General features: G+C 69.6%; 47 protein-coding genes, 1 tRNA gene and 1 rRNA gene (1 of these 49 only partly in view). 24 read left to right on the top strand and 25 right to left on the bottom strand.

Annotated elements, in window-relative coordinates:
• The 3 genes from rrf to ACIA03_RS25175 form a co-directional block, all read left to right on the top strand.
• Positions 1-94, top strand: a 5S ribosomal RNA gene (rrf, locus tag ACIA03_RS25185); the annotation flags it as partial.
• Between the two features lie 186 nt (positions 95-280).
• Positions 281-1,324, top strand: a complete 1,044-nt coding sequence (locus tag ACIA03_RS25180) for a tetratricopeptide repeat protein (protein ID WP_396987655.1) — start codon at positions 281-283, stop codon at positions 1,322-1,324.
• A 246-nt stretch (positions 1,325-1,570) separates the two neighbouring features.
• Positions 1,571-2,062, top strand: coding sequence for a DUF3145 domain-containing protein (locus ACIA03_RS25175; RefSeq protein WP_396987665.1), 492 nt, complete (start codon positions 1,571-1,573; stop codon positions 2,060-2,062).
• Between the two features lie 122 nt (positions 2,063-2,184).
• Here ACIA03_RS25175 and ACIA03_RS25170 read toward each other — a convergent pair whose 3' ends face one another.
• From ACIA03_RS25170 to aceE, 7 genes are all read right to left on the bottom strand, one after another.
• Positions 2,185-3,624: an acyl-CoA carboxylase subunit beta gene (locus ACIA03_RS25170; protein ID WP_396987663.1), complete on the bottom strand. Its 1,440-nt coding sequence runs from the start codon at positions 3,622-3,624 to the stop codon at positions 2,185-2,187.
• 5 nt (positions 3,625-3,629) lie between these two features.
• On the bottom strand, positions 3,630-4,898 hold the full coding sequence (locus tag ACIA03_RS25165) for a beta-ketoacyl-[acyl-carrier-protein] synthase family protein (RefSeq protein WP_396987653.1): 1,269 nt from the start codon (positions 4,896-4,898) through the stop codon (positions 3,630-3,632).
• Between the two features lie 90 nt (positions 4,899-4,988).
• Entirely contained in the window at positions 4,989-5,240 is a 252-nt protein-coding gene (locus ACIA03_RS25160; protein WP_008364250.1) for an acyl carrier protein, read from the bottom strand.
• Between the two features lie 52 nt (positions 5,241-5,292).
• Complete coding sequence (locus tag ACIA03_RS25155) at positions 5,293-6,279, bottom strand: beta-ketoacyl-ACP synthase III (RefSeq protein ID WP_396987651.1); 987 nt, start codon at positions 6,277-6,279, stop codon at positions 5,293-5,295.
• Positions 6,276-7,466 carry an acyltransferase domain-containing protein gene (locus tag ACIA03_RS25150; RefSeq protein ID WP_396987649.1) on the bottom strand — a complete coding sequence of 397 codons (1,191 nt, stop codon included), beginning with the start codon at positions 7,464-7,466 and terminating at the stop codon, positions 6,276-6,278. The genes ACIA03_RS25155 and ACIA03_RS25150 overlap by 4 nt, the downstream gene beginning before the upstream one ends.
• Positions 7,467-7,569: 103 nt before the next feature.
• Entirely contained in the window at positions 7,570-8,757 is a 1,188-nt protein-coding gene (locus ACIA03_RS25145) for a PucR family transcriptional regulator (protein WP_396987647.1), read from the bottom strand.
• A 152-nt stretch (positions 8,758-8,909) separates the two neighbouring features.
• Entirely contained in the window at positions 8,910-11,711 is a 2,802-nt protein-coding gene (gene aceE / locus ACIA03_RS25140; protein ID WP_396987645.1) for a pyruvate dehydrogenase (acetyl-transferring), homodimeric type, read from the bottom strand.
• 123 nt (positions 11,712-11,834) lie between these two features.
• On the opposite strand from aceE, the gene ACIA03_RS25135 reads away from it, so the two are divergent.
• Positions 11,835-12,728: a carbohydrate kinase gene (locus tag ACIA03_RS25135; RefSeq protein ID WP_396987643.1), complete on the top strand. Its 894-nt coding sequence runs from the start codon at positions 11,835-11,837 to the stop codon at positions 12,726-12,728.
• Here ACIA03_RS25135 and ACIA03_RS25130 read toward each other — a convergent pair.
• From ACIA03_RS25130 to ACIA03_RS25115, 4 genes are all read right to left on the bottom strand, one after another.
• Positions 12,725-13,288, bottom strand: coding sequence for an RNA polymerase sigma factor (locus ACIA03_RS25130; RefSeq protein WP_396987641.1), 564 nt, complete (start codon positions 13,286-13,288; stop codon positions 12,725-12,727). The genes ACIA03_RS25135 and ACIA03_RS25130 overlap by 4 nt on opposite strands.
• A 2-nt stretch (positions 13,289-13,290) precedes the next feature.
• On the bottom strand, positions 13,291-13,743 hold the full coding sequence (locus tag ACIA03_RS25125) for a peroxiredoxin family protein (RefSeq protein WP_396987639.1): 453 nt from the start codon (positions 13,741-13,743) through the stop codon (positions 13,291-13,293).
• A 93-nt stretch (positions 13,744-13,836) separates the two neighbouring features.
• Positions 13,837-14,793, bottom strand: a complete 957-nt coding sequence (locus ACIA03_RS25120) for an NAD(P)/FAD-dependent oxidoreductase (RefSeq protein WP_396987637.1) — start codon at positions 14,791-14,793, stop codon at positions 13,837-13,839.
• The gene (locus tag ACIA03_RS25115) at positions 14,790-15,914 is read right to left on the bottom strand and encodes a glutamate-cysteine ligase family protein (RefSeq protein ID WP_396987635.1); all 1,125 of its coding nucleotides are present in this window, start codon (positions 15,912-15,914) and stop codon (positions 14,790-14,792) included. Before ACIA03_RS25115 ends, ACIA03_RS25120 begins: the two co-directional genes overlap by 4 nt.
• A 66-nt stretch (positions 15,915-15,980) precedes the next feature.
• Here ACIA03_RS25115 and ACIA03_RS25110 point away from each other — a divergent pair, with 66 nt between their 5' ends.
• Positions 15,981-16,757 carry a siderophore-interacting protein gene (locus ACIA03_RS25110; RefSeq protein ID WP_396987633.1) on the top strand — a complete coding sequence of 259 codons (777 nt, stop codon included), beginning with the start codon at positions 15,981-15,983 and terminating at the stop codon, positions 16,755-16,757.
• 48 nt (positions 16,758-16,805) lie between these two features.
• On the opposite strand, the gene ACIA03_RS25105 is transcribed toward ACIA03_RS25110, so the two are convergent.
• The 8 genes from ACIA03_RS25105 to ACIA03_RS25070 all read right to left on the bottom strand — a co-directional run bounded on the left by ACIA03_RS25105 (position 16,806) and on the right by ACIA03_RS25070 (position 28,744).
• On the bottom strand, positions 16,806-20,447 hold the full coding sequence (locus ACIA03_RS25105; protein WP_396987631.1) for a LamG-like jellyroll fold domain-containing protein: 3,642 nt from the start codon (positions 20,445-20,447) through the stop codon (positions 16,806-16,808).
• Between the two features lie 23 nt (positions 20,448-20,470).
• Positions 20,471-22,189 (bottom strand): amylo-alpha-1,6-glucosidase, encoded by a 1,719-nt coding sequence (locus ACIA03_RS25100; protein ID WP_396987629.1) that lies wholly within the window; start codon positions 22,187-22,189, stop codon positions 20,471-20,473.
• A gap of 14 nt (positions 22,190-22,203) precedes the next feature.
• Positions 22,204-23,031 carry a carbohydrate ABC transporter permease gene (locus tag ACIA03_RS25095; protein WP_396987627.1) on the bottom strand — a complete coding sequence of 276 codons (828 nt, stop codon included), beginning with the start codon at positions 23,029-23,031 and terminating at the stop codon, positions 22,204-22,206.
• Position 23,032: 1 nt separating this feature from the next.
• Positions 23,033-24,001: a carbohydrate ABC transporter permease gene (locus ACIA03_RS25090; protein ID WP_396987625.1), complete on the bottom strand. Its 969-nt coding sequence runs from the start codon at positions 23,999-24,001 to the stop codon at positions 23,033-23,035.
• Positions 24,002-24,029: 28 nt separating this feature from the next.
• Positions 24,030-25,286 (bottom strand): ABC transporter substrate-binding protein, encoded by a 1,257-nt coding sequence (locus ACIA03_RS25085; RefSeq protein WP_396987623.1) that lies wholly within the window; start codon positions 25,284-25,286, stop codon positions 24,030-24,032.
• 88 nt (positions 25,287-25,374) lie between these two features.
• On the bottom strand, positions 25,375-26,379 hold the full coding sequence (locus tag ACIA03_RS25080) for a LacI family DNA-binding transcriptional regulator (protein ID WP_396987621.1): 1,005 nt from the start codon (positions 26,377-26,379) through the stop codon (positions 25,375-25,377).
• 112 nt (positions 26,380-26,491) lie between these two features.
• The gene (locus tag ACIA03_RS25075) at positions 26,492-27,685 is read right to left on the bottom strand and encodes a glycosyl hydrolase (RefSeq protein WP_396987619.1); all 1,194 of its coding nucleotides are present in this window, start codon (positions 27,683-27,685) and stop codon (positions 26,492-26,494) included.
• Positions 27,686-27,721: 36 nt separating this feature from the next.
• Positions 27,722-28,744 carry a LacI family DNA-binding transcriptional regulator gene (locus ACIA03_RS25070; RefSeq protein ID WP_396987617.1) on the bottom strand — a complete coding sequence of 341 codons (1,023 nt, stop codon included), beginning with the start codon at positions 28,742-28,744 and terminating at the stop codon, positions 27,722-27,724.
• Positions 28,745-28,897: 153 nt separating this feature from the next.
• Between ACIA03_RS25070 and ACIA03_RS25065 the strand changes: the two genes are divergently transcribed.
• The 15 genes from ACIA03_RS25065 to ACIA03_RS24995 all read left to right on the top strand — a co-directional run bounded on the left by ACIA03_RS25065 (position 28,898) and on the right by ACIA03_RS24995 (position 47,144).
• Complete coding sequence (locus ACIA03_RS25065; protein ID WP_396987615.1) at positions 28,898-30,169, top strand: ABC transporter substrate-binding protein; 1,272 nt, start codon at positions 28,898-28,900, stop codon at positions 30,167-30,169.
• The gene (locus tag ACIA03_RS25060) at positions 30,166-31,083 is read left to right on the top strand and encodes a carbohydrate ABC transporter permease (protein WP_396987613.1); all 918 of its coding nucleotides are present in this window, start codon (positions 30,166-30,168) and stop codon (positions 31,081-31,083) included. Before ACIA03_RS25065 ends, ACIA03_RS25060 begins: the two co-directional genes overlap by 4 nt.
• Complete coding sequence (locus ACIA03_RS25055) at positions 31,083-31,940, top strand: carbohydrate ABC transporter permease (RefSeq protein WP_396987611.1); 858 nt, start codon at positions 31,083-31,085, stop codon at positions 31,938-31,940. The genes ACIA03_RS25060 and ACIA03_RS25055 overlap by 1 nt, the downstream gene beginning before the upstream one ends.
• Entirely contained in the window at positions 31,937-33,178 is a 1,242-nt protein-coding gene (locus tag ACIA03_RS25050) for an AGE family epimerase/isomerase (protein WP_396987609.1), read from the top strand. The genes ACIA03_RS25055 and ACIA03_RS25050 overlap by 4 nt, the downstream gene beginning before the upstream one ends.
• A complete protein-coding gene (locus ACIA03_RS25045; protein ID WP_396987607.1) occupies positions 33,175-36,303 on the top strand; it encodes a GH92 family glycosyl hydrolase in 3,129 nt (1,042 codons plus the stop codon). Before ACIA03_RS25050 ends, ACIA03_RS25045 begins: the two co-directional genes overlap by 4 nt.
• Positions 36,303-39,263: an alpha-mannosidase gene (locus ACIA03_RS25040; protein ID WP_396987605.1), complete on the top strand. Its 2,961-nt coding sequence runs from the start codon at positions 36,303-36,305 to the stop codon at positions 39,261-39,263. Before ACIA03_RS25045 ends, ACIA03_RS25040 begins: the two co-directional genes overlap by 1 nt.
• Before the next feature lie 14 nt (positions 39,264-39,277).
• A complete protein-coding gene (locus tag ACIA03_RS25035; RefSeq protein WP_396987603.1) occupies positions 39,278-40,183 on the top strand; it encodes an endo-beta-N-acetylglucosaminidase H in 906 nt (301 codons plus the stop codon).
• A 374-nt stretch (positions 40,184-40,557) separates the two neighbouring features.
• Complete coding sequence (locus tag ACIA03_RS25030) at positions 40,558-40,851, top strand: hypothetical protein (protein ID WP_396987601.1); 294 nt, start codon at positions 40,558-40,560, stop codon at positions 40,849-40,851.
• Positions 40,775-41,890, top strand: coding sequence for a hypothetical protein (locus ACIA03_RS25025; RefSeq protein WP_396987599.1), 1,116 nt, complete (start codon positions 40,775-40,777; stop codon positions 41,888-41,890). The genes ACIA03_RS25030 and ACIA03_RS25025 overlap by 77 nt, the downstream gene beginning before the upstream one ends.
• A gap of 67 nt (positions 41,891-41,957) precedes the next feature.
• On the top strand, positions 41,958-42,458 hold the full coding sequence (locus ACIA03_RS25020; protein WP_396987597.1) for a GNAT family N-acetyltransferase: 501 nt from the start codon (positions 41,958-41,960) through the stop codon (positions 42,456-42,458).
• Positions 42,459-42,559: 101 nt separating this feature from the next.
• A complete protein-coding gene (locus ACIA03_RS25015) occupies positions 42,560-44,119 on the top strand; it encodes a TIGR03767 family metallophosphoesterase (protein ID WP_396987595.1) in 1,560 nt (519 codons plus the stop codon).
• Between the two features lie 143 nt (positions 44,120-44,262).
• Positions 44,263-44,676: a DUF3052 domain-containing protein gene (locus ACIA03_RS25010; RefSeq protein WP_084101514.1), complete on the top strand. Its 414-nt coding sequence runs from the start codon at positions 44,263-44,265 to the stop codon at positions 44,674-44,676.
• A gap of 69 nt (positions 44,677-44,745) precedes the next feature.
• Positions 44,746-46,410 carry an AMP-binding protein gene (locus ACIA03_RS25005; RefSeq protein WP_396987593.1) on the top strand — a complete coding sequence of 555 codons (1,665 nt, stop codon included), beginning with the start codon at positions 44,746-44,748 and terminating at the stop codon, positions 46,408-46,410.
• Positions 46,407-46,871, top strand: coding sequence for a peroxiredoxin (locus tag ACIA03_RS25000; RefSeq protein WP_045550978.1), 465 nt, complete (start codon positions 46,407-46,409; stop codon positions 46,869-46,871). The genes ACIA03_RS25005 and ACIA03_RS25000 overlap by 4 nt, the downstream gene beginning before the upstream one ends.
• Before the next feature lie 197 nt (positions 46,872-47,068).
• Positions 47,069-47,144, top strand: a tRNA-Val gene (locus ACIA03_RS24995).
• Positions 47,145-47,180: 36 nt separating this feature from the next.
• Here ACIA03_RS24995 and ACIA03_RS24990 read toward each other — a convergent pair.
• Both ACIA03_RS24990 and ACIA03_RS24985 read right to left on the bottom strand, forming a co-directional pair.
• Positions 47,181-47,828, bottom strand: coding sequence for a TetR/AcrR family transcriptional regulator (locus ACIA03_RS24990; protein ID WP_396987591.1), 648 nt, complete (start codon positions 47,826-47,828; stop codon positions 47,181-47,183).
• Positions 47,829-47,948: 120 nt separating this feature from the next.
• Positions 47,949-48,236 (bottom strand): hypothetical protein, encoded by a 288-nt coding sequence (locus ACIA03_RS24985; protein ID WP_396987589.1) that lies wholly within the window; start codon positions 48,234-48,236, stop codon positions 47,949-47,951.
• A 123-nt stretch (positions 48,237-48,359) separates the two neighbouring features.
• Here ACIA03_RS24985 and ACIA03_RS24980 point away from each other — a divergent pair, with 123 nt between their 5' ends.
• Complete coding sequence (locus ACIA03_RS24980) at positions 48,360-48,692, top strand: ArsR/SmtB family transcription factor (RefSeq protein ID WP_396987587.1); 333 nt, start codon at positions 48,360-48,362, stop codon at positions 48,690-48,692.
• A 7-nt stretch (positions 48,693-48,699) separates the two neighbouring features.
• Here ACIA03_RS24980 and ACIA03_RS24975 read toward each other — a convergent pair whose 3' ends face one another.
• A complete protein-coding gene (locus tag ACIA03_RS24975) occupies positions 48,700-48,966 on the bottom strand; it encodes a transcriptional regulator (RefSeq protein ID WP_396987585.1) in 267 nt (88 codons plus the stop codon).
• Positions 48,967-49,072: 106 nt separating this feature from the next.
• On the opposite strand from ACIA03_RS24975, the gene ACIA03_RS24970 reads away from it, so the two are divergent.
• Genes ACIA03_RS24970 through ACIA03_RS24960 form a run of 3 tightly spaced genes read left to right on the top strand, consistent with a single transcriptional unit; the run spans position 49,073 to position 51,319 of the window.
• Positions 49,073-50,725, top strand: coding sequence for a SulP family inorganic anion transporter (locus tag ACIA03_RS24970; protein WP_396987583.1), 1,653 nt, complete (start codon positions 49,073-49,075; stop codon positions 50,723-50,725).
• A 34-nt stretch (positions 50,726-50,759) separates the two neighbouring features.
• Entirely contained in the window at positions 50,760-51,107 is a 348-nt protein-coding gene (locus tag ACIA03_RS24965) for a zinc ribbon domain-containing protein YjdM (RefSeq protein WP_141794356.1), read from the top strand.
• Between the two features lie 8 nt (positions 51,108-51,115).
• Positions 51,116-51,319, top strand: a complete 204-nt coding sequence (locus ACIA03_RS24960) for a hypothetical protein (RefSeq protein WP_396987580.1) — start codon at positions 51,116-51,118, stop codon at positions 51,317-51,319.
• Positions 51,320-51,346: 27 nt separating this feature from the next.
• On the opposite strand, the gene ACIA03_RS24955 is transcribed toward ACIA03_RS24960, so the two are convergent.
• The 3 genes from ACIA03_RS24955 to ACIA03_RS24945 all read right to left on the bottom strand — a co-directional run.
• The gene (locus ACIA03_RS24955) at positions 51,347-51,790 is read right to left on the bottom strand and encodes a nitroreductase family deazaflavin-dependent oxidoreductase (RefSeq protein WP_396987578.1); all 444 of its coding nucleotides are present in this window, start codon (positions 51,788-51,790) and stop codon (positions 51,347-51,349) included.
• 54 nt (positions 51,791-51,844) lie between these two features.
• The gene (locus ACIA03_RS24950) at positions 51,845-52,156 is read right to left on the bottom strand and encodes a hypothetical protein (RefSeq protein ID WP_396987576.1); all 312 of its coding nucleotides are present in this window, start codon (positions 52,154-52,156) and stop codon (positions 51,845-51,847) included.
• 138 nt (positions 52,157-52,294) lie between these two features.
• Positions 52,295-52,540 carry the 3' portion of a LysR family transcriptional regulator gene (locus ACIA03_RS24945; RefSeq protein ID WP_396987574.1) on the bottom strand. 672 nt of this gene lie beyond the right edge of the window, so 246 of the gene's 918 nt are visible here — the last part of the coding sequence; the start codon falls outside the window, past its right edge — the gene reads right to left on this strand; the stop codon is at positions 52,295-52,297.

Genomic DNA, 52,540 nt, shown 5'->3' with positions numbered 1-52,540 from the left:
AATACCCGGTCCCATCCCGAACCCGGAAGTCAAGCCCTTCAGCGCCGATGGTACTGCAACCGAGAGGCTGTGGGAGAGTAGGACGCCGCCGGACAAAATTTCAGGTAGAGGCCGCCCTTTGGGCGGCCTCTACTGCTTTTACCGGCACTGATCTTGTCTACACAATGATCTGGGGATCTTTCGAAGTCGGCTGCCGAAGGCAGCAGTGAGGATGGCAGCTATGGCTGACGAGCGCCGTAGCAACAGAGGCGGTAAGCCCGCCGGACGCCCGGGGCGTCCGATGAGCTCAGGTTCATCATCCACCGGCGGCCGAGGCGGCCGACCGGGTGGCGGCGGCCGACCGGGTGCCGGTGCGGGCCGCAGCAGCGACCGGCGTGATGGCGGTGGCGGCCGCGGAGGCGAGCAGCGTCGTGACGGTGGCCGAGGTGGCGACGAGCGCCGCGACGGCAAGCCGTCGACCGGGCGTGGTGGCCCTCGCGCGAGCGGCCGCCCTGACGGCCCGAAGCGCTCCGACGGTCCGAAGCGCGGTGGCGGTAGCGACCGCAAGGGCAGTTACACCAAGGACCGCGGCGGCAAGCCCGGTGGCAGGCCGCCGCGTCGGTTCGACGAGCCGCGCGAGGAGCGTACGGCGGATCAGCGGGCCTACGACGGTCCGGAGCTGCCGGAAGAGGTGACCGGCAAGGAGCTGGACCGCGCAATCTCGGCTCAGCTGCGTGGCCTGCCGGAGAAGCTCGCGGCGCGTATCGCGCGTCACCTGGTTGCCGCAGACATGTTCATCGACTCCGACCCTGAGCTGGCCTACCAGCACGCCAAGGCCGCCAAGTCGCGTACGCAGCGCATCGCTGTCATTCGCGAGGCGCTGGGTGAGGCTGCGTACGCTGCCGGCCACTACTCCGAGGCGCTCGCCGAGCTGCGTGCGGCCAAGCGGATGAACGGGGCGACGGCCTATCTGCCGATCATGGCGGACTGCCACCGCGCACTCGGTCAGCCCGAGCAGGCGATCAAGCTGGCGCACAGCCCGTCCGTGGCTAACTTCGAGGCGCCGGCGAAGGCCGAGATGACGATCGTCGAGGCCGGCGCTCGGCGCGACATGAGTCAGTACGACGCTGCCCTGCGGATCCTCGAGCAGTCGCCGCTCAACAACAAGAGCCGGGAGGCCTGGGTGGTGCGGCTGCGCTACGCGTATGCCGACACGCTCCAGGACGCCGGCCGGGACAAGGACGCGCTGACCTGGTTCCACCGCACCTACGCGATCGACGCCGACGAGATCACCGACGCCGCGGCGCGCGCTGAGGTGCTCGAGAAGACGGTCGAGAGGGACTGAGAACCTCTTCGGTTCGTGCCGCCAGTGGCGATCGACAGTTGTGTCGGTCGCCACTGACCGTTTTGCTTCGATACTGGAGATCCTGGGCCTGGTAGGTAAGAATGGATCCCACAACTACATCCATGTGATCCACCGAAGTGTTTCCTTCACGCATGATCGAGCCCGCTGGGGAAGGCGTAGCTCGCGCCGCAACGAAGGAGATATTCGGTGACCACTCAGATCAAGGACCCGAGCGCCTCGCGTGGTATCGCCCGAGGCGTTGTGTTCGTGCATTCGGCCCCCTCCGCGCTCTGCCCTCACATCGAATGGGCAGTCGCGGGGGTTCTAGGTGTACCGGTGAACTTCGACTGGACGGCGCAGCCGGCCCAGGCCGGCACCTACCGAGCCGAGCTCTTCTGGTCCGGCGCGATCGGTTCCGCAGCGTCGATCGCCTCGGCGCTGAAGGGGTGGACGCACCTGCGTTTCGAGGTCACCGAGGACGCGACGTCGACCTCCGAGGGTGCCCGTTACTCCTTCACCCCGGACCTCGGCGTCTTCCACGCCGTCACCGGGATGCACGGGGACATCATGATCCCGGAGGACCGGCTCAAGGCCGCGGTCGTGAAGGCCGCGCTCGGCGATACCACCCTCGAGCTCGAGGTGGACAAGCTCCTCGGCAAGCCCTGGGACGACGAGCTGGAGACGTTCCGTCACGCGGGTGAGGGTGCGCCCGTCCGCTGGCTGCACCAGGTCGTCTGAGCGACCCTCGTCGGCCGCAGAGCACGGCCGAAACAACGCCGAGTCGGCGCGTTATAACGCGCCGACTCGGCGTTCTTTTCGGTCAGGATGCGCCGACTCGGCGAGGTTCTGGCCGCGATCGGTCAGAGTGGGATGTTGCCGTGAGCACCGCGGCGTACGCCGACGGTCTGGATCGCTTCCTCGAAGGCGGCGGCGATCGCGCTACGGGTGGCCGAGGGCTCGATGACCTCGTCCACGACGCCGATCTCGACGGCCTTGTCGACACCGCCGGCGAGACGCTCGTGCTCGGCCGCGAGCTCCGCCTCGACCTGAGGACGGAGGTCGGGGGCGACCTCGGCGAGCTTGCGGCGGTGCAGGATGCGGATGGCGGCGACCGGGCCCATGACCGCGACCTCGGCGCCCGGCCAGGCGAAGACCTTGGTCGCGCCGAGGGAGCGGGCGTTCATGGCGATGTAGGCGCCGCCGTAGGTCTTGCGGGTCACCAGGGTGACCCGGGGGACCACACACTCGCCGAAGGCGTGCAGGAGCTTTGCGCCGCGGCGTACGACGCCGTCCCACTCCTGGCCGACGCCCGGCAGGTAGCCGGGGACGTCGACGACGACGATCAGCGGGACGCCGAGAGCGTCGCAGAGACGTACGAACCGGGAGGCCTTCTCCGCGGAGAGGGAGTCGAGGCAGCCGCCGAGTCGCAGCGGGTTGTTGGCGACGACACCGACGGTGCGGCCGCCGAAGCGGCCGAGCGCGGTGACGATGTTGGGTGCCCAGCGGGCGTGCAGCTCCTGTGCGGTGCCTTCGTCGAGGATGTTCTCGACCAGGGGGTGCACGTCGTACGCGCGCTTCTTCGACTCGGGCAGCTGCTCGGCGAGGTCCTTGTCCTCCACGGCGGCGACGTCTAGGCCGCCCTGGGAGCCGAGGAGCGAGGTGACCGTGCGGGCCTTGTCGAGCGCCTCGCGCTCGGACTCGGTGAGGATGTGGACGACGCCGGAGCGGCGGCCGTGCGGCTCGGGACCACCGAGACGCAGCATGTCGACGTCCTCACCGGTGACGGAACGTACGACGTCGGGACCGGTCACGAAGATCCGGCCCTCGGGGCCGAGGATGACGACGTCGGTGAGGGCGGGACCGTACGCAGCGCCGCCGGCGGCGGGGCCGAGGACGACCGAGATCTGCGGGATCTTGCCGCTGGCCTGGGTCATGGCGTGGAAGATGCGGCCGACCGCGTGCAGGGAAAGCACGCCCTCGGCGAGCCGGGCGCCGCCGGAGTGCCACAGGCCGATGATCGGGACGCCATCGGTCATCGCACGGTGGTAGGCGTCGACGACCACGCGGCAGCCGAGATCCCCCATCGCACCGCCCATGACGGTGGCGTCCGAGCAGAAGCCGACCGCGCGGGTGCCGTCGATCTCGCCGACGGCGGCCAGCATGCCGGAGTCGTCGTCGGGGGAGATGAGCGCGACGGTGCCCTCGTCGAAGAGCGCCTGGAGCCGGGTGAGGGGATTACGTGGGTCCTGGTCGCGGGGCACCTTCTGCGCCTTCACGGGGGAAGGCGCAGAGGAGGTGATGGTCATCAGATGCTTCCGTAGATAACCGCGACATTCGCACCGCCGAAACCGAAGGAGTTGTTGAGGGCCGCGATGTCGCCGACCGGCAGGTCGCGTGCCTTGGTGGCGATGTCGAGCTCGACCGCGGGGTCGAGGTTGTCGAGGTTGATCGTCGGCGGCGACTGGCGGTGGTGGATCGCCAGGACGGTCGCGACGGTCTCGAGGGCTCCGGCACCGCCGAGCAGGTGGCCGGTCATCGACTTGGTCGAGGTGACCACGACGTTCTCGACGTGCTTGCCGAGGGTGGCGTGGAGCATCAGGCCCTCGGCGATGTCGCCCTGCGGGGTCGAGGTCGCGTGGGCGTTGACGTGGACGATCGTGCTCGGGTCGATGTCGCCGTCCTCGAGCGCGCGCTTGATGGCGCGGCTGCCGCCACGACCCTCCGGGTCGGGCTGGGCGATGTCGTGGGCGTCGGCGGTCACGCCGGCGCCGAGGACCTCGGCGTAGATCCGCGCGCCGCGGGCCTGGGCGTGCTCGAGCGTCTCGAGCACGACGATGCCGGCACCCTCACCGAGCACGAAGCCGTCGCGGGCGGTGTCCCAGGGGCGGCTGACCGCGGTCGGGTCGCCACCATCGGGGCCGGAGGCGGTCTTGGACAGGGCCATCATGTTGGCGAAGGCCGCCATGGGTAGCGGGTGGATCGCGGCCTCGGTGCCGCCGGCGAGCACGACGTCGGCGCGGCCGAGGCGGATCTGGTCGGCAGCCAGGGCGATCGCCTCGGAGCCGGAAGCACAGGCGGAGATCGGGGTCTGAGCCGCGGCGCGGGCGCCGTAGATCAGCGAGATGTTGGCTGCGGAGGCGTTGGCCATCAGCATCGGGACGGCCAGCGGGCTGACCCGTCGCGGCCCCTTGGCCAGCAGCGTGTCGTAGTTGTCGAGCAGGGTGGTGACGCCTCCGATACCGGTGGCGACAGCGACACCGAGACGCTCGCCGTCGAGGCCCGCCTCGGTCGCGGTGCCCTCGAAGCCGGCGTCCTTCCAGGCCTCGGCCGCGGCGATCACGGCGAACTGTGCGGAGCGGTCCAGGCGCCTGGCCTTGACCCTCTCCAGGACCTCGGACGGCTCGACGGCGACGCGGCCGGCGATGCGTACGGGAAGGTCCTGGGCCCACTCCTCGGTGAGCCCGCGGATGCCGGAGCGGCCGGCGATCAAGGCATCCCAGGTGGTGGCTACATCTCCGCCGACTGGGTTGGTGGTGCCCAATCCGGTGACGACGACTCGGGTGCGGCTGCTCATGTGGTCTCCGTGTGAGGTGTTGGCGCGTTGGTCAGGTGAAGCAGGTCCGGCGGCTCGGCCTGGGAGGGTTGGCCGAGCCGCCGGGGCGCGTCAGGCGTTCGCGGAAGCCTTCTCGATGAAGCTCACCGCGTCGCCGACAGTCTTGAGGTTCTTGACCTCCTCGTCGGGGATGGATACGCCGAACTTCTCCTCGGCAGCGACGACGACCTCGACCATGGACAGCGAGTCGACGTCGAGGTCATCGACGAAGGACTTGTCGAGCTGAACGTCGGCGACATCGATGCCGGCGACCTCGTTGACGATCTCGGCGAGGTCGGAGCGGATCTCTTCGGTGGTGGCCATGTGTGGTGCTTCCTCTCGGATTTGTGTGGTGAAACTCTGGGGTGGTGCGGGACTACGGAACGACGACGACCTGGGCGGCGTAGACCAGCCCGGCGCCGAACGCGATGAGCAGGGCGGTGTCGCCCGACTCAGCCTGACCCTCCTCGATCATCCGCTCCAAGGCAAGCGGGACCGAGGCGGCCGAGGTGTTGCCCATGGTCGCGATGTCGCGGGCGATCTTGACCGACTCCGGCAGCTTCATGGAGCGGGCCAGGGCGTCGACGATGCGCATGTTGGCCTGGTGCGGGACGAAGCAGTCGAGCTCGTCGGCGGTGATGCCCGCCTTGTCGAGCGCTTCCTGGCCGACCTTCGCCATCGCGTAGGAGGCCCAGCGGAAGACGGGGTTGCCCTGCATCGTCAGCCAGGGAGTCTCCTTGGCCTCGACCGCCTCGAACCAGTCGGGGGTCTGGATGTGGTCGGCCTTGTCGCCGGAGGAACCCCACACGACCGGGCCGATGCCGGGCTCCTCGCTCGGGCCCACGACCGCTGCGCCGGCGCCGTCGGCGAAGATGAAGGCGGTGCCGCGGTCGTGCGGGTTGGTGATGTCGGAGAGTCGCTCGACACCGATGACGAGTACGTGACGGGCACTGCCGCCGCGTACGAAGTCGTTGGCCATCGCGATGCCGTGGCAGAAGCCGGCGCAGGCGGCCGAGATGTCGAAGGCGGCGGGGTTGTCGGCGCCGAGCTCGTCGGCGATCAGCGCGGCGACCGCGGGGGTCTGGCGCATGTGGCTGACGGTCGCGACGATCACGCAGTCGATCTGGTCGATGCCGATCCCGGCGTGCTCGAGAGCCTTGCGGGACGCGGCGACCGACATCATCTGGACGGTCTCCTCATCGTTCGCCCAGCGGCGCTCGATGATGCCCGAGCGGGTGCGGATCCACTCGTCGGAGGAGTCGATCAGATCGACGATCTCGCTGTTGGGGACCACCCGGCTCGGGCGATAGCCGCCCACACCGAGGATGCGGGCGTACGGGGAACCTGTCGGGGCTGAGATCACGAGTGCTGGACTCCTGTCGGGTGCAGACGCAGCAGCGGCTGACCGGGGGAAACGAGGTCGCCGTCCTCGACGAGCCACTCGATGACCTCGCCGCCGTGGGCGGAGGTGATCGCGATCGTGTCGCGGAGGCTGGCGATGGCGCCGATCTCGGCGCCAGCCGGGAGCACGTCGAGCCCGGAGACCGGCTCGGCCAGCTTGAACGTGCCCTTTGCGGGAGCGACGACCATGCGCCACGTCGGCGTGGTCTCGATGGGGTTGACCTCGCCGTGCTTCTCGACGAACGCGCGGGCGTCCTCGAGCTGGTCGGGAGTCTTCAGGGCGAAGGTCTCGACGCCCTTGAGGGCGCGCTTGGCGATCCCGGTCAGGGTGCCGGCCGGCGGCATCTCCAGGATGCCGGTCACGCCGATGTCGGACATGGTCTCGAGGCAGAGGTCCCAGCGCACGGGGTTGGCGATCTGGCCGACGATCCGGTCCAGGGCCTCGGCACCGTCGTGGACGATCTGGCCGTCCTTGTTGCTGATCAGGCGCGTACGCGGGTCGTGGGTCGAGACGCTCTGGGCCAGCCGGGCGAGGTGGCCCACGGCGGGCTCCATGTGCTTGGTGTGGAAGGCGCCGGCCACGCTCAGCGGCATCAGCCGGGCCTTGGCGGGCGGCTCGGCGGCGAAGGCCTCGAGCTGCTCGAGCGTGCCCGCGGCGACGATCTGGCCGGGGCCGTTGTCGTTGGCGGGGGTCAGGCCGTGCTTCTCGATCGCGGCCAGCACCTCCTCGCGGTCTCCGCCGAGGACCGCGGTCATGCCGGTCGGCGTCTTCGCGGCGGCCTCGGCCATGGCCTTGCCGCGCTCGCGCACGAGCACCATCGCCTGCTCGGCACTGATCGCGCGTGCGCCCGCGGCGGCGGTGATCTCACCGACGCTGTGGCCGGCGACGGCGCCGATCTTCGCGAAGGCGTCCGCGGGCTGCGGGAAGAGCTGCAGCGCCGCGACGAGACCCGTGGCGACCAGCAGGGGCTGGGCGATCTGGGTGGCGCGGATGGTCTCTGCGTCGGCATTGGTGCCGTATTCGATCAGGTCGATGCCTGCGACGGTCGAGAGCCACTCCATACGGGCGGCAAAAGCGGGGTCCTCCAGCCATGGGGTGAGGAATCCTGGTGTCTGAGCACCTTGTCCTGGGGCGACAATGACGAGCACGCAACGATAGTCCCGTCTGAAGGGGTGTCGGATCACCTTCAGCGGCGACGAAGATCAGTCAGACAACCTTGTATAGGTCCTACAAAGCGCGCTGATGCCAGGGTCAGTGGTCCTGTTGCCGGCCGAGGATCAGGGCGACCTGCAGGGCGAGAGCGTCACGGGAATCGGTCGGGGTGAACCCGGTGAGCTCGGCGACCTGCTTGAGCCGGTAGCGCACCGTGTTGGGGTGCACGAACAGGGTGCGACCGGTGGCCTCGAGGCCGCCTCCGGCGGCGAAGTACGCAGCCAGCGTCTCGATCAGGGTGCTGCGGGCCTCCACCAACGGCCGGTAGAGATGCTCGATCAGATAGCGTCGGGCCCAGCCGTCGCCGGCCAGGGCACGTTCGGGCAGGAACGACTGGCTGCGTGCCGGGCGAGGTGCGTCGGGCCAGCCGGGCGCGGCCCGGTAGGCCGAGAGCGCGGCCCGTGCGGACTCGGCGGCGGTGGCCAGGCCCGCCGCCATCGGTCCGACCACGACGGGCCCGTCGGCGAAGAGGTCGGCGATGCGCTCGGCGGCCTCGAGCGGGTCCTCGATACCCCCGAGCAGGGCGACGAGGCGGTCACCCTGGACCGCGCACAAGGTGTGCATGTCGTGGGCGCGGGCGCGGCGGCGTACCTCCTCCAAGGCGGCGTCCAGGCCGACGCCCTCAGGGGCGTGGCCGAGCACCGCACACAGCTGCAGGTCGGCGTCCCAGCCGAGCGCACTGGCCCGGGAGAGCACGACCTCGTCGGTCTCGGCACGCAGGACCGCGTCGACCACGAGGGCCTCGAGCCGGGCATCCCAGGCGCCGCGCTGCTCGGCCGCGCGGGCGTAGACCTCGGCGGTGGCGAAGGCGACCTCGCGGGCATAGCGACCGATCGCCTTGTGTACGTCGGCGGCGTCCTCGGGGTCGAGGAGGTGGTCGATGTTGGCCTCGACCACCTCGATGGAGAGGCGCACGAGGTCGACGGTCTGCTGGAGGGTGATGATGCCGGTCAGCGCGCGGGGGGCGACGCCGAACATCGATGCGGCCAGGTCGGGCTTGGCGGTGTCGGCGGCGGCGCCACCGGCGTACCAGCCGACGAACTCCTTGATGCCGGCCTGGACGATCAGGCCGACCAGGGAGCGGTTCTTCGCGGAGAGGTCCTTGAACCACGGCATCGCGTCATCCATACGCGACGTGGCGGCCGTCGCCAGTCGCCCGGTCGCGCGCCGCAGCGCCTGCGCGGTGCGCTGGCGGGTAGGAGGAATTACTGCGGTCACGTTGTCCATTCTTGCGCTTAGTACATCTCAAGACATGCCGAGTCGGCGCATCCGACCCCTCTGGCTCGCTTCGCTTCGCCAGACACGGGGTCAGATGCGCCGACTCGGCGCCACGAGTTTGCCAGACACGGGGTCAGATGCGCCGACTCGGCGCCACGAGTTCAGGCGTCGCCGCCCTCCTGCATGATGCCCTTCGTCGCGGTCGGGTCGTCGATGCGGTAGGTGTCGAAGGCCTTCTTCACCAGCGCGGCGTCGATCTCGCCGGCCTCGGCCAGGGCCTGGAGGGCCTGGACGACGACGGACTGGGCGTCGATCTGGAAGAAGCGACGCGCGGCCGGGCGGGTGTCGGCGAAGCCGAACCCGTCGGCACCGAGGACGCGGTAGTCGTCCGGCACCCAGCGGGCGATCTGCAGCGGGACGGCCCGCATGTAGTCGGAGACCGCGATGACGGGGCCGTTGGACGCCGAGAGCTTCTCGGTGACGTACGGCGTGCGCGGGGTCTCGCCCGGGTGGTTGAGGCTCCACTGCTCGGCGTCGATGGCGTCGCGGGCGAGCTCGTTCCACGAGGTGACCGACCAGGTGTCGGCGTTGACGCCCCAGTCCTCCTTGAGGATGCGGGCGGCCTCCTCGACCCACGGGAACCCGACGCCGGAGGCCAGCAGGCGGACCTTCGGGCCCTCGCCCTCGGCGGTCGAGACCTGGTGGATGCCCTTCAGGATCCCCTCGAGGTCGACGTTCTCGGGCTCCTTGGGCTGGCTGACCGGCTCGTTGTAGACGGTCAGGTAGAAGATGACGTCCTCGCCGTGCGGGTGCTCCTCGGTCGAGCCGTACATCCGCTCGAGGCCGCTCTGCATGATGTGGGAGACCTCGTAGGCGAACGCCGGGTCGTAGTGCACGACCGCCGGGTTGGTCGCCGCCAGCAGCGGGGAGTGACCGTCGGCGTGCTGGAGACCCTCACCGGTCAGCGTGGTGCGACCGGCGGTGGCGCCGACGAGGAAGCCGCGGCCCATCATGTCGGCCATCGCCCAGATGGAGTCGCCCGTGCGCTGGAACCCGAACATCGAGTAGAAGATGTAGAACGGGATCATCGGCTCGCCGTGGGTGGCGTACGCCGTGCCGGCAGCGGTCGCCGAAGCCAGCGCCCCCGCCTCGGAGATGCCCTCGTGCAGGAGCTGGCCCTGAGCGGACTCCTTGTAGGAGAGCAACAACTTACGGTCGACGCTCTCGTACTGCTGGCCGCCCGGGTTGTAGACCTTCGCGCTCGGGAACATCGCGTCCATGCCGAAGGTGCGGTACTCGTCGGGCGCGATCGGGACGATCCGCTTGCCGATCTCCGGGTCCCGCATCCAGTCCTTGAGGAGCCGGACGGTGGCCATCGTGGAGGCGATCTTGTTCTTGCCGGAGCCCTGCTTGAGCTCGGCGTAGACCTTCTCGCCCGGCAGGGTGAGCGGCTTGAACTCGACCCGGCGCTGGGGGAGCGGGCCACCGAGCTGCTTGCGGCGCTCCATCATGTATTCGATCTCGGCCGACTCCGGACCCGGGTTGAAGAACGGCGCCGCGCCGGTCTGCTCGTAGGTCGCCTCGAGCTCCTTGTCGGAGATCGGCAGGAGCAGGCGGTCGCGGAACTTCTTCAGGTCCGCCATGGTCAGCTTCTTCATCTGGTGGGTGGCGTTCTTGCCCTCCAGAGCGTCGATCGTCCAACCCTTGATGGTGTGGGCGAGGATGACGGTCGGCTGTCCGACGGTCTTGGTGGCCGCGTCGAAGGCCGCGTAGACCTTGCGGTAGTCGTGGCCGCCGCGGGGGAGCTTGCGGATCTGCTCGTCGCTCATCTGCTCGACCATCTTGCGCAGGCGCGGGTCGGAGCCGAAGAAGTTCTCCCGGACGTAGGCACCGGTCTCGACCGAGTAGGTCTGGAACTGGCCGTCAGGGGTGGAGTTCATCTTGTTGACCAGGACGCCGTCGACGTCCTTGGCGAGCAGCTGGTCCCACTCGCGGCCCCAGATGACCTTGATGACGTTCCAGCCGGCGCCGCGGAAGTTGGACTCCAGCTCCTGGATGACCTTGCCGTTGCCGGTCACCGGGCCGTCGAGCTGCTGCAGGTTGCAGTTGATGACCCAGACCAGGTTGTCGAGCTCCTCGCGGGCGGCGACGCGGATGGCGCCGAGCGACTCGGGCTCACCCATCTCGCCGTCGCCGAGGAAGGCCCACACGCGCTGGTCGGAGGTGTCCTTGATGCCACGGTTCTGCAGGTAGCGGTTGAATCGCGCCTGGTAGATCGAGTTGATCCCGGTCAGGCCCATCGAGACCGTCGGGAACTCCCAGAAGTCGGGCATGAGGCGCGGGTGCGGGTAGGAGGAGAGGCCGTTGTGCAGGCCGTGCTGCACCTCCTGGCGGAAGCGGAAGAGCTGCTCCTCGTTGAGCCGCCCCTCGAGGAACGCACGCGCGTAGATGCCGGGGGAGGCGTGGCCCTGGATGAAGACCTGGTCACCGCCGCCGGGGTGGTCCTTGCCGCGGAAGAAGTGGTTGAAGCCGACCTCGTAGAGGCTCGCGGAGGACTGGTAGGTGGCGATGTGGCCGCCCACCTCGAGGCCCTTGCGGTTGGCGGAGGAGACCATGACGGCGGCGTTCCAGCGGATGAAGGCACGGATGCGTCGTTCGATGTCCTCATCGCCCGGGAACCACGGCTCGCGGTCGGAGGGGATGGTGTTGATGTAGTCGGTGCTTCGCAGGGCGGGGACGCCGACGGACTGCTCGCGGGCGCGCTCCAGAAGACGCAGCATGACGTAGCGGGCCCGCTCGCGCCCGCTCGACTCGAGCATCGCGTCGAACGAGCCGAGCCACTCACTGGTCTCTTCGGGATCGATGTCCGGAAGCTGGGTCGGTAGACCCTCGTGGATTACGGTCGGCTGGGCGGGGGTAGGGCCCTGCGGACCACCAGTCGTCTCGGTGGATTCTTCGGTCACATCCTCAATGGTCGCACGCGGTCGCGAGCGGTTGCCCACCCGCGGTGGGTTACTGGACAGTAGGCGGTTTCTGCTGGTCAACCCCAAAAATTCGTTCGTACGCCGAGTTGCTAATCTGCCGCCGTGACCAGCCTGGATCGTGACAATGCCGCTGCCGACGTTTTGGTGGTAGGTGAAGCACTGGTCGACGTGGTCACCACGTCCGACGGCGTGACCCAGGACCATCCCGGCGGGAGCGGCGCCAACGTCGCCGTCGCGCTGGGCCGGCTCGGCCGCCCGGTCCGCTACGCGGCCTCCTACGCCGACGACGCCCGTGGGCAGGCGCTGGCCGCGCACCTGGCCGGCTCCGGGGTCCGGATGGCGTGCGACCCGCACGTGCTGGCCCGGACCTCGACCGCGCAGGCCACCATCACGGCCGACGGGTCGGCGACGTACGTCTTCGACGTGGAGTGGAAGCTCGGCGAGGTCGCGGTGGGGACGCCGCGCTTCGTCCACGTCGGCTCGCTCGCACCGGTGCTCTCGCCCGGTGCCGAGTCGGTCTTCGCGCTGCTCGACGGGCTTCCGGACTCCGTGCGGGTCATCTACGACATCAACATGCGGCCCACCCTGACCGGAACCGGCCAGGAGGTCGTCTCGCGGATCGAGAAGGCGGCGGCGTACGCCGATGTGGTCAAGGCCAGCGACGAGGACCTGGACACCCTCTACCCCGGGATCGGGCTCGACAAGGCGGCCGCGCGGCTGCTCGAGCTCGGCGCCGGAGCGGTCGCGGTGACCCGCGGCGGCGACGGAGCCAGCTGGATCACCGCGAGCGAGCGGATCGACGTCGAGGCCCAGAAGGTGACGGTCGTCGACACCATCGGTGCCGGTGACACCTTCTCCGCCGGCCTCGTCGACGCGCTCTGGGACGACTTCGGGCGCGACCGGCGAGAGGTGCTCGCGCACGGCGTCCGGGCCGCCGCGGTCACCGTCTCGCGCGCCGGCGCCAACCCGCCGACCCGGGCCGAGCTGAGCAGCTAGGCAGGGCTGTCGAGCCCGGCCCGGAGCGCTGCTCGGGCGCGGTGCAGTCGTGACTTCATCGCGGGCAGGCTCAGGCCGAGGTGCTTCGCGACCGTACTGCCGCTGTAGCCGTGCACGTCGCGCAGCAGCAACACCTGCCGTTGGTCGGGCGGAAGCTCCGCGATGGCCGCGGAGACAAGCGAAGCCTCGATTCCCGCCAGGGCGGCCTCCTCCGCCGACGAGCTCGCTCGAAGGGGCAGATCGGTCACCTCGGCGAGAACGTGCCTCCTGCTGATGGTCCAGCGACGCACGCACTCGTTGCGCACGATCGTGAACATCCACGACGCCAGCGCTGCGGTCGCTCGCAGCGTCCCGACCTTGCGATAGAGGATGACCAGCGCCTCCTGCGTCGCATCCTCTGCGTCCTGCTCGCTCATGCACAGCGACGCGGCGAACCGCCGCACGTGCGGGTGGGCCCCCTCGATGAGCACCGAGATCGCGGCCGCGTCGCCGGCCTGCGCCGACCGGACGACGGCCGTGTCGGGCCACGCCGTCCGGGGATCCGTCTGCTGGTTCGCCATGGTCACCCCGCTCGCTGAGGCAGGGCGTCGAGCGCCGCGAGCGCGTCGCGGTGACGGTATCCGCCGGTGGGCATGGTGACGATGTCCGCGTACGTGACCCGGCCGGTGGCGTCCACGACGACGGTTCCGGACTGCATCATCGAGCCGAGCAGGCGGCGGGCGAGGCCGAGGCCACCATGGAGGCCGGGGACGACGGGGAACGAGATCTGCCGCCGGTCCACCCAGGCCTGGGCCACGGTGGCTTCCTCGGGGACGGCGATCAGGACCCGAACGCCTCGGTCGCGGAAGTCCTGTGCGTTGGAGGTGATGGTGCGTACGTGGGCGTTGCACATCATGCAGGTCGTGGTTCGCATGAAGTAGATGAGCGTGCCTCGGCCTTCACCGAGGAGATCGGCCGCCGTGCCGTCGCTCAGCCGCACGGAGGTGTCCTCGATCGTGCTTCCTACCTCGATCACGTGTGTTCCTCTCTGTTCTGCCCGCGGCGCGGGCTGTCACAGACAGGAGTGGTCCAGCGGGCAAAAGGATTCATCTCGGCCGCCGGCCGGCCATCAGCCGGCCTCCAGCGCGAGCCGGTCGGCGAGCGTACGTCCCAGCCAGGCCGCGGAGCGGATGGCGCTGCCGCAGTTGGCGACGAGGACGCCCGGGCTGGGCTCGTCGAGCACCAGCGTCTTCTGCGCGGTGTCGACGCCCCAGAGGATGTCGTCGACGCGGGCATCGCGGAGCCAGGGGAGGGTCGCGGCGAGCCCGCTGTCGAGGATCTCCTTCCAGTGGTCGACGGGGCCTGAGGTGTCCTCGTCCTCGACGATGTCCTCCTGGCCGACGAGGACTCTCAGGTCGCCGTCGATGAGCTTCACGAAGACGTAGCCGAAGCCGTCTCCGACCGGCACGATCGTGTGGGGCAGCAGCTCACGTTCGGGCGGGACCGGGAGGTCGAGCACGAACAGCTGACGCTTCTCGGGCTCCGCGCTGACCTGTGGGAACACCGAGGAGTTCGCCGCGCCCATCGCGCCGAGGACACGGCCGGCGCGGATCGCGCCGCGGGAGGTCTCGACCACGTGACCGCTGCCGTCGGGGCGTACGCCGGTGACGAGCGCGTCCACGAACGTCGCGCCCGCTTCCTGCGCCTGGTCGCGGAGCATTCCGACCAGCCCGGTCGCGGAGACGTTGAGCGCGGGGATGTGCTCACCGGTGTGCAGCAGGTGGTAGGTGTTCTCGATCATGTCCAGCTCCGCGCCGTCCGCGGCGCTGCGGATGAACTGCTCGGTGTGGGTCGTCATCTCCCGCTTGACCGGGTCGGGCCACGTCCACCGGATGCTGCCGCCCGCATAGCGGTAGGTCGCGACATGGGCGGGGTCGTCGGCGGGGTCGTGGTCGATGAGGACCACCCGCAGGTCGGGCCGGGCCAGGAACGTGGCCGTCGCGGCGCCGATCGGGCCTGCTCCGCAGATCGCCACGTCGGCCTCTGCGAGAAGTTCAGCGGTCAGGTCGGCGGGCAGATCAGTCAACGAAGTCCTTCCGGGTGGTACATCAGGCCGGTGCGCGAATATGCGTCCAGAAGGCTATCGGCTGGGGTCCGTTCCTCGCTGAGCAACTGGTCCAGACCATCGAGGTGGCCGGCTTCGTGCCGCAGACCAGCACGTTCGGCGAGCGCCCGGCGGGCAGCCGCGAGCACCTGACGGGCGCCGGCGGCGATCTCCGGGTCGGTGAACGCCGCGGTCGCGGCCCGCTGGTGGCGGTCGCGATCGGGCCGGTCGGCGAGCCCGGGGAGGTCGTCGGCGAGGCAGACGCCGAGTGTGAGGGCAGCGCCGGCGAGCAGCAGGTCGCGGGAGAGGAAGGCGTCGAAGGCCTTGAACTCGATGCGTCCCTCCTCGCGCGGGATCCGCGGCGGGTGGACCATGGTGGGCTCCGCGCCCGCGGGCGGGTCGACGAAGCAGCGCGCCGCCACCCGGCGCCAGGTGCGCTCGTAGGTGCGCTTGCTGGGTCCGCGCCAGACCTGCCCGGCGTGGAAGGGCGAGCTGAAGCTGAACGGCACCATGAACGGGCTGTAGTAGGTCAGCCGGCGGGTCACCTCGACGACCTGTTCCGCGGAGAGCCCGGGGAAGGAGAGGTTGATGTCGGGGCCGTAGCTCAGGTTGGAGACCTCGGCATGGTCGTACTCACGATGCTCGGCCCGCATCTGCCGCTCCCACTCGTTGAGCGGCGGGTCGAGGACGTATGCCTCGCGGACCGGGTTGAAGCCGACGAGACCCAGGCGCAGGCCGAGGGGCTCGAGACGCTTGGAGATGTCGCCCTCCAGCTCGACGAGCCGGTCGGCGGCCTCGGAGGTGCTCGAGCAGATCGGGGTGCGGATCTCCACGCCCTTGACGAGCATCGTCGTGAACGTGCCGTCGGCGTCGAACCGCTCGTCGCCCTCGAGGTACCAGTAGCCGCTCTTGATGCCGAGATCGCCACGGACGAGGCCGTCGTCGGTGGTGCCGGAGCCGTCGGCGAGGGCACGTTGAAGGGCGTCGAAGTCGAGGTCCCCGAAGTCGTGGAAGGTGCCCACGTCGCGAATCGCACCCGCGCCTACGTCGGGTGACTCCGTCACCAGGGCATACTCGAACTCGAACCCGGCGGAGTAGAGCACGGCGCAACTCTAGGGCAGTTCGAGGGCCGCATCCGCATTTCTCGGAAATTAGGTTAGGCTCCCCTCATGTTTCGCGCGGTGAAGCCGGAATCCAAGCCGGAGACGCGGGTCGTGGTCACCTCGACCCGGCGGCTCAGTGCTGGGATGACCCGCGTCCACTTCCGCGCCGAGGACCTGTCCGCGTTCGAGGGCAGCGTGTGCACCGACCGGTTCGTGCGCCTGGAGATCCCGGTCGGCGACGGCTCCACCGTCTGCCGCACCTACACCGCGCTGGACCCCTCCGTCGCCGAGGGGACCTTGGCCGTCGACTTCGTCCACCACGGCGACGAGGGCGTCGCCGGCCGGTGGGCGGCCACCGCCGGCCCGGGTGACCTGCTCACCGTGCGAGGGCCCGGTGGGACGTACGCTCCGGACCCGGCGGCCGACTGGCACCTGCTCGTCGGCGACGAGTCCGGTCTGCCCGCGATCCGGGCAGCGCTGGCGGCGCTGCCGGCCGACGCCGTCGGCTATGCCGTGATCGAGGTGCCCTCCGCGGAGCATCTCCAGCAGGTCGAGGCGCCGGCCGGGGTCGAGGTGCGCTGGCTGGACGCCACCGTCGACCCGCCTCTGGAGGCCGTCGTCCGCGAGCTGCCCTGGCTGCTCGGCCGGGTGCACGCCTTCGTGCACGGCGAGGCCGAGGTCACCATGCAGCGGATCCGTCCCTACCTGCTGCGCGACCGAGGTGTGCCGCGCGGAGACCTGTCGATCTCCGGCTACTGGCGCCGGGGGAACAACGAGGACAGCTTCCGGGTGTGGAAGCGCGGACAGGTCGTCGACCGGCAGGCTGCGTACGTAGCGCACTGACCTGCAGGCCCTGCGACCGTCCACGTGGGGCGGCCGCAGGGACCATGCTCAGTCCGCGGCCAGCGGCGTCACCGTCATCCGGTCGAGGTTCGGCGCCCACGGCGACCGAAGGCCCAGCTCCGGATAGCGGTCGGAGATGTAGGTGTCACCGTTCCAGTCCGGCAGCTCCTCCGAGCGGAACGACAGCGTGTTCTCGCCGGCCGTCAGCTCTGCGTAGAACGTCATCGTCCAGAAGCTGTCGTCGTGGAAGCTGTGCGGGAACCAGATCCGTCGAGCCTCGCCGCCGTTGACGCTGACGTCGGCGTGCCGCGCCAGCGGGTCCGGGTTGTAGTGCGATGCAGGCGACTGTTCACCGTTGGCGTAGCGCACCGTGATCGCGTACGTCCCGGCCCGAGGAGCCGTGGTGGTCAGCGTCAGCGTGTTGTCGTTGCCCGGGGCGCCGCCGACACCGGTGACCGCCTTGCCGCCGTCGGCGAACGGGTAGGAGGCGACCTCCGCGGAGCCCGTGAGCCCGCCGTCCTCGGCCTGGGTGGTCACCGACGTCAGTGCGCCCGCCGACGGGCCGACGCGGAGGCGGTCGACGAGCAGCTGGCCCTGTTCGGCGGTCAGGGTGATCTTGTTGATGCCGCCTGAGAGGAAGACGTCGCGCGATCCAGACCGAGGAACGACCCCGAGGTTCTGTCCGTTCAGCGCGAGCCGGACGCGCCCGGATCCGACGGTGTCGAACCGGAGGCGGTGCTCGCCGTCGTCGGGGGAGTAGACCCAGAACGTCGCGGTCCCTCGGGCGAGGTTCACGGCGCCGGAGCCGGACGACCCCGGCGTCGAGTAGTCGGCCCGCGCGCCGTCGCTGAGCGTCGCGTTCTCCCCCTCGTAGACGCGGTCGGCCGCGGCCGGGTTGGGCAGGGAGAGGTCGAGCTTGTCGATGATCGCATCACCGCGGGTTCGCTTCGTCCCGTCCAGGCTCCGGGCCGCGATCGTGATCGTGTGCTTGCCGGCGGTGAGGTCGACCGTGGTGTCGGCGTGGTCCCACACGACCCACTTGTAGCCGAGCGGCAGACGGATCTCCTGCTCCTGCTTGCCGTCGACGGTGATGAACGCGTTGGTCGGCCCCTGCTCCTTGACCAGGCCGTAGGTGTTCAGCGAGTTCGCGAAGACGCTCAGGTCGTAGGTCCCGTCCTTCGGGACGTCCACGGCGAAGTTCAGCCGCACGTCGGAGTCGGTGCGGATGCCACCCACGTTGTAGGAGCCCGAGGTGTAGAAACCGCTCAGGTTGGAGGGGCTGCCCTCGGGGCCGTTGCGGGAGTAGCCCGACCCCGTGTGCGCGGCGGCCTCGGCCTCGTACGTGGCCTCCCAGGTCTGGGGCGGCACCGCGGTCGCGGTCGCGTTGGCGCCAGGGGTGACGATGATCTGGTAGGCGGACTCGGCCGAGAGCGCGGGCATGCCGTCCCTGCCGAACCAGAACCCGACGCCGCCGTCGCTGACCGGAAGGATCATCTCGGCGACCTCGGCCGGGCCACGGTTGTCGCCGAGCTGACCCGACCAACCGATCTCCTTGATCGCGACATGGACGCTGGACCCGAACGTCTCCGGGTCGACGCCGGCGAGGTCGACGTACGACTCCCCGGCGCCGCCGCCGATGATCGCCTCCGCCCGGCGCCGGTCGCGGTCGAGGGTCGCGACGCCCTGCAGCGTGTAGCTCTGGTTCGGCCGGGGCGGGGTCAGCTTCACCGTCTTCCCGGTCATCTGGGCGTACGCGTGCAGCAGCCACCACTGCCCGTTGGCCTTGTTGGCCTCGACGGCGGAGTCGGACAGGTTGCCGTCGATGTTCCAGTAGGCGATGTCGCCGTCGACCTTGCTGTCCTCGAGCGCCGAGATCCACTGGATCATCTGGCCCGGGACGGAGGTGTGGTAGTTGAAGGCGTACTCGTTGATGTTGATCGGCAGATGCTTGCCTGCGTACGGCGTGCCCTGGTAGATCGTGTCCTCCCAGCCGCGGAACCTCGCCACGCTGGTCCGGATGGAGGCGGGGTTGCTCAGCTCGTGCCAGGTGATCACGTCCGGCATCGTGCCGTTGGCCAGCGCGTGCTTCATGAAGCCCTGCACCTGGTTGTAGAGGATGCTCGTGTTCGGGCCGGCGATCCGGGCATCGGGGAGCTCGCTCCTGATGAGGGCGTGGACCTCGTCCCAGGCCTTGAAGTAGTACTGCGGGTCGTCGAGCCAGCTGATCTTGTTGTAGCTCCACCTGCCGGTCCCGAACATGTTGCCCTCGGGCTCGTTGAAGGGCACGAAGACGACGTGGCTGCGGTAGCGCTCCGGCAGTGCCTGGACCTGCTCGACCTGGCTCCGGATCTTGGCCTTGAAGTCATCGAGCCTGGCCTGCGGGGTGTCGCCCGGCCACTCGTAGGGGAACCCACGGTAGATGTCGGTCATGTAGATGTAGACGTCACCGCCCGAGCCGTCCACCAGCGGCTCGAGCACCTCGAGGGCGTCGGCGCCCGGGTGCTGCGGACCGTCCTGGGCCTTGGTCGACACCGTACGCAGGTTGATCCCGTCGATGAGGTTGCTCGAGGGGAGATCCTTGCCGTAGACGCCGTAGAGCGTGCCGGACGCACCGCCCATCACGTCGCCGGTGGGCTTGGCCAGATCGATGTCGACCTGGTTCGGGTAGCGGACGGTCACCTCGGCCGAGACCGCGCGCCCGGCCGCGGTGCCGGCCACGGTGAACGAGCCACGCTTCGCGTACTGCTCAGGGGCGACGTCGTCCCAGATGATCGGTACGTCGCGGTCGTAGCCGTCGCTGAAGGTGGCCCGCACCGCGGCCGGCAGGCGAGGCTCCTTGCCCACGTCGGTGGTGACCTCGAACACGGTCCTGGTCGGCTCCACGACCGTGGGTGGGGTGGCACCGGTGGCCTGGACGAGCTGCTCCGGGGTGAGCGCGGTCCCGTAGACCGCGACGTCGTCGAGCGACCCGCCGAACAGGTTGTCGGCGGCGTACATCGACCGGCCGAGGAACCCGCTCGTGGATGCGCCCTCGACGAGGTCGGAGGCGGTGATGTTGGTGGTGGCGACCGAGACGGCCGCGCCGTCGAGGTAGGTGGTGAGCCGGTCCGACTCGGTGTCCAGGGTGACCGCGACGGTGTGCCAGGACTTCTCCGGGAGCGGGGCGTAGCCCGAGTTGGTCGTCTCGACGCCGGTCCCCGCCACGGCCGCCGTACGCAGCACCGACCCGTTCGACGGCGTCAGGAACAGGTAGCGGCTGGTGTCCTTGCCCAGGTCGAAGACCCGCTGCCAGGGCCCTCCGCCCCCGTCCCAGCTCACTCGTGCGGTGACGGTGAGATCCGAGCGTCCTGCCAGGACACCCTTGGGCAGGGTGATGTAGGCGCCATCCGACGAGCGCGGCCCGCCGGGCAGGTGCAGGGCCTGGCCGCCACCGTCACCGTCACCCGGCACGGTGGTGGCGGTGCGGCCGTTGATCAGGGTGCCGTCGAGCCCGTTGCCGGAGTCGTCGGTGACCGTCCCGGTGGCCGGATCGCCCTCAAAGGCGTAGTGGACCACCGGGTCGGGCACGGCGACCTCCGCGGCGCCGGCGCCCGGGATCGAACCGGGTGCGGCCAGCGCGATGGCGGCCGCCGCGGCCGCCGCGGCGGCAGCGGCCGTCCGGGTCGGTGGGGATGGGAAGGGTGATCTCATCGGTAGCTCCTTCGGTGTGGGGGTCATGACCGCCGAACGTGATCGGCGGCGAAGAGGAGGTAGACCGCGGCGGTCCAGGTGTAGGCGCGGTCGCGCAGCCCGGCGCCGGTGCGGGCGTCGAAGTTCTCGGCGAAGCCGGACCTCTCGCACAGCGCCCTGAACCGCTCGCTGACGACGTCGGCGACGGCCGTGAACCCGCTTCGGCGCAGGCCGTCCTCGATGAGCGCGGTCGACGGCGCCCAGATCGGGCCACGCCAGTAGCCGTCGTCCTCGTAGTGGGGCGAGGAGACCGGCTCGGTGGCAGGTCCGTAGTCGGTCAGATGGTCGCCGAGCCGGTCCGCCATCGTCGTACGGATGTCGGACGGGAGCCGGTCGCCGAGCACCAGCGGCAGCAGGTTGAGCAGGCTGGTGCCGGTGCTCCGGCGACCTGAGATCGCACCGACGGCGACGAACTCGGTGCCCGTCCAGAGCCGGTCGACCAGCGTACGGGCGAGCTCGTCGCCGACCTTGCGCCAGCCGGCCGAAGGGTGGCCGAGCTCGTCGGCGAGGTCGGCGAGGACCTCGAGCTGGACCGCGAGGAACGCGGCGAGGTCGGGTGACTCGACGACCCGGTCGAGGTCGAACGTGGTGGAGTTGTCCCAGCCGCTGTCGTTGCCGTGCTGGTAGTAGGGCAGTTCGTGGCCCGGCCGTCGCCTGGAGTCGAGCCAGAACCGGCTCCACCGGACCAGGCCGTCATGGATGCGCTCGAGCTCGTCGGTGTCGAGGGCCCGGGCCGAGGTCGCGCGCAGCCGGCTCAGCGCCCAGCCGTGGATCGGCGGCTTCACGTAGTTGTAGAGGACCTCGGTGTGCGTCACCGAGTCGGGCAGCGCGCCGCGGTCGTCCTGGTGATCGAACGGGGCGAGGAACTGGTCGAGCGCAGCGTCCGGCCGGCCGGGCGCGAGCGCCATCGCGTTGAAGCAGTGGTCCCAGCTCCACAGCTTGTCCATCCAGTGCTTCGACATCAGCACCGACTCCCGCCCGAGCAGACCGCTCGGCGCGACCGTCGCCGACCACAGGACGTACGCCGCCAGTGCGGCCGCCGGGGTGCGTCCGTCACGCCACGGGGCGAGGTCGTCGAGGTAGCTGCCGAAGTCATCTGCCGACTCCGCGACGACGTCCTCGAAGGTGGCTGGCTCCGCCGGTACCGTCTGCTGCGAGGTCGTCTCGCGTACCTCCGCCTCCCAGCCACCACCGTCGCTGCCGAGCAGAACCGACCTCGTCGCCTCGCCCAGTGCCTCGGAGCCCTCGACCGAGTGCGCCCCGCGGAGCATGGTGACGCGGTAGCGGTGGCCGGTCTCGTAGCTGGTGAAGACGACGGCGCCGTCGCTCGGGTCGGTGAACAGGTAGGTCCCGCTGAACGGGGTGAGCCCGGCAGCGGCATCGCCGACCCGCAGCGCGAGGCCGGAGCCGCGGAGGCGTACGGCGTCCGGGCCGGCGAAGGCCGCCTCGACTCTGCCGTCCTCGCGCCCCCAGGTCAGGACCGCGGGGTCCGCGGACCAGGTCGTCTCGACCGGCCGACCGTCGCGCTCCGGCCGCAGCGTGAGCACGCCGTGGAACCCGTTGCGGTGGGAGACGAGGTGGATCGTGTCGCTGCGGGTGTGCAGGGCGACCACGGGGGAGAGGTCGAGCCAGGAGCCGCGCCGGGAGAACGGGATCTCCCGGACGTCGAAGGCGGCCTCGGTCGAGGTGTCGTGCAGCGGCATGCGTGGGGTGTCCTTCAGTCCTTGACGGCACCCGCCGTCACACCGGCGGCGACGTACCGCTGGGCGACGACGAGCAGGATGGCGGTGGGGATCGAGGCGACGACGGCGGTCGCCATCAGCGGGCCCCACTCCTGGTTCTGGGAGCCGATGTAGTCGTAGAGACCCATCGTGATCGGGCGCAACGAGCCGCCCTCGCGGTTGAGCGTGGAGGCGAAGATGAAGTCCGACCACGCCCACAGGAAGGCGAACAGCGAGACGGTCACCGCCGAGTTGCGCGAGATCGGCAGGACGACCTGGGTGAAGGTCTTCCAGTGGCTTGCGCCGTCGATGGCAGCGGCGTGGAGGAGGTCCCGCGGGATGCCCGCCATGAACGCGGAGAACAGCATGACGCCGAACGGGATCGCGATCGTGGAGTCGGCGACGATCAGGCCGGGGACGGTGTCGAGGATCCCGAGGTCGGTGTAGACGGTGTAGAAGCCCAGAGCCATCACGACACCAGGGACCATCTGCGCCACGATGAGGCAGAAGTTGAGCACCCGCCGGCCCGGGACGAACAGCGACGACATAGCGTAGCCGGCCGGGGCCGAGACGAGCAGCGTGAGCGCGACCGTCCCGATGCCGATGATCAGGCTCGTCCCGAGATAGGGCACCTGGTCCTGCAGCACCACCTGGTAGTGGTCGAGGGTGAACGCCTTCGGGAACAGGCCGCCGCTGCGGATGGCGTCGCGCCGGGTCAGCGAGACGTTGATCATCCAGTAGAGCGGGAACAGCATGATCGCGGTGAGGACGAGGCCGAGACCGGTCTTCCACCATCGGGTCGGCGTGCGTGTCGAGGTGTGCATGTCAGGCCTCCTGTTCCTTGCGCTGGACGGCGAGGTAGACCAGACCCATGAGCAGGGCGACGAGCAGCAGGATCGTGCCGACGACGGAGGCCTGGGAGTACTCGATGACTGCCGAGGTGCCCTTCCCGAAGGCCATCCCGTAGGCCCAGGTCGCCAGCGTCTGGGACGACCCGGCGCCGGCGGTCATGATCCAGATGATGTCGACGACCTTGAGGGTGTAGACGAAGCCGAGCAGCAACGTGATCGCGCTGACGGGCCGCAGCAGCGGGAACGTGATCGACCAGAACCGGCGCCACGGGCCGGCGCCGTCGAGGGCGGCCGCCTCGTAGAGCTCGGCCGAGATGTTCTGCAGCCCGGAGTAGAGGATGACCAGGTTGAACGGGATCCCGAGCCAGATGTTCGCGATCATCACGGCCCACAGCGAGTTGTCGGCGCTCAGCCACCACACGGGGTCGATACCGAAGGCACCGAGGAACCGGTTGACGATGCCCGAGTCTGCGTCCATCATCCACTGCCACGTCGTCGCCGAGACGATGATCGGGAGCAGCCACGGGACCAGGAAGAGCCCACGCAGGAGCACCGACAGCGGGAAGTGGCGGTGGAAGTACGTCGCGAGCGCCAGCCCGATGACGTACTGGAAGACCAGCGAGCCGACCACGAAGACCGCCGTCTGCTGCACGATCGGCCAGAACTGCGGCGCGGTGAGCACCTCGCGGTAGATGTCGGTCCCGGCGAAGGGCGCCTCGCCGGTGACGTACGTCGCCCGGGTGAAGCGGTGCAGGCTCATCGACACGTTCTCGACCAGCGGGTAGGCGTAGAAGACCACGAGGTACGTCACCAGCGGCGCGATGAACGCCACGCCGGCCCAGCGGCGGTGACGTCGGCGCCCGGGCGGAGGTGCCGCCGAGACCGGCACCGGCTCCGGTGCCGTCCGGCGCTCCAACGTCGAGACTGCGGGAATCCTGGTCACTGTTTCCCTCCGTTCCGGGGGTCGGACGTCAGTTGCCCTTGGCTTCCTGTGCCGCGGTCTCGAACGCGTCCTCGACCTGGCCGGCGTCACCGGCGGCGTTGAGAGCGGCCTGCTCGGCCTTCGACAGCGCGGCCGAGGTCGCCAGGTAGCCGGTGCCGAGGTCGGTCGTCCGGCCCTGGGCGCCGGCGATGGCGTCCGCCCACGGCTTGTAGGTCTCGGTCGAGGCGATCTGCTGCTGGCGGGTGGACTCGGCGGCGGTGAAGTAGCCGAGCATGTCGTCGGTCTCGACCTGCGTCTTCGAGCCGAGCAGGCAGTCGAGCACCTCCTTGGCGGCGGCGTAGTGGGCGTCGCTGTTCTCCTTGTGCAGCGGCACCACGCCGAACTCGCCGCCGGTCGGCACCGGGGCCGCGCCGCCGTCCTGGCTCGGGATGGGCATCATCTTGATCGGGAACTTCTGCTCGGTCGCCGCGTTGGCGAACCAGGAGCCGTTCTCGGCGAACCCGTAGTCGCCGGTGAGGAACAGGTCCCAGGACGCCGACTGGTTGTCGGTGACGGCCGACTTGGGTGCGTACCCCTTGCCGATCCAGTCCGAGACGAGCTGCCCGGCCTCGACCGCATCGGCCGAACCGACGTCCGACAGGTCGGCGCCGGAGCCCCAGAACCAGGGCAGGAACTGGAAGGTGCCCTCTTCGCCGGGGACGCCCGCGAACGTGATGCCCTGGTGGCCGGCTCCGGTCACCTTCGCCAGCGCGGCGTTCAGGCTCGCCCAGTCGGTGATGCTCGCCGGGTCGACCCCGGCGTCCGTGAGCACCTTCTCGTTGTAGTAGAGGCCGAGCGTGTTGGCGCCGACCGGGATCCCGTACGTCTCGCCGTCGACGGTGCCCGGGCCGGCAAGGTTCTTGTCGGCGTCGGACTCCTCGAGGCCGACCTCGTCGAGGGTGGCCAGCAGGCCGGAGGCCGAGGCCTCGGGAACCGCAGGGTTGTCGAGGAAGACCACGTCGGGCGCGTTGTCCTCGCGGACGGCGGTGGTGAGGTTGTTGATCAGGTCGGTGTTCGGGGCCGCGGTGCGCTTGATGGTGGTGCCCTCCGGCGCGCAGGCCTGCACGTACTTGGCCCAGTCCGAGCTGTCGTCGTACTGCGGGTAGGGGTCCCAGAAGCCGACCTCGGTGAGCTTGCCGGACTCTTCCGAGGAGCCGCACGCCGCCAGAGACATGGTCAGTGCGGCCGCGGTGAGAAGGGCGGCCGTACGACCGTGGGGGCGGCCTGGGGTGGGGGTGCTGTTCATCTCGTGTCCTTTCGCATCATTGCGTGGGGTTGTTGAACCGGTTCGACAGTGGGAGTGAGGAGGTGCTCCGTACGATCCCGGCGGTTGGTCAGCTGGTGCTGCCGCGGTCGCGGAGCACCGGGGTGACGAACCGGACGATCGGCGGTCCGGCCGTGACCGGGTCGGTGACCCGGCCGATCAGCCGGGAGACCGCCTGGCGCCCGAGCTCGTCCGCGGCCGAGTCCACGGCTGTATAGGGGAGCGAGAACTCCTCGCCGAAGTCACGCGAGTAGAGGCTCACCACACTGAGGTCCTCAGGGACCCGCACGCCGCGATCGCTCAGGATCGAGGGCAGCGCGGCGACCGTCGCGTCGTTGTGGACGATCAGGCCGGTCGCGGTCGGGTGCGCGTCGAGGAAGCGGTTGACGGACTCGCCGATCGCGGGCTGGCGCGACTCGCCGTGGTAGCAGTGGATCTGGATGCCGTGTCGCGCCGCGCGCTCGACGGCCGCGTCGCGGAACCGCCAGGCGTACGTCCCACCGCGCTCGACCACGTGGTGCGGCGGTGCGATCAGGATCAGCTCGCGGTGACCCCGTTCGTGCAGGTGGTCGACGAGCATCCTGGCCGCCTCGCCGAAGTCGAGGTCGACGAAGTCCAGGCCGGCGGTGTCGCGGGCAAGGCCGAGCAGCACGCCGGGCTTCCCCACTGCTCTCAGGGCCTCGAGGCGAGGATCCTCGGCGGTGACGTCGAGGAGGACGATGCCGTCGACCATGCGGGAGTCCGCGATCCGGTGGATGGCGGAGGGGCCGTCGGGGTCGGTCACCATCAGGATGTCGTAGCCGAGCTCGCGGGCCCGCATGGAGATCGGCAGGACGTACTGCAGCATGGCCGGCGCGAACTCGTCCTCGTGGAACTGCAGGAGCAACCCGAGCACCATCGTCTGCGAGGTGGCGAGTGCGCGTGCGCCGGCGTTCGGCGTGAAGCCGAGCTCGCGGATCGCCTGCTCGATCCGCTCGCGCGTCTCGGTCGAGATCGTGCGCTTGCCGGAGAGGGCATAGGAGACGGTGCTCCGCGAGACGCCCGCGTGCCGCGCTACGTCCTGGATGGTGGCCAACTCGCTACCTGACTTTCGAACCGGTTCGACACTGGAGTGACTAGAGTGTGATGACGATCACGCGTCGTGTCAAGGGGTTCGCGAAAGGGCTCGAGCGCAGAGGTGGCTGAGGTCAGCGGGAGGGGGTGGGCGGGACGATCTCGACCGGGCCGGCGACACGGGCGGTGACCCAGGCACGGTGGAAGTCGCTGCCCGGCGCGACCTCGGCACGGCGCTCGGGCTCACGGAGCAGGTCGACGGGGCACTCGATCCGCTGACGCGGCGCGGGTGAGGGGCGAGGGCCGCTGTGCGCCGCGATCGCCTCGGCCAGCGCCTCGGCGACGGGCTTGCGCCGGTGGTCGACGGTGAAGAGACCGAGGTCGTACTCGCGCTCGGGGAAGTCGACCAGCGACCGGTCGAGATCGTGGGAGCACCACCAGGTGATGCCGAACAGCGCCGGGTTCTGGACGACGTGGTCGACCGTTCCCCTGACGAACTCGCGCACGCTCTCCGGGGTGATCTCCGGCAGGGGAGCGCCGATCTCCTGGAGCCAGGCCGGGCGCCCCGGCTCGGTGGCGTACGCAGCAGCGAGCTCGACCAGGTAGTCGGCGTGCGTGAGCGTGGCCGGGCCCAGGGGCGCGTCGATCGCGCCGACGCCGTTGAAGACCCAGGAGTGCACGGTGCTCAGGTCGCCGAGCGTGGTGACGTCGGCGGGGGCGAAGGGGTGGTCGGGCGCGTAGAACGCGTCGTCGAAGAGCGAATGGAGGCAGAGCAGGCCGGGAGCCGCCTGGCGCGCGGTCTCGAGGAGCTCCTGGGCCCAGGAACGCGAGTCGGCGATGGTGGTCGGGTTGGAGGGCCACAGGTTGTTGACCTCGTTGCCCAGGGTGAGTGCGAAGACGTTGTCCCGGGTGGCGACGGCGCCGGCGAGGGTGTCGACATAGGTGCGCAGGCCCGCGCGCACCTCCGGGTGGCTGAAGACCGATCGCTGGTGGTGGGTGAGGACCCATGAGGGCAGGAAGTCGAAGCTCGACAGGTGGCCCTGGACGAGGTCGACGCAGACGTCGAGACCGCGGGCGGCGGCCAGGTCGATGGTGGTGAGCACGTCCTCGACCGCCGAGGAGCGGATCAGCGAGCGGTTGGGCTGGATCCACGGCCAGACCGGGAAGATGCGTACGTGGTCGAGACCGAGGCCGGCGAGGTCGTCGAAGTCGCGGGCGATCTGGTCGGCGTCGAAGTCGAGCCAGGAGTAGAACCAGCCGGACGAGGGCACGTGGTTGGCGCCGAAGCGCAACGGGACGGTGGCTGAGGGCGTCGGGTGAGCTGGCACCCGCGCAATATAAACCGTTTAAGTAAACCGGGGCAATCAGTGTCCGGCAGGCGGAGCCGTGCTCTCTCTCGGCACGAGCACCGGCGTGCTCGACTGGTGGCGCACGGTGAGGGTCGGATCGGCGATCAGCCGGAGCAGCTCCCGCGCGGCCTCGGTCGCCCAGCCCTGGGTGTCGCGAGTCAGTGCGGTCAGCGCCGGGTGGGTGAGCCGGGCGAGCAGGGAGTCGTCGAAGGAGAGGATCGAGAGATCCTGCGGCACCCGCACACCCATCTCCAGGGCGACACCCAGACCGGCCACGGCCATCACGTCGCTGTCGTAGACGATCGCGGTCGGCCGCTCCCGCCGGGACAGGACCCGGCGGGTGATGACCGCTCCCTCGGAGTCGCTGTAGTCGGTCGGGATCGAGACGACCTCGGCGAGCTCGTGACGCGCCTTGGCCTCGGTGAGCACGTCCATCCGGCGCTTGGTGTGCAGGAACTGCGGCATGCCGGCGACGTGGACGACATGGCGATGGCCGAGAGCCGCGAGGTAGTCGACCGCCTCGTGCATCGCTTCGCTGTCGTCGGCCCAGCTGTAGCTCAGCGACGTGTCGGGAAGCGGCCCGCCGAGCACCATGACCGGCACTTCGAGCGCCTCGAGGGCCGGGAACCTGGGGTCGTCGATGAGCGGGTCGAGGAGCACGAAACCGTCGACGCGCTTCTCGGCGGTCCAGTTGCGGTAGGCGGCCATCTCCGCCTCGGGGTCCTCGACCACGAGCAGCTGCAACGCGGTGCCGTCCTCGGCCAGGCCGGCCTGCAGGCCGGAGACGACCTGGCCGAAGAAGGGCTCGAGCCCGAGCGTACGAGCCGGGCGGGACAGGATCAGCCCGACGGCGCCGGCGCGGGAGTTGCCGAGGGACCTGGCGGCACGGTGGGGGCGCCAGTTCATCTCGTCGGCGACGGCGAGGATGCGCCGCCGGGTCTCTTCGCTGACGCCCGGTCGTCCGTTGAGCGCGAACGAGACCGCGCCCTTGGAGACGCCGGCGCGCTCGGCGATGTCCGCGATCGTGGGTCGTGCCATCGGGCAAGTCCTTTCTGGGGCGAGGCAGGAGGCCGACTGTGGCGCCCCTCACACGGATGCCTTGACGGCACACCTCGTTCGGTGAATAGTACGGCCCGAACTTAACCGCTTTATCAAATCCAATCTATCAAGCGTTTCAGCAAGGAGCCGAAGATGAGCGCACGCCGGTTGGTGGGGGTCGCCGCTGGATTGGCCATGGGCCTTACTGCGATGACGGGTTGCGGGGCCGGTGACGAGCCGTCCGCCGGTGACCTCGGGGGCAAGATCGAGGGCAAGGTCTCGACCCAGACCTGGGCACTGAAGCCCAAGTTCACCGACTACGTCGAAGGGGTGATCGCCGACTTCGAGAAGGAGAACCCGGGCGTCGAGGTCACCTGGCTCGACCAGCCCGGCGACGGCTACGACCAGAAGGTGCTCACCCAGGCGTCCTCCGGTGACCTCCCCGACGTCACCAACCTGCCGCCCGACTTCGCGCTTCCGCTCGCCCAGCAGGACCAGCTCCTCGACCTGGAGGAGGCCGACGTCGACCTGGAGAAGACGTTCGTCGAAGGCGGCCTGCAGGGCTACCAGTACGACGGGCTCGACGGCACCTACGGCTACCCGTGGTATCTCGGCACCGACGTGAACTACTGGAACAAGAAGATGCTCAGCGACAACGGGCTCGACCCGGCTGACCTCCCGACCGACCTCGACTCGCTGATCGAACAGGCCAGGACCCTGAAGGAGAAGTCCGGCGGCAAGGTCTACCTGATGACCCGCAAGCCCGGCCTCAACGACCTGCAGCAGGCCGACGTCCCGATCTTCAACGAGGACGGCACCGAGCTGACCTTCAACACCCCCGAGGCCGTCGAGCTCGTGCAGAAGTACGCCGACGCGTACGCCGAAGGGCTGCTGCCCAAGGACATCCTCACCGACACCTTCCAGGGCAACGCGGAGCTCTACAACCAGGAGAAGGCCGCCTGGACGACCGGCAGCGCCAACATCTCCGGCCTCGAGGAGGCCAACCCGGCGCTCGCCAAGGGCACCGAGATCTCCGCGGCCTTCGGCGACGGCCCGCTGTACGTCCAGGGCCTCGCGGTCAACGCCCACAGCAAGAACCTCGCCGCCGCGAACGCGCTGGCCCAGTTCGTGACCAACCCCGAGAACCAGCGTGAGTTCGCCAAGCTGGCCCCGGGTGTCTACCCGAGCACCATCGCCTCGCAGGAGGACCCCTACTTCACCGAGGACGACGGCTCGGTCGCCGCGAAGGCGAAGGTCACCGGCCTGAAGACCCTGACCACCGCCATCCCGAACAACCCGAAGGTCTCGCCGGCGATGTCGACCATCATCGACCAGCAGATCGGCCTCGCGATCAGCGGAGATGCCACCCCGCAGGAAGCTCTCGACAAGGCCGTCGAGGAGTGCAACAAGCTCCTGGCGCAGTGACCGACTCCACAGTGCCCGACTCCACCGGGATGACCAGCCGGGTGCGTGAGCACAAGTGGTTCACGCCCTGGTTGCTCGTCGCGCCCGCGACCCTGTGGCTGTGCGTGTTCAACCTCTACCCGGCGTTGAACACGGTCTACATGGCCTTCACGAACAAGAAGCCGCTCGGCGGAGGAGAGTTCGTCGGGCTGGCCAACTTCGAGCGCATGCTCGACGACGACCAGCTGCTCTACGCGCTGACCAACTCGGTGCTCTACATGCTGGTCTGCGTACCTCTCCTCACCATGCTGCCGCTGCTGCTGGCGGTGCTGGTGGAGAAGAAGCTGCCCGGCCTGACCTTCTTCCGGGTGGCGTTCTACACCCCGGTGGTCGCCTCGGCGGTGGTCGTGGCGCTGATCTGGAACTGGATGCTCGACGACCGCGGCGCGATCAACGCGATCCTGCAGGCGCTCAAGGTGGTCCAGGAGCCGCTGCCGTTCCTGACCGACCGCTGGCTGCTGCTGTTCAGCGCGATCAGCCTGACGGTCTGGAAGGGCCTGGGTTACTACATGATCATCTACCTCTCGGCGCTCGGGAACGTGGGCCGCGAGCTGCACGAGGCGGCCGCCGTGGACGGGGCCGGACCGGTGCGCCGGTTCTGGAGCATCACGGTCCCCGGCGTACGCGGCACGATGCTGCTGATCACCATCCTGATCACCGTCTCCTCGCTGCGGGTCTTCTCCGAGCTGTACGTGATGACTGGCGGCACCGGCGGGCCCGGAGGCCGGGTCAGCTCGGTGGTGATGCTGATCCAGATGTACTCCACCGGCTTCACCGGCCACCTCGGCTACGCCTCCGCGCTGAGCCTGCTGCTCTTCGTGCTCACGCTGGTGCCGATGGTGCTCCTCGCCCGCCTGAACCGGAAGGACGGCTGATGGCCAGGAAGCAGAAGTCGTACGCCTTCCACCGGATGTCCGCGGGCGAGGTCGTGGTCCGCTACGTGCTGCTGGCGGTCGTGCTCGTCATCACGATCCTGCCGTTCCTCTGGCAGCTGTCGACCTCGCTGAAGGGGATCGACGAGAACATCTACACCGCGACCCCGCGGTTCATCCCGGAGCACCCGACGTTCGCCAACTACACCAAGGTCGCCGAGGTCGTGCCGGTGGTCGACTACGCGATGAACTCGATCATCGTCGCGATCCTGGTGGTGGGCGGCAACATCATCGGGGCCACGATGGCGGGCTATGCGCTGGCGAAGCTGCGCTTCCGGGGGAGCCGGCTGGTGATGGGGGCGCTGCTGGCCACCCTGATCCTGCCGGGGGAGGCAACGATCATCGCCCAGTACGTCACGGTCCGCTCGCTCGGGCTCACCGACACCCTGCTGGGGGTCGCGCTGCCGGGCATGATCGGGATGATCAACGTCCTGCTGATGCGGGCGGCGTTCACCGCCATCCCCGACGAGCTCGAGATGGCGGCCAAGGTCGACGGCGCCAACGCCTGGCAGCGGCTGATCCACGTCAACCTCCCCGGCGTACGCGGCATGCTCAGCGTCATCTCGATCTTCGCGTTCATCGGAGCCTGGGACGACTTCCTGTGGCCGCTGATCGTGCTGACCGACCCGGAGAACCTGACGCTGACCGTCGGCCTGCAGTATCTGTCCGGCACGTTCACCAACAACCCCCGCCTGATCGCGGCAGGCACGATGATCTCGTTCGTCCCGATCGTGATCGTCTTCGCGGTGCTGCAGCGCTACTTCTTCCGCGGGGTCGAGGAAGGGGCCATCAAGGGATGACCGACCAGCAACTGGGCCAGCAACTGACCGCCGCCGAGACCGCCCGCTTCGAGGAGGAGGCCTCGCGCCTGCCGGCCTTCGCGCGCGGCTCCCGTCACGAGGGCGGCGGCTTCGGGTGGCTCGACGAGCACGGCCGGCTCTCGCCCGATCGGCCCGTCGAGACCTGGATCACCTGCCGGATGACCCACGTCTTCGGGCTCGCGCAGCTGCGGGGCGAGGGGTGGGCCGCGGCGTACGTCGACCACGGGGTCACCGCCCTGACCGGACTGCTCCACGATGATGACAACGGCGGCTGGCACTCCGCGGTCTCCCCGGAGACCGGCGAGGTGGTGAGCACCGTGAAGGAGGGGTACGCCCATGCCTTCGTCGTCCTCGCCGCCACCACCGCGTACGCCGCCGGCCACCCGGGCGCCTCGGCGCTGCTCGATGATGCGCTGAGCGTGATGGAGGAGCGGTTCTGGCGCGAGGACGACGGGCTGATCCTCGACGTGTGGAGCGCCGACTGGAGCTCCCTGGACGGCTATCGCGGCGTCAACGCCAACATGCACACCGTCGAGGCGTCCCTCGCGGTCGCCGAGGTGACCGGGCGCCGGGTCTGGCTCGACCGCGCGCTGCGGATCCTGGAGCGGGTCGTGCACGGCTTCGCCCGCGAGCACGACTGGCGGCTCCCGGAGCACTTCTCCTCGGCATGGGCCGTGGAGCTGGACTACAACATCGACGAGCCGGGGCACCCGTTCCGGCCGTACGGGGTCACCATCGGGCACCTCTTCGAGTGGGCGCGGCTGGCGCTGCACGCGCGGACGCTCCTCGGGTCGGCGGCGCCTTCGTGGCTGCTCGAGGACGCGCGGTCGCTGCTGGCCGCCGCGGCCTCGCGCGGCTGGGCGGCAGACGGTGCTCCAGGGTTCGTCTACACGACCGACCTCGCCGACCGCCCGGTGGTGCGGGAGCGGATGCACTGGGTCGCCGCCGAGGCGGTCGCCGCTGCCTGGACGCTCTTCCGCGACACCGGATCGGCCGATGCGCTGGCGGACGTACGCCGCTGGTGGGCCTACTGCGAGGAGCATCTGGTCGACCGTGAGGGTGGTTCGTGGCACCACGAGCTGGACCCGGCCAACCAGCCCTCGGCGACGGTCTGGCCGGGCAAGCCGGACGTCTACCACGCCTACCAGATGGCGATCCTGCCGTTGCTCCCCGCGGGCGCCAGCTTCGCCGGCGCCGCAGCGAAGGGGTGCGCGTGAACCTGTCTCTCGGGAACGGGCCGGCGGACCCGGTCAACGCGCGTGCGGGCGTGGGGTACTCCTCGCTCCGGGCGTGGTGCTTCGAGGTCGCGCCGGGGCTCGGCGATGTCGAGGCTGAGCTGCCGCTGGAGGTGCCGATCGAGGTGGCCGCCGGTGACGAGCTGAGGTTCGTCGTCTTCCCCGAGTCGGCCTCGAGCGACGAGCGGCGGTGGGACTCGACGTACGTCTGTCTCGACGGGCTGCTCGACGACGGTCGGCGCCTCAGCGAGATCGGGTTGGTCGACCAGTACGGGCAGGCGCTGAGCCCGGCCGCGCAGGGGGACGGGAAGCGGGCCTGGGTCGATCAGTGGAACCTGCGCCGGGTGGCGCTGACCGGGCTGGCCGGGCGCCGGATCGAGCGGCTCCTCGTCGTGGCCCGGGGCGCCGAGGTGCCGCCGCGGGTGTGGGTCGACGACGTCGGGGTCCGCCCGGCCCGGGTGCTCCCGGCCGAGCCGATCGACCAGGTCGACACTCGGCGCGGGACCCACTCCAGCGACCGGTTCTCGCGCGGCAACAACGCGCCGCTGGTCGGACTGCCGCACGGCGGCGTCTTCGGGCTGCCGATGACCGATGCCGCGGCGGGCAACTGGCCCTATGCCTGGCACGCGCACCACCGCGACACTGCGAGGGGACCGAACCGGCCGGCGATCGAGGCGTTCGCGACCTCGCACATCCCGAGCCCGTGGATGGGTGATCACGGGGTCTTCCAGGTGATGCCGAGCCCGCTCATCGAGCCCGACGACGACCGGCGTGCGCGAGCGCTGGGGTTCGATCATGCCGACGAGGAGGCCGGCCCGCACCGCTACGCGGTGGTCCTCGACGGCGGCGTCACCGCCGAGCTCGTCCCCGGCGACTTCGCGCTCGGGATGCGGTTCACCGGGGCGCGCTCGCTGGTGCTCGACCATCACGGCAAGATCCGGTCGCTGACCTGCGAGAACGGTAGAGACGGCCTGATCGTCCGGGCCCTCCTCGACGACCGCGAGGGCAAGCCCGCCCAGCACATCCACCTCCGCGTCGAGGGAACCTCCCAGCTGCGCCTGGGCGGGGGCCGGCTCCGCGGCCACATCGCGCTGAGCGGGGCCGGGCCCGTCGACGTACGCCTGGGCATCTCGACCGTCAGCGACGAGCAGGCGGCAGCCAACCTCGCGACCGCCGGGTCGTTCGACGAGATGGCCGCACGGGCTCGCAGTGCCTGGGAGCGGGCGCTGGCGACCGCCGAGGTCGAGGGGGCGAGCGAGGACCAGCTGGTCTCGATCCGGTCCGGCCTCTACCGGGTCTTCCTCTACCCGAACCGATACGGCGAGGGGCCGTTCCACGCGCACGTCTCGCCCTACGACCTGACAACCGTCCGGCACGCGCCGATGACGGTCACCCACGGCTTCTGGGACACCTACCGCACCGCGTGGCCGCTGCTCGCGCTGCTCGACCCGGCCGGCGCCGGTTCGCTCGCAGAGGGTTTCGTCGAGCACTTCCGCGACCGCGGCTGGACGCCCCGCTGGAGCGCTCCGGCGGCCGAGGACTGCATGACCGGCACCACCTTCGACACGGTCCTGGCCGACCTGGCGCTGCGGGGCGTACCCGGTGTCGACCTGGCGACCGCCTACGCCTCGGCGCTGAAGAACGCGACCGTCCCGCCGGAGGACGTACGTGTGGGCCGCAAGGGCCTGCGAAAGGCGATCTTCCGCGGCCACGTGGACACCAAGACCCACGAAGGCCTGTCCTGGACCCTGGACAACGCCATCAACGACTGGGCCATCTCCCGGTTGGCTCGGATACGACGGGACGTTCTTGTCGGTCTACCGGCTGGTAATGGGCAGGAACGTCCCGTCGTATCCGGCGTTGCGGAGGATCTGGCTGCTGAGGAGGCTTATTTCGCGCGGCGGGCGCTGGGGTATCGGAACGTGTTCGACATCGACCGTGGGTTCTTCATCGGGCGGACTCCATCAGGTGAGTGGCGGGACGCCTGCGACGGGCACTTCGACCCCGACGTGTGGGGTCACGACTACACCGAGACCAACGCCTGGGGGACCGCGTTCACCGCGCCCCACGACGGCGCCGGACTGGCCGAGCTGCACGGCGGCGAGGCGGCTCTCGGTGCGAAGCTGGACGCCTTCTTCGCCCGGCCCGAGACCGGCGCGGCGTCGCTGTCGGGTCACTACGGGTTCGCGATCCATGAGATGACCGAGGCCCGGGACGTACGCATGGGGATGCTCGGCCTCTCCAACCAGCCGGCCCACCACATCCCGTTCATGTACATGTTCGCCGGGCGGCACGACGACGCCCACCGGATCGTCCGGGACTGCCTCGCCCGGCTCTTCGTCGGCTCCGACCTCGGTCAGGGCTATCCCGGTGACGAGGACAACGGCGAGATGTCGGCCTGGTACGTCTTCGCCACGATCGGGCTCTATCCGCTGGTGCCGGGCTCGGCCGCCTACGTGATCGTGCCGCCGTCGGTGCGGCGGACCGTGCTGCGGCCCGTGGCGGGCCGGGAGATCGTCATCGAGGCGGTCGGGACCGGTGCGTACATCCGCGCGGTGACCCTCGACGGCACGCCCTGGGACGAGATCTCGATCCCGCACGCGCGCCTGGCCGGAGGTGCGCACCTGGTCATCGAGCTCTCCGAGACGCCGTGCAGCTGGGCGAAGGACTCCCGGCCACCCTCGGCCTCGTGGATCGCGCCCGGGCTACCGGTGACCGACACGACCGTGGCGGTCCCGGACTCGCTGACCGACGACACCGGCGAGACCGCGATCGCGCTGGGCGCGGGCGAGCAGGTGGAGGTCCCGCTCATCGGCGAGCGGCGGCTCTCCCTCTACACGGTGACCTCCGCCGAGCCGGGCGACCTGGCCTGGGAGCTGGACTATCTCGACCCCACCGGTGCGACGACGGCCCGCGAGGAGCGGGTCGGTGAGACGTACGTCTGGGCTGGTCAGACCCGGGTTTTCCGGGTCCGGTGCGGAGCCCCGGTCGTGGCGAGCGCCGTACGGTTCACCGCGTCGACCGACTGCGTGCTCACGCAGCTGGAGTTCATCGAAGACGACGCCGACAACGCCGACCAGGCAGACAACAGACAGGACGAGCACTGATGCACGACGACGTACACCTCACCGAAGGCCGTGTGAGCCGGGTCCTCAAGGAGCGCCTGTGGCCGGCCGTGCACTCCAGCTCGGCGCCCGTGAGCGTCGAATGGCACGAGCTGCCCGGGGAGCCGATCGCTCCGGCGGAGGGGTTGGAGCTGACGTACGAGCCCTTCGAGGTCGGCAGCGACTGGGGCCCGGCCTGGGGGACCGCATGGTTCAGGATCACCGGGACCGTGCCCGCGGAGTGGGCCGGGAAGCGGGTGGAGCTGGTCTGCGACCTCGGCTTCGACGTGAACATGCCAGGCTTCCAGTGCGAGGGGCTGGTCTACACACCCGACGGCGAGCCCATCAAGAGCCTCAACCCGCGCAACCAGTGGGTGCTGGTGGCGTCCGAGGCGGTCGGTGGTGAGGAGATCGAGCTCTTCCTGGAGGCCGCGGCCAACCCGGTGCTGCTCGACTACCACCCCTTCCTGCCCACCCAGGAAGGGGACATCCAGACGTCCTCGCCCAAGAAGCTCTACACGACCCGGCGGATCGAGCTAGCCGTCTTCGAGCAGGATGTCTTCGAGCTCTGCCTCGACCTGGAGACGCTCCACGAGCTGCAGGTCGAGCTGCCCGAGGGGCCGCGGAAGTTCCGCATCCTGCAGGCCATCGACGACGCCCTCGACCGGGTCGATCTCCAGCGGATCCGGGAGACCGCCGCTTCGGCCCGGGAGTCGCTCGTCGGGGTGCTCGAGGCGACCGCGCACGACTCCGCCCACCAGATCGCCGCGATCGGCCACGCCCACATCGACTCGGCCTGGCTGTGGCCGGTGCGCGAGACGATCCGCAAGGTCGCCCGCACCACCTCCTCGATGACCGAGCTGCTCGGCGAGGACCCCGACTTCCGCTACGGGATGTCGAGCGCCCAGCAGTATGCGTGGCTCAAGGAGCACCGCCCCGAGGTCTACGCGAAGGTCAAGGCCGCGGTCGCCGAGGGCCGCTTCATCCCGCTCGGCGGCATGTGGGTCGAGTCCGACACCACGATGCCGTCGGGGGAGTCGCTGGTGCGACAGTTCCTCTACGGCCAGCGGTTCTTCGAGACCGAGTTCGGGATCCGCTGTCGCGGCGTCTGGCTGCCCGACTCCTTCGGCTATTCGCCGGCCCTGCCGCAGCTCATGAAGCGGGCCGGGTTCGAGTGGTTCTTCACCCAGAAGATCAGCTGGAACCAGGTGAACAAGTTCCCCCACCACACCTTCGAGTGGGAGGGCATCGACGGCTCCCGGATCCTGAGCCACTTCCCGCCGATGGACACCTACAACTCCCGGCTCTCCGGCGCGGAGGTCGCCAAGGCGTCGCGGCAGTTCCGGGAGAACCGGGTCGCCACCGGGTCGATCGCGCCCGTCGGCTGGGGCGACGGCGGTGGCGGCACGACCCGCGAGATGGCCGGAAAGGCGCGTCGTCTCCGTGACCTCGAAGGCTCCGCACAGGTGTCCTGGCGCCACCCCGACGACTTCTTCGCTTCGGCCCGGGAGGAGCTGACGGACGCTCCGGTGTGGGTCGGGGAGCTCTACCTCGAGCTCCACCGCGCCACCCTCACCTCCCAGCACCGCACCAAGCAGGGCAACCGGCGCTGCGAGCACCTGCTCGTCGAGGCCGAGCTGTGGTCGGCCACCGCGGCCGTTCGCGGTCTGCTCGACTACCCCTACGACGAGCTGGACGCGCTGTGGCAGCAGATCCTGCTGCAGCAGTTCCACGACATCCTGCCCGGGACGTCGATCGCGTGGGTGCACCGGGAGGCGGCGGCGCAGTACGCCCGGGTCGCCGCGGCCGCCGAGGCTCTCATCTCCCGGGCGCTGAAGGCGCTCACCGGCGAGGGAACGGTCGCGCTGCGTGCCGAGGGGCGATCGGGTGCGGTGCTGGCGGCCGAGCCCGTGGCAGCCGTCTCCGTGGTCGAGCGGGACGGGACGTACGTCTTGGGGAACGGGGTCGTCGAGGTCACCGTCTCCGCCGAGGGTCTGATCACCTCGGCGGTCGACCTGGCGACCGGGCGCGACGCGATCCCGGCCGGGGCCGAGGCCAACCTGCTCCAGCTCCACCAGGACTTCCCGAACATGTGGGACGCCTGGGACGTGGACCGGTTCTACCGCAACCGGGTCACCGACCTGCGCGAGGTCACCTCGATCCAGATCACCGAGGACGGACTGGTCATCGAGCGGCCCATCTCCGCCGACTCCTCGACCACGCAGACCCTGTCGCTGGCGCCGGGCTCGCGGGTGCTCGACATCGCGCAGAGCACCGAGTGGCACGAGACCGAGAAGTTCCTCAAGGTCGCCTTCCCGCTCGACGTCAAGGCCGAGCAGACGCTCGCCGAGACCCAGTTCGGCTACCACCGCCGCCCGACCCACACCAACACCTCCTGGGAGGCGGCGAAGTTCGAGACCTCGATGCACCGCTGGGTGCTGGCTTCCGAGCCGGGGTTCGGGGTGGCGCTGGTCAACGACTCGACGTACGGCTTCGACGTCACCCGGCCGACGGCTCTGACGACGGAGATGAGGCTCTCGCTGCTGCGGGCGCCGCGCTTCCCCGACCCGGAGACCGATCAGGGTGTGCAGACGCATCGCTACGGGCTGGTCATCGGGGCCACCGTCGAGGTCGCGACGGAGGCGGGGGCCGCGCTCAACACGCCTGCCCGTCCTGTGTCCGGAGCCCATGCGGTCGAGCCGCTGGTGACCGTCTCCGGCGAGGGCCTGGTGGTCTCGAGCGTCAAGCTCGCCGCCGACCGCTCCGGCGACCTGGTCGTGCGTGTCTACGAGTCGACCGGCGCGCGTACGCAGGGGGAGCTGCGCGTCGCCGAGAGCTTCGAGCGGGTCGAGGAGATCTCGCTCGTCGAGGACCCGATCGCCGAGGTGAGCGCCGACGGCGGTGTCGTCGCGCTCAGCCTCGGTGCCTTCGAGGTCCGCACCCTGAGGTTCCACCGCAACTAAAGGAGAGATCGACCATGTCAGTTCCCCACATCTCACGCAGACGCATGCTCCTCGGTGCCGGAGCGGCCGGCATCGCGGCCACCGGCCTCGGTTTGGCCTCCCCGGCCGGCGCGGCGCGCCCGCTCGCGTCGCCGACGCTGATGACCGGCTACGTCGAGGTCAACAACTACAGCGTCGGCAACGTCGCCAAGTACGAGCTCGCCGGCGGCGGCAACGTCTTCGACATCGGCCTGATCTTCGCGGCCAACATCAACTACGACGGCCAGCGGGCCTACCTCTACAACAACCCGCAGGTGCAGGCGCAGCTCGACGCCGCCGACGTACACATCCGTCCCGCCCAGGCCAAGGGCATCAAGATCCTGCTCTCGGTCCTCGGCAACCACCAGGGCGCCGGGTTCGCCAACTTCCCGGACCGGGCCGCGGCCGAAGCCTTCGCCGACCAGCTCGCCTCGGCGGTGACCCGGTATGGACTGGACGGGATCGACTTCGACGACGAATGGGCCGAGTACGGCGTCAACGGCACGGGTCAGCCCAACGACTTCTCCTTTGTCTATCTCTTGGAGGCGCTGCGGTCGCGGCTGCCCGACAAGCTCATCACCTTCTACTACATCGGGCCGTCCGCCTCGCGGCTCTCCTACGGCGGGGTCGACGCCGGCGATCTGCTCGACTACGCCTGGAACCCCTACTACGGCACCTGGGGTGTGCCTGACGTTCCTGGGCTCGGGAAGGCGTCGCTGGCTCCGGCTGCGATCAACATCCAGGGCACCTCGTCGTCGACTGCCGCCTCGCTCGCCTCTCGGACGGTCTCGCAGGGGTACGGGGTGTTCAACACCTATAACCTCGGGTCTGCTGATGCGAGTGCGTATCTGTCTTCTGTCACCCGGGCGTTGTACGGCAAGGGGACTGTCTACACGGGGTGAGACTCGGGTTTGGGCTTTCTCAAAGGGTTGGTGTTTCGTCGCTGCCGCAAGGTTGGCCGCCGACCCTTTCGGGAGGGTCTTCTCGATCGTCCCCGGAGTAAAGGACGGCCTTCGGCCGCCGGCTTCGCCGGCCGCTTCGCGGTCCTTGACACCGGGGACGATCGAGAAAAACTTGGCTGGCTATCGGGTCGGCGGCCTAGCCCTGTCGGGCTTTGGTTCGGGTTCGGTGCCGGCCCTCGTCAATGTGGGTCAGAGGTGCTTGTCTTGGCTGGCGTATCGACGCCAGTCGACGCCCTTGAACATGGCGCAAATATGCCGTCTGAACAGGGAAAATGCGTCCGTTCTTGTCGGTGGGCAATGGTAAAATATCTGGCATGGAAGCACTCCTCGACCCCGATGACACCACCAGCGGTCTGCTGGCTGCGGTGCGTACGTCTCGGGCGGTCGCGGAGCAGGCTGACCGGGACGTGTTGATCGCCGCCGCGCGGTTCGCGGCGCTGCATTCGGTCGACAGGATGGAGGAGTCCGCGCGGCTGGACGGTGACATCTTCGGGGACCGGATGCTGTCCCTGGCGGGCCCAGGCGCCACTGGTGTCAGAGGCTGCGGCGGTGGAGTTCGCGGCGGTTTGGGGTCGCTCCACACAGGCGGGGAAGAGGTTCCTGGGTGACGCGGTCGAGCTGCGCTACCGCCTCAAGCATGTCTGGGCGCGGATCCTGGACGGGTCCTTGCTGGCCTGGCGGGCGCGTCGGATCGCTGAACTGACCCGGGGCCTCGACGTGGACGCCGCTGCATGGGTCGACCAACAGGTCGGAGCGCACGCCCACAAGGTCGGCACCCGGCAGCTGGAGCGGATGGTCGCCGAGGCCGCGGCCCTGTTCGAGCCCGACGTCGCCGCGGCTGTCGCCGAGCAGGATGCGGTCGAACACCGCTCTGTCACCATCACCACCAACCAGGCGACCCCGTTCGTCTCCGCCGGAGCCGAACAAGGGCAGGCCGTCCTGGCGTTGGGCTACCTCGACGGCGTGCTCGACGCCGCCGATGCCCTCGACCTCGAACAGGCTGTCGCGGCGATCGCCCACGGGCTCCTCGAGGACGATGCGTACGCGCACGCGAGCCTGGATGTGCGACGCGCGGCCGCGCTCGGAGTCCTCGGGCGGGCGTACAACTCCGGCACCCTCGACGGCGTCCCCGGGATCGCCCGGGTGGTCGAGCTCGTGATCCACACCGACACCCGCGACCTGGCCGGCACCGGGCTGGTCCGCCTCGCCAACACCCGAGGCCTGGCCAGCATCGAACGCCTCGAGCAGTGGGCGACCACCCCCGGCACCGTCGTCAAGCCGATCGTCGTGGTCGACCTGGCCGAAGACATCGAAGCCGCCGGCTACGTCCCGACCGCCCGACAGCGACGCCAGGCCGCGCTGATCCACGAGAAGTGTTCCTTCCCCTACTGCCAGGCCCGCGCCGAGCGCTGCGACCTCGACCACCGAGCCGCCTACGCAGACGGTGGTCCGACCAGCAGCCAGAACCTCACCCCGCTGTGTCGACAACATCACCGGATGAAGACCCACCACGGCTGGCGCTACCACCGGATCCGGACAGGCGTCTACCGATGGCGCAGCCCTCACGGCTACCACTACGTCGTCACCCCGACCGGCACGGTCGACATCAGCAACGACCTCGACCCACCTCTCGCCCTCGCTGCCTGACGCTGCCTCGGGCACGGTGCCCGGCCCGATCCTGCTCAGGCGTGCAGATCCCTGCGACCATCGACTCGTGACTACCCCTCGAGACACGCTGCGGGTCACGACCTGTGACACCACCGAAACTCTCGCGCCGGCCAGCGTCCTGTTCAACGAGTACCGGCGCCACTACGGCCAGGCAGTCGGTGACGAGGACACCCTCGGCTGGCTCATCGACATGGTTCAGTCGAGCATGCTCGCGGTCTATACGGCGGCACCCGCGGACTCGCCGGCGGATGTACGCCCCATCGGTCTGGCGACCAGCCATGCGGTTCCGGCATCGCTGGTCATGGGTCGGTTCTGGCAGATGCGCGACCTCTACGTGCTCCCCGGGTCCCGTCGCCAGGGAGTGGCCGCGGCCCTGGTCGATGCAGTCCGCGAGGCGGCGCTGGCGGCGAGCGCAACCCGACTGTCCCTGGTGACAGAGCCGGACAACCACGCTGCGCTCAGTCTCTATCGGAGCCTCGGATTCAAGCCTGTCGAAGGGCTGGCTTCCCTCAGCCTCGACCTCGCCGCGCAGGCGATCAGGGAATGAGGTCGGAGCGGGTCCACCGGAGCCGCGCCGATCAGGACAGGGGGAGTATCGTTCGCGCACGGACCGCGGCGGCCGGTGCTGAGGGAGAAGAGGCGGCGAAGATGGGTGTCACGAGCGAGAGCGGACGGATCGTCGCGGGAGGCCGGAAGGGCGCCTACGTACGTCTGGCCGAAGGCCCGCAGGAGCGCCACATCTCACGCACCGATCTGGCTCGCAAGCCGGAGGAGCTGGGCGACCCGATCCTGACCGTCGCGCACCTGTCCGACATGCACATCTGCGACCACCAGTCGCCGGCGCGGGTCGAGGTCCTCGACCGGCTCATGGACCCCGACAGCGCGACCCGCGACCTGATCGACGAGATCGGGACGTACCGGGCCCAGGAGCTGCTGACGGCCCAGGTCGGCGCGGCGATGGTCGAGGCGGTCAACGAGATCACCGAGGGCCCTGTGGGTGGCGGCCCGCTCGACCTGGCGGTCGCGACCGGCGACAACACCGACAACGGGCAGTACAACGAGCTCGACTGGTACCTGACGCTGCTCGACGGCGGCCGGCTGACCCCCGACTCCGGCGACATGCTGCACTACGAGGGCGTCGCCGTCCTGCCGGACAAGCGCTTCTGGCACCCGCAGGGCGAGACGTTCGACATGCGCCGCGGCGACCACGGTTTCCCGCTCGTCCCCGGCCTGTTGAAGGCCGTACGCCGCGCGATCGACTCACCCGGCCTGGAGGTGCCGTGGCTGGCCGTCAACGGCAACCACGACGGGCTGCTGCAGGGCACCGTGCCGGGCAACTCCGCCATCGGCGAGGTCGCCGTCGGTGACCTGAAGGCGATCGCGATGCCCGAGCACTGGACCGACGAGGCCAAGGCGAAGCTGATCGCCGGGCTGGTCTCCGGTGACCCGGCGGCGCTGGCGATGCTGGCCGAGCTGGAGCCCTACGAGGTGACCGCCGACCGTCGTCGCCGACAGACCACGCTCCAGGAGTTCGTCGACTCCCACGTGCACGACGAGGCGAAGCCGCCCGGGCACGGCTTCCGGGCCGGCGGCGAGCCCTACTACCGCTACGACGTCAACGACGAGGTCACCTTCGTCGTCCTCGACACGGTCAACCCGGCCGGCGGCTTCCAGGGATCCCTCGACGCCGAGCAGCTGGAGTGGCTCGACGCCGTGCTCGCCTCCACCGACTACGACGAGCGGCTCGCGGTGATCGCCAGCCACCACGACGTCGCCTCGCTGACCAACGACATGAGCGGCGCCGGCGGTAAGCGGCGCGTGCTCGGCGACGAGGTCGAGAAGACCGTCTCACGTCACGAGAGCGCGGTCCTCTGGCTCAACGGGCACACCCACCGTACGTCGGTGAAGCCTCGTGGGTCGTGGTGGGAGGTCACCGCGCCGTCCCTGATCGACTGGCCGCAGCAGGGCCGGATCGTCGAGCTGATCTCCGATGGGGACGTACTCACCATCGCCACCACGATGCTCGACCACGCCGGTCCCGCGCGCTGGAGCGGCTCGATCGAGAAGGTCGGCCACCTCGCCTCGCTCTCCCGTGAGCTGGCCGCCAACGACTGGCAGGGACCGAAGGTGCCCCTCGCCGAGCACCCGGCTGCAGGGACGGCACAGGATCGCAACGTACTGCTCCATCTGCTCGATCCGAGGGCCTGAATGCCTCCGAAAAGCCTCCGACACGCCGTTAACTAGCGAATGACAGGCGGTTGGGGTTGCGTGGACCAGCGTTCTCCGCTGGACTACCACCAACCGAAGTCCACGCAAGCAGCGAGGACACCAAGCACTTGGAGGAAAGACACGTGAGCTCGACCGCAGCCACAGGGCCTGCGGACCGGCTGGGCCTCAAGTCCGGCATGGTCATCCAGGAACTGGGCTGGGACAACGATACGGATGACGAGCTGCGGGTCGCCATCGAAGACTCCGTCGACGCAGACCTGGTCGACGGTGAATACGGCAACGTCGTCGACGCCGTGCTGCTGTGGTGGCGCGACGACGATGGCGACCTCGTCGACGGTCTCGTCGACGCGCTGACCGACCTCGTCGGCGGCGGGGTCATCTGGCTGCTGACGCCGAAGGTGGGTCGCCCCGGTGCGGTCGACCCGGCCGACATCGCCGAGGCCGCGCCGATCGCCGGACTGTCCCAGACCACCACCGCATCTGTGAGCAAGGACTGGGCCGCGACGCGTCTGCTGGCGCCGAAGACTCCTGCCTGATGGCGTCGGTTCTCGGGGTTGCTGGACACTCGCGGGAGTCTTCGCGTGCGCGCGGTTAGACTCCCGACGGTGTTCTCGACTACGGCTGCCAAGGCACGCACCGCCGGATCCGCGGCGATGATCCTGGCCGGATCCGGCATCGTCCGGCCGGTCAGCCCGCTCGGGCTCGCACGGACCGGCCTGGCGCTGGCGCGCTGGGGCACGGGGCCGGCCGGAGGGTTCATCGGCCTCGCTCACCGCTATCCACGCCGGACCGCGGTCATCGACGAGCTGGGGTCGCTGACGTACGCCGACCTCGACCGCCGCTCCAACGCCATCGCCCGGGCCCTGGCTGCCCGGGGGATCGGCGAGGGCGACGGCATCGCGATCATGTGCCGCAACCACCGCGGGTTCATCGACGCGACCCTGGCGGCCGCGAAGCTCGGCGCCGACGCGCTCTACCTCAACACCGCGTTCGCCGGTCCGCAGCTCATCGAGGTGCTGGAGCGGGACAAGCCCGCCCTGATCATCCACGACGAGGAGTTCACCGGGCTGCTGTCCTCGGCCACCTCGGCCGAGCGGCTGGTCGCGTGGGTGGACTCCGACGATCCCGCGGAGACGCTCGAGTCGCTGGTCTCCGGCGACGCGCGGCCGGTTTCGCCGCCGAAGCGGCACGGCCGGATCGTGATCCTGACCTCCGGCACGACCGGGGCGCCGAAGTCGGCGCCGCGTCAGGAGGCGGGGATCGACGCGGCGGTCGCGCTGATGTCGCGGATGCCGATGAAGGACGGCTGGCGCAGCTTCGTCGCCGCGCCGCTCTTCCACACGTGGGGGCTGGCCCACCTGCTCTTCGCCGAACTGCTCGGCACGACCATGATCCTGCGCCGCCGGTTCGACCCTGAGGACGCGCTGGCGACCCTCGCGGAGACCCGGGCCGACTCGTTCGTGGTCATCCCGGTGATGATGCAGCGGATCCTGTCGCTGCCGGAGGAGACCCTGGCTGCGTACGACCTCGAGGGGATCGCCTCCCGGCTGAAGGCCGTCGCGTCCTCCGGCTCGGCGCTGCCCGGCGACCTGGCGCTGGAGTGGATGGACCGGTTCGGCGACAGCCTCTACAACGTCTACGGCTCGACCGAGGTCTCCTACGCCTCGATCGCCGACCCCGTCGACCTGCGCGAGGCGCCGACCTCGGCCGGCAAGGTGCCGTGGGGGACTCAGATGAGGATCCTCGACGGTGATGGCGCCCCGGTGCCCGACGGTGAGGCCGGCCGGATCTTCGTCGGCAACGGACTTCTCTTCGAGGGCTACACCAGCGGTGGCGGCAAGGAGGTCATCGAGGGCCTGATGGCGACCGGTGATGTCGGGCGCTTCGGGCCCGATGGCCGGCTCTACGTCGAGGGCCGCGACGACGACATGATCGTCTCGGGCGGCGAGAACGTCTTCCCGCAGGAGGTCGAGGACTGCCTCGTCCGGCACCCCCTCGTCGCCGACGCGGCCTGCGTCGGGGTCGACGACGCCGACTTCGGCAAGCGGCTGCGCGGGTTCGTGGTGCTGGTTCCGGGCGCCGAGGGCGACGTCGATGCGGTGTTGAAGGACTGGGTCAAGGAGAATCTGGCTCGCTTCAAGGTGCCCCGCGAGATCATCGTGACCGACGCCCTGCCGCGCAACGCGACCGGCAAGGTGCTCCGGCGCGAGCTGGCGACCTGGGACACCGAGGCAGTGGGTTCCAACGGCGAGAGGGCGGCAGGGCAGTGACTGGACTTCAGATCGGCGGTCCGGCGCCGGACTTCACGCTCCGCGACCAGTTCGGTGCCGACGTCACGCTCTCGGACTTCCACGCCAAGAAGGCGGTGGCGATCTTCTTCTTCCCGTTCGCCTTCTCCGGGGTGTGCACCGGAGAGATGAGCGGGCTGCGCGACCGTCTCGACGAGTTCGTCACCTTCGACACCGAGGTCCTGGCGATCTCGTGCGACCCGGTCTACGCGATCCGGCAGTTCGCCGACACCGACCGGCTCAACTTCCCGGTGCTCTCCGACTTCTGGCCGCACGGTGAGGTGGCGAAGGCCTACGACGTCTTCAACGACCGCACCGGCGCCCCGCTCCGGTCGTCCTACATCATCGACAAGTCGGGCGTCGTGCGGTGGGCGGTGCACAACGCCAACGCCGACGGCCGCGACCTCGACGAGCACCTCCGGCAGCTCCACGCGGCGGTCTGAGCAGGTAGTTTACGGGTCATCCAAGTTCCGTTAACAGGCTGGTTACATCGCTTTTCCTATGCCCTGGGTGGGATCTAACCTTGAGTTGTTGAGCCGCTGATGACCCGAGACGTCAGCGGCTCAACTTCCATTTCGGGGCTGGTACGTCGGCCCGGTTCGTCGGGCCCGCCCCTGATCGCGTACTCTTGGGGCGCTTCGGACGCATAGCTCAGTTGGTAGAGCGCCTCCCTTACAAGGAGGATGTCAGGGGTTCGAGTCCCTTTGCGTCCACCACGGCAGCACTTGCCATCTGAACCGACGAACGACGGATCAGTACGTCCTCGGGGTGCCGTTCGGTCGCCGCTCGAGCGCACGCGTGTCCCTGTCGTCCGGCTGGATCGCAGGGCGTGTGAGGCAGGTCGCGAAGACGGCATCACGAACGCGCGCAGACAATCCCGGGTCGGCGTACCGGTCGGGCTGGGAGAGGGTGCTCAGCGCGACCCCGGTGTTCGCCGAGAGGATCATCTGTGCGGCTTCTCGGCTCGGAATGCGTAGCGCGCCGGCGACGGCGCAACGGTCGAGCGCCTCGGTGAGCAGGACGAAGATCCTCCCCGCTGCATCCGGCACCTTGGGCAGTGCGGGGGAGAACATGAGCCGGTAGAGCGCCGGGTTGGCGGCCGCGAAGTCGAGGTAGTCGTCCCAGCAGGCGTAGAGGTCTGTCACGGGGTCGACCGTGTCTTCGAGGGAGCGTTTGCGTTCGATGTAGCGGCTGAACGCCTCGTCGATGACCGCATTGAGGAGTCCGTTCTTGTTGCCGAAGTGTCGGTACAGCACGGACCTTCCCACGCCCACGGCGTCGCAGACCTCTCTGATCGAGACGTTGTGGGTCGGGGAATCCTCCAACAGCCGCCGAGCCGTCTCGATCATGGCTGCCCGCATCTGCCCGGCCGGTACGGGCGTGGTGCGGAGGTTGGTCACGGGCGTCTCTCCTTGGCACATGGCGTCGCGCTGGAGGGCGCAGCGCAGCGGCGATCGTACGACGCCCACGAAGGCTCGTCTGGGAGCGCATCGCGTGAGCCGGAACACTGCCGGGCAAGGTCAGCTGTCGTCCGGAACCTGCTCGGAGTCGGTCAATGCCGTTGTGTGGTGTCGGAGGACGTTCCGGTCCAGCGGCAGCGCGACGTGTCCGCGCAGCGGCCAGTCGGTGCTGGGGTCGGCGAGATAGAGCCAGATGACGCCGGGTACGGGTGAGCGGACCATTCGGACGCGGCAGCGGTCCACCGAGGTGCCGGGAATGCTGACGATGTCGCCGATCCCGACTCGGGTCACGCTCACCGTGTCGGTCGGCTCCGTGCGCACCTTGTCTGCGTTCAGGCCGTCAGGCATTGTCCTGGGCGTTCATGAGTATGCTCCTGAGGATCGATCGGCAACGTTGGAAACGATGACATGAAGATATCTTCAAGTCGTGTAGTTTGACGATATCCCGCACACGTCTCGTTGGAGGACTCGATGAGTGTCCCGCTGTATCAGGCCAAGGCCGAGTTCTTCCGTACGCTCGGCCACCCTGCCCGGATCCGGATCCTGGAGCTCCTCGCCGAGCGGGATCATGCGGTCCACGAGCTGCTCGAACAGATCGCGATCGAGCCCAGCAACCTGTCCCAGCAGCTCTCGGTGCTCCGGCGTACGTCGATGGTGGTCTCCCAGCGCCGTGGCGGCGCGGTCATCTACTCCATCAGTGTGCCGGAGGTCCGCGACCTGCTGCTCTCGGCCCGCAAGATCCTCGTCGCCAGGGCGGAGGCCCAGAGCGAGTTCGAGGACGAACTGGTGAATGCCTCCGAGTGACGGCGCACTACTTCCACAGCACGATGTAGTAGACGAGCAGCGGGATCGCCGGCGCCATCAGGAACCAGGGCGTGGCCAGTGAGAGCTTGTTGATCAGGCGTACGCCCGCCACCGCCATCACCCCGAGCAGCACGGAGATCACGAACAGGCCCTCGCGCGCGCCGCCTTTGTCGGCGCCGGTGGCGCCGAGCGCCGCCATCGCCAAGGAGTGGAGGAGTACGACCGCGCAGAGCAGTGAGGACGCGACGTACTTCTTCACCTGCTGGATGTGCACGTACGCACCCTAGTCGGCGACTCATCGAATTGAAAACTTCTTCATCTACTCATGTTGCCTTATCGTGCTCCATGTGTCGTCGTTGTCATCGCTGTCCCTCGCTGAGGTGAGGAACCGCGCTGTCGCCCTGCTGCCGGGTAGGGAGGACTGGGATGCGGTCAGGCGGGACCCGAAGGCTGACCTGGTCGCCGGAGCGACCGTCGCCGTGGTGGCCCTGCCGCTGGCGCTCGCCTTCGGGGTCTCGTCCGGGATGGGCGCGTCGGCCGGGATCGTGACTGCGGTGATCGCCGGCGTCGTCGCGGCGGTGTTCGGCGGCTCGAACCTGCAGGTCTCCGGGCCGACCGGTGCGATGACCGTGGTGCTGGTGCCGATCATCCACGACTTCGGCCGCGACGGGGTGCTGATGGTCGGGCTGCTGGCCGGGATCATGCTGCTGATCGCGGCCGGCCTCGGGCTGGGGAAGCTGGTGCGCTACCTGCCGATCCCGGTGATCGAGGGGTTCACCGCGGGCATCGCCGTGGTGATCGGGTTGCAGCAGGTTCCGGCGATGTTCGGGGTCGAGGGCGGCGAGTTCGAGCACACCTGGCAGGTCGCCCTCGACGTGGTCCGCCGCTGGCTGGAGGGGCCGCACTGGGCGCCGGTGGTGATGGCGCTGGCCGTCGCTGCCTTCATCCTGGTCGCGCAACGCCTGCGTCCGGCGGTGCCGTGGTCGTTGGTCGCGATCGTGCTGGCCACCGTCGCCGGGTTGTGGCTGCCCGTCGACGGGATCGGCGAGCTCCCGCCGGGCCTGCCCCTGCCGAGCGCCGGGTTCATCTCGCTGTCCGGGCTCACCGCGCTGGTCCCCGCTGCCGCGGCGGTCGCCGCCCTTTCCGCGCTGGAGAGCCTGCTGTGCGCGACCGTGGCCGACTCGATGACCGTGGACGAGTCCCACGATCCCGACCGCGAGCTCGTCGGCCAGGGGCTGGCCAACCTCGCGGTGCCGTTCTTCGGCGGCGTACCCGCGACCGCGGCGATCGCGCGCACCGCCGTCAACGTCCGCGCCGGGGCGCGCTCCAAGCTGGCCGCGGTCACCCATGCGGTGGTCCTGCTCGTGATCGTGAGCGCGCTGGCCGGCCTGGTCGCACACATCCCGCTCGCTGCGCTCGCCGGTGTGCTGCTGGCCACCTGCGTACGCATGATCGAGGTCGCCTCGGTCGTCGCCCTGCTGCGCTCGACCCGCGGAGACGCGCTCGTCCTGCTGCTCACCTTCGTCGTGACTGTTGCCTTCGACCTCGTCGACGCGGTGATCGCGGGGTTGCTGGTCTCGATCCTGTACGCCCTGCGGCAGGTCGCCCGCAGCGCGGTCGTCGAGCGGGTCGAGCCGTTCGGGCCCGCCCGCGGACTGCACTCCGAGGAGGAGCACGAGCTGCTGAAGAAGCACATCGTCGTCTACCGCTTCGACGGCCCGCTGTTCTTCGCAGCCGCACACCGCTTCCTGCTCGAGCTCGCCGAGGTTGCCGACGTCCGGGTCGTGGTCCTGAGGATGTCGCGGGTGACCGCGATCGATGCGACCGGTGCGAAGGTCCTCGACGAGGTCATCTCCCGCCTGGAACGACGCGGCAAGGTCGTCATGATCTCAGGCATCTCGCCGGGCCACGCCGAGGTCCTGGCCCGGCTCGGGGTCGCCGACCACCTGCGCCGCGACAACCGCATCCACAGCCGTACGCCCGAAGCCATCTCCCGCGCGCTGGAGCTCGTGGCCGAGCATGCCGGTTCCTAGACAGACGAGACCGAAACCTTCCCGAGGAGAACTGATGACAGCGACGTTGCCCCCGTGCCCTGAGTGTCACGAGCCCTACACCTACGAGCAGGCGACCCTCCTCGTCTGCCCCATGTGTGGTCACGAGTGGACCGCACACGACCAGGACGAGGAGGCCGCGGCGAGCGTCATCGCCGACGCGTTCGGTACGCCGCTGGCCGAGGGTGACTCGGTGACCGTCATCAAGGACCTGAAGGTCAAGGGAACCTCGCTCGTCGTCAAGGTCGGGACCAAGGTCAAGAACATCCGCCTCGCCGACGGCTTCGGCGGCCACGACATCGACTGCAAGATCGACGGCATCGGTCCCATGCAGCTCAAGTCCGAGTTCGTGAAGAAGAGCTGAAAGAGCACATGGCCTGGTTCCTCCGCGCCCACCAGCTCGACGACGGCACCACCGAGTGCCGACGCGGTGTTCACTCCATCGACGTACACGACACCACGGCTGCCGCCATCACCCATCTGCTCGCGATCGCCCGCGACCTCGGCAACGCCATCGTCTTCCTGCACCACGGCGATGGCACCGTCGAAGAGGTCGGACGCGTCGACACCACCTGATCCAGCTGCCGGTGGCTCAGGGAGCTCTCATCGCGTCTCGCCGACGGTGAGGCGGAAGACGGGATGCCGGTGCGCGTCGGCGGTGACGTCCTCGTCGGGCGAGTCCGCGGTCACGGCGAAGTAGGGCCGGGTCACCGGCACCTCCCGCAGGTACTGTCGCAGCACGGGAACGCTGTCCGCGGGGTCCAGCTCGGTGACGTACACCGTCTCCGAGCGGCCGCCCCGGCTGAGGGTGACCTTCCCGGCGGCGCGGGCGTTGTGGACCCAGTTGGTGACGCCGTAGGCGGCGACCAGCCAGCGCTCGCCGCCGCGGGCCATGACGTCGACGGGGGTGGAGTGGGGCGTGCCGCTCCGGCGGCCCGGGACGGTGAGGATGTGCCGGTACGACTTGCCCAGCCCCAGCCGGGTCATCGCCGCGAACGCGCGGTTGACCAGGCGGGTCCCGGTGTTGACGCGATAGGTCCTGGACATCGCCTTCTCCTCGGATAGGTGGTCCACGATAGCGGCGCTCTTCGGCTCGCCGGGTCAGCGCGGCGCTGCGTACGTCTGCGGCGGTGTCTGCGTCATGACGTCGCCGGCGGAGTGGGGGAGGAGCGCGCGGGCGGCGACGTACGCGATCAGGACGATCGTGATGACCATGCTCGCGGTGCCGGTCCAGCCGGCGGCGAAGGCGAGCCCGCCGAGCCAGCCGAAGAGGCTCGAGCCCGCGTAGTAGACCAGCGTGTAGAGCGAGATGGCCTGCGTGATCCCACCGGTCGCCATCGGCCCCACCCAGCCCGACGCGATCGAGTGCGCCGAGAAGTAGGCGGTGGTGAACAGCAGCAGCCCGATCAGCACCGTGGAGAGCCGGTCGGGGATCGTCAGCGCGGCGCCGCCAGCCGGGCCGACAGCGCGCCGGAGAGTTCCGTCGCCGGGGTCGGCGGCTGACCGAGATCGGCCTGCGTCCGCCGACAGGGTGACCTCTCGCGACCTGTCTCAGGAGTAGGTCGAGGCGGTCTCGATCAGCACGTCGTGCAGGGCCAGTTCGGCGGCGCTGCGGACCCGGCCCGTGCGATGGGCGACGAGGACGCGTCGCGGGGGAGCGGTGTCGCCGAGGGAGATGACGCGCACGTCGGGATGCTGGTTGACGGTGGCCGTTCGCGGCGCGAGGGCGATGCCCAGGCCGACGCTGACCATGGCCTGGGCCTCCTGGTAGTCGTTGGCCTGGAACGCGATGGTCGG

Source organism: Nocardioides sp. NPDC051685 (assembly GCF_044453405.1).
In the GTDB taxonomy this organism is placed as follows: domain Bacteria; phylum Actinomycetota; class Actinomycetes; order Propionibacteriales; family Nocardioidaceae; genus Nocardioides.
Note: the sequence above shows the minus strand (reverse complement) of the source record. Positions and strands in the feature narration are given on the sequence as shown.

Bases quoted from the DNA above. Each gene is read 5' to 3' on its own strand.
- ACIA03_RS25180 (WP_396987655.1), top strand. From the start codon at position 281: ATGAGCTCAGGTTCATCATCCACCGGCGGCCGAGGCGGCCGACCGGGT.
- ACIA03_RS25165 (WP_396987653.1), bottom strand. From the start codon at position 4,898: ATGAGCAGCCGCACCCGAGTCGTCGTCACCGGATTGGGCACCACCAAC.
- ACIA03_RS25160 (WP_008364250.1), bottom strand. From the start codon at position 5,240: ATGGCCACCACCGAAGAGATCCGCTCCGACCTCGCCGAGATCGTCAAC.
- ACIA03_RS25145 (WP_396987647.1), bottom strand. From the start codon at position 8,757: ATGGACAACGTGACCGCAGTAATTCCTCCTACCCGCCAGCGCACCGCG.
- ACIA03_RS25130 (WP_396987641.1), bottom strand. From the start codon at position 13,288: ATGGCGAACCAGCAGACGGATCCCCGGACGGCGTGGCCCGACACGGCC.
- ACIA03_RS25110 (WP_396987633.1), top strand. From the start codon at position 15,981: ATGTTTCGCGCGGTGAAGCCGGAATCCAAGCCGGAGACGCGGGTCGTG.
- ACIA03_RS25105 (WP_396987631.1), bottom strand. From the start codon at position 20,447: ATGAGATCACCCTTCCCATCCCCACCGACCCGGACGGCCGCTGCCGCC.
- ACIA03_RS25100 (WP_396987629.1), bottom strand. From the start codon at position 22,189: ATGCCGCTGCACGACACCTCGACCGAGGCCGCCTTCGACGTCCGGGAG.
- ACIA03_RS25095 (WP_396987627.1), bottom strand. From the start codon at position 23,031: ATGCACACCTCGACACGCACGCCGACCCGATGGTGGAAGACCGGTCTC.
- ACIA03_RS25085 (WP_396987623.1), bottom strand. From the start codon at position 25,286: ATGAACAGCACCCCCACCCCAGGCCGCCCCCACGGTCGTACGGCCGCC.
- ACIA03_RS25070 (WP_396987617.1), bottom strand. From the start codon at position 28,744: ATGGCACGACCCACGATCGCGGACATCGCCGAGCGCGCCGGCGTCTCC.
- ACIA03_RS25065 (WP_396987615.1), top strand. From the start codon at position 28,898: ATGAGCGCACGCCGGTTGGTGGGGGTCGCCGCTGGATTGGCCATGGGC.
- ACIA03_RS25055 (WP_396987611.1), top strand. From the start codon at position 31,083: ATGGCCAGGAAGCAGAAGTCGTACGCCTTCCACCGGATGTCCGCGGGC.
- ACIA03_RS25050 (WP_396987609.1), top strand. From the start codon at position 31,937: ATGACCGACCAGCAACTGGGCCAGCAACTGACCGCCGCCGAGACCGCC.
- ACIA03_RS25040 (WP_396987605.1), top strand. From the start codon at position 36,303: ATGCACGACGACGTACACCTCACCGAAGGCCGTGTGAGCCGGGTCCTC.
- ACIA03_RS25035 (WP_396987603.1), top strand. From the start codon at position 39,278: ATGTCAGTTCCCCACATCTCACGCAGACGCATGCTCCTCGGTGCCGGA.
- ACIA03_RS25030 (WP_396987601.1), top strand. From the start codon at position 40,558: ATGGAAGCACTCCTCGACCCCGATGACACCACCAGCGGTCTGCTGGCT.
- ACIA03_RS25015 (WP_396987595.1), top strand. From the start codon at position 42,560: ATGGGTGTCACGAGCGAGAGCGGACGGATCGTCGCGGGAGGCCGGAAG.
- ACIA03_RS24985 (WP_396987589.1), bottom strand. From the start codon at position 48,236: ATGCCTGACGGCCTGAACGCAGACAAGGTGCGCACGGAGCCGACCGAC.
- ACIA03_RS24980 (WP_396987587.1), top strand. From the start codon at position 48,360: ATGAGTGTCCCGCTGTATCAGGCCAAGGCCGAGTTCTTCCGTACGCTC.
- ACIA03_RS24965 (WP_141794356.1), top strand. From the start codon at position 50,760: ATGACAGCGACGTTGCCCCCGTGCCCTGAGTGTCACGAGCCCTACACC.
- ACIA03_RS24960 (WP_396987580.1), top strand. From the start codon at position 51,116: ATGGCCTGGTTCCTCCGCGCCCACCAGCTCGACGACGGCACCACCGAG.
- ACIA03_RS24955 (WP_396987578.1), bottom strand. From the start codon at position 51,790: ATGTCCAGGACCTATCGCGTCAACACCGGGACCCGCCTGGTCAACCGC.